We start from the raw sequence: 57,671 nt of genomic DNA, 5'->3' as shown, positions 1-57,671 counted from the left end.
TCGGGCATCACGACGTCGTCTGTCGCGAACAGTTCCTCACTCTGCCGGGGCGTGGGCTTCGCCGGTCGCCGCGCGGGTGGTGTGCCGCTTTCCGGCCGGGGCTCCGGCACGTCGACGGGCGCCGTGGTGGTGGCCTTCCACCAGGAGGGCGCGGCCTGTTCGCGGGGCAGCGGTTCCCAGTCGCGCGGGGCGAGTTCCTTCGAGGGGAGTAGGACGAGGACCGGGACGGTGATCTCGGCGAGGGAGGCCCCGCCGTGGTAGCCGGCCCGGCGTGCGGCGTACCGGATGTCCTCGTGCCAGGCGGCGGTGATGGTGCCGCCTCCTTCGAGGACACGCGGTCCGCTCAGCACGACTTCGCCGTCGCCAGCGTCGGTGTCCGGCCGCCAGCGCGCCGACCCGCCTCCGTCCTCGGCGGGGATCACCCGGCCCCGGCCACGGTCGATGACGTGTCCGTGGTCGGCGACGAGGACGACGGGACGTGCGTAGCTGCGGGCGGCGGCCAGGAGTTCCCGCAGGTAGGTGATGTCGCCGAGGGACCATGTGGTGCGCTGCCCCTGCTGGCCGGAGTCGAGCGCGTCGTCGATGGTGTTGAGGACGACGCCGACGACCCCGTCGGAGGCGAGGGCTGAGGTGAGTTCCTGGGCGAGGAAGCGGCCCGCGTCTCCCCCTATCGACGCCTTGTGGAAGAGGACCGCGTCCTTGCGCCGCTTCTTCCAGAAGGCCGCGAACCCGGAGGCCTCGGTGGACTGTCCTCCTTGGGTAGCCGTGCCGCTGAGCAGGGACGCCCGGCTGGTGCGGGTGATCGAGGGCAGCATGGAGACGGCTGCGAGGCGGGTGCGCCGTCCGCCTTCGTCGGGCCGGGGCACGATCTCCTGCCAGCCCTCCCGTTCGGCTTCTTCCCCCAGTTGCGCGGCGACGGCGCTGCTCATCCCGTCGAGCACGATCACCAGAGGAGGTCCGCCTGCCGTCAGGGGGCGGACAACGGTGTCGAGGACGTTCTCGAGGACCAGGCAGCCGCCCGGTTGTTGGGCGGTGGCGTTCGCGGCCCAGCCGGCCAGGTGCCGGGCGAACTGCTCGTCGAGCCGTTCACGCTGTACCCGTCCGTGCTCGTAGAGGTCGCGCAGGCTCTGTGCGACGGCCGGGTCGCCGCCGGGGTCGCCGGCCCAGAGAACGGCCAGCGCCCGGTCGGCCCACCCCCACTCGGCGGCATGGTCGCGCACGCCCGCTGCCACGGATGTCGCCGCGGGCGGTCCCTGGCGCAGCCAGCGCGCGAGACGCACGGCCATCTCGGCGACGCGCACCCGGTCGGCGAGGAGCCCGGCCAGGGCGTGTCCGGTCAGCTCGGCGAGTGCGGCCTCGCCGTGTGCGGGGGACCTGTCAGCGCCCTCGACGACGGCGGCGAGCTGGGCGGCGAAGCTGGACAGGAGGAAACGGCTGCCGTGGAGGCCGGCGGTGAGACCGGCGTCCCGGGCCAGTTCGTCGGCGCGCTGCAGCACGGCGAACACTCGGTGGCGCACGTCGAGGGAACCCGCGGCCTCTCCGATCCAGCGCAGGAGGGTGCCCTCCACCGCGTCGGTGAAGGCGCCGATCTCGCCCCGGCGCGGACCGGCCTTGCCGAACAGGCCGCCGACGGCGAGGGCCACGTCGGGGTCGGCGGCGGGGTCGCGCAGCGCGGCGCCGAGCAGGCCGAGGGCCATCGCGTCGTGTCCCCGCCCGATCTCGGCGAGGGCGAGCAGGACCGGCACGGCGGGCCCTGCGACCTCGCCGAGCCACTTCTTCAGCTCCGCGCGTTCGGCGTCGCCGAGTTCGGCGAAACGGCGCGGACCGGCGGGGGTGCGCGACCAGGCGAGCAGTACGTCCGCGTCCACGGCGGCCTCCGCCGTGGCGTGGGGTGAGATGTCCGGGTGGTCGAGGCCGAGGCGTTCGACGACCAGGGTGCGCAGAGCGGCGTCCCGGGTGAGGACGCCCGCGGTGCGCGGCCATCCCCGTCCGGCGGGTTCGGCGTCGACGAGTGCCTGCAGGAGCCAGTCCTCGCGGTACATGCGCACGTCGAGTCCGGTGGCCCCGAACCGCTGCGTCACGATCTCGGCCTTCTCGACGGTGAGGGTGCGCCGGTGCACCGCGTGCCCGCGCAGGTCCCAGCCGAGCTGGTCGTCCTCGACACCGGTGGTGACCACCAGCAGGTCACCGGGCGCGGCCTCGTCGCGGTGGCTGTGCCAGGCGGCCAGGATGCCGAGGACGGAGGACTCGTCGCGCACCGTGACGCGTCGGGTCCGTTCACCTACCTCGGAGGTGAAGGTGGTGGCCGAGCCGGCCGCGTACTGTCCGTGGATCAGCACGAGGCTGTGTTCGGCCAGTTTCTTGGCGTGCCGGTCCAGGAGCGCCTCGACGGTGCGCCGTCCCACCTGCGGCAGGAGCGCCATCAGCGTTCGGTCCCCTTCTCGTCCTGGTCGGCCGCTCCGGCCTCGCGTTGGGCGTCCTCGATCACCTGCCAGGTGACCTGGACGCGGCTACCGGGGTGTTCGGTGAGGAAGCGGCGAATGTCGTCGCTGAGTCCGTCGACGGTGGCCGCGAGCGTGGTTTCCAGCCGGGTGGGTTCGACGACGTAGGTGGCGGGACGACGGGCGGACTCGGCCGCGTAGCCCACGCGCGGGTCCCGCGGGGCCGGTCCGGAACGCGGGGCGTCCCGGACCGGCGTGGCGGGGACGGCGGGAGCCATGGGCACCGGGGGTGTGCCGTGCTCGGTCAGGCGTACGTCCTCCGCGGTCGGCTCGGCCGGCGGAACGGGGTCGACCGGCCGGGCCGCCTGGGCGAGCCGGGTGGCCTCCCGCATGAGGGCTACGGCCGACTCCTGCAGCGAGTCCAGCACCGGGACGAGGGACTCGTCCTCCTCGTGGGCGCCCGCCGCCCGGCGGACGGTGTCCAGCAGCCGCTGCGCCCGGTCGCCGACGCCGTCGTCCCGGCCCGCGAGTTCGCGGACCATGTCCAGGTCGGACCAGCGGCTGTCGCGCTGTGCCCGCAGCACTCGCAGCACTTCGGGGGCCTGTTTGAGGGCGGCACCGATCTCACGGTCCGACACCTCGTAGGAAGCGCCCGCCAGTTCCTCCGTGAGAGGGGTGGCGGCGGTGGTGCGCAGCAGCCGGGCGATCAGGTCGGCGGCGGCCTTCGTGGACTTCAGCCGTGGCGCGTCCACGCCGCCGGGTCCTTCGAGACCGAGCCGTACGGCGTTGTCCTGGAGCAGTGTCCGCGTTTCCCCCACGGCGGTGCGGTGCTCTTCGGCGACGGCGCGTACCTGCGCGGCGAGACGCGAGACGTTCCTGGCGAACAGCACGGGCGACACGCTCTGCCCGAAGACGGCCCCGGCGCGTCGCAGTGCGGTGGTGAAGGTGTCCTCGTCGGGGAGGGCGACAGCCCGCAGACCGTGGCCGGGGATGATGCGGTCCAGTTCGGGGGCCTGCGGCACGACCTGGGTCTGGTAGATCCAGGTGCGGTCGTCGAGCAGCGCGTAGGTCGCGATGATCAGGTTGCCGACGGTGCGGTCGAGGCCTTCGTAGCCGAGCTCGGTGATCCAGTCGCGGATCGTCTCGACGGCGATGTCGTCGCCGGTGTCGGGGTTCTCCGCGGCCTTCTTGTTGATGCGCAGCCGCCAGTCGTTGCTGACGTTGAGCGGTCCGTCGTGGACCTCGCCGAGGCCGAGCGCGTGCACGATCTTCCTGACGACGGGCAGGTGGTGGCTGTCCACGACGACCCGCCGGGAGCCGTCCTCCATCGCGCGGGCGATCCACTCCATGGTGGTCTTCAGCTCGCGCGGGGTGATGGCCTTGCGGGTCAGCCGCGGGTCGAAGTCGGGGTGCTTGGGGTAGCGGGCGGCGAACATGCCGTCGGCGAGCAGCAGCAGGTTCTGCTCGAAGCCGACCGACGGCTCGGGCCGGGTGCGGGTGAAGCCCGGCAGCAGGGACACCAGGTGCTGCCCGTCGGGCACGGTCGCGCCGACGGTCTCTGGCTCGGCGCGGTTGATCCCGTACAGCTGGAGCAGCGCTTCGGTGAGGTGGCCGCTGATGTTGTCGCGGGACGCCTTGAGCTGGTTGCGGATCTGTGCCCGCTCCTCGGCGGGGCGGGTGGCGGTGTGCTCGTCGAGCCGGTCGCGCTCCAGCAGGTAGTTGATCTTCAGCAGCCGGCCGAGCTGCCTGGAGGTCTGTTCGGAGAAGAAGTCGGGCAGCCAGACCAGCGTGGGCTCGGTGCGGCCCGCGCGCCGGAGCCGGTCGACGCGCTGGAGGTCGTCGACGGGGCCGTGATCGCCGTCGTCGAAGGGGTAGTCGAAGACGATGCGGAGGTTCCCGGCCTGCTGGGGTGCGAACTCGTCGTCGGGCAGGTGGGTGTCGCGCACGTTGCCGAAGATGAACTCGACGGTGCGTTTGGTGCCGCGCCAGACGACGTCCCGTTCGCAGACGAAGGGCTGGGTGTCCTGGATGCCCAGCTCGTGCCAGAGCTGGTCCTTGATCCACTGCCGTCGGTAGCCGAGCTGGTCGGCGACGCCCTGCACCTCTTCGAGGAGCGGTTCGACGTCGATGTCGGAGAGGTGCAGGTGGAAGACGGGGTCGGTCCTGTCTCCGTCGCTGCGCAGCTCGCTGTCGAAGGAGACCTGCAGTTCCCTCAGCCGCTTGGCGGCGACGGAGCCGGCGTCTCCCACACGGGTGCGGATCGAGCCGTGGTTGAGCGCGGCGAGCCGGGTGCCGGTGAGCCGGGTCAGGGCGGGCACGTTGGGTGCGAGCGCGGCCAGCAGCAGCGTCTTGACGATCCGCTCGTCGGCCTGGAACCGTTTGTCGCCGGGGGTCTTGTACTTGCGCAGCAGTTCCTCGCGCACCCGCCCGTGGAAGTCGTCGGCGGTCTCCGCGTCCTTGCGCAGCCGGGGGGTGAACGCGGCTCCGGAGCGGTGGGCGATGACGTCCCACAGGTCGCCTAGCGGGATGAGTTCCCCGAGCTTCAGGTCTTCGCGGCGACGGCGCAGCAGCTCCTGGACGAGTTTGAGGCCGGTGCGCTCACGCTGGAGGGCACCCGACAGGTCGACGAGGACGTTGAGGAGCGCCGGGGAGAGCGGGTACAGCTCCCGGAAGTCGTCCCAGGAGGCCTCGGTGCGGCCCTGCGCGTCCAGGAGGATCTGCCGGACCTCGTCGCCCGACGACTCGACGAGTTTGAACGCGTCGTCGCGCACCGACTCCATCCCGGGCTTCGGGGCGAGCACCCGGTGCTTGATGATCTCGACGAGGTTGCTGTCCTCGAGGTCGACGACGTTGAACCGCTCGGCCAGGTACTCGATCTGGGCTTCGAGGTTGGTCACGTCGGCGCCGACGACGTCCGAGCCGATCAGCTGGGACAGGTCGCGCTGGCGGGAGACGAACGACACGATCGGCACCGGCCGGCCGCTGTCCCCCGACTCGATGAGCTTGACCAGCCGCTGCACCTGGTCGCGCACGAAGTCCTGGTTGCCCATCTTGGCCTGGAGCCACAGGACCAGTTCGTCGAGGAAGAGGACGACTCCGGTGTAGCCGAGGGACTGGGCGTGCCGGGAGATGACCTTGAGGCCGTTCTCCAGCGGCAGGAACGCGCTGGCTTCGCCACGCATGCCCTGCGCGTAGGCAGCCATGGGGCCGCTGAGCAGGGCGGAGACCAGCCGCTCGCGGTACGGGTCGTCGGGCCCGCCCGCGAACGCCCGGTCGAAGTCGGCACTCGTCCACGTCCCGGCGGGCAGCGCCGCGGCCTCGCCGTCGATCATCGGCATGTCGTCCGGGTCGGCCTCCACGGGCGCGGCCGCGCTCGGCGTGAGGGCCGCGGCCCCCTTGCCGAGCCACTGCAGGAACTTCGCGTCGTCGCCGAGGAACTCCCGCTGGGTGCGGGCGTCGGCGAGCAGCGCGTCGGCCCGGTAGACGGGGGGCAGCGGCTGGTCGGGGTGAAGCTCCCGCACCGTGTGCACATAGCCGCCGAGCAGCGCGGAGTCGAGGTCGGCGGAGCCGACGAGGTGGTACGGCACCATCAGGAACCGGCTCCGCCGCAGCCACTCGTCGTGCGGCGCCACGACCTCCATCAGCCGGGACTTGGTGCGGACGGCCGGGTGGTTGTTGAGCACGGCGTGCAGCACGGTCAGGAAGTGGCTCTTGCCGGAGCCGAAGGAGCCGTGCAGGTAGGCGGCTTCCGAGTTGCCCGACCTGACACAGGCCGCCACGATGTCCAGCGCCTCCCGGAACGCCTTCTGCAGCTGATCGGTGACCACATACTCGGCCACCCGTGCGTCGGTCTCGCTGAAACCCTGAGAGAGCTCGATCTTGAAATCGCCGGCATGGACGTCTTCCTTGATCTCGATGACGTCCTTCAGCAGGAGCTCACTCGTGGGCATCAGGCGGTCAGTCCCTCTCTCGGCTCGCGGTTCAGCTACGCGGCTCGCGCACTGATCGATGCTTCCCCATCCTGCCAGGTGGCACTGACACGGAGGCCCGTCGATACAGATTCTCCGTACCGCACAGTGCCCACGGGATCACAGGCAGCTCCCTCTGGGTAGGGTCGGCGCGGGATCTGTCGGTGGTACGAGGAGCGGGGGCGACGGCGGATGGGGTGGCGCGAGGAGATCGCCGCGGCCTTGGACGAACTGGTGGCGATCACGGGCGGCACCGGCAAGCAGCCACGCTGGCAGCGGGTGGGGCGCGCGGTCCGCACCCAGGAGGCGGGCTGGTACGCGGTGGACCTGCGCGGCTCCGACATCGGACCGGACCAACTGGACGCCCTCCGGCTCGCGGGCCCCGAGGCGGACGGCATCGAGACGAAAGGGTTCGCCGTCGCGGAGACGGTGCAGAACGGCTCCCTGCTCACGCTGAAGGTCGCCGAGTTCGCCGACCTGACGGACACGTATCTCTGGCTGCTCAAACAGCCGCCGACCTTCCTCGTCGAGGCGCTGCGCGACGGCATCGCCGGGCTGGGCGACGCACCGCTTGCGGGCGCCCTGGCGGGAGGTTCGATCGGCGGCGCGTCCTCACCCGCACCGGACCCCCCAGGATTTCACCCGGCACAAAGGGACGCCTACCGCGCATGCCTGGGCCAGGGCGTGCATCTGGTGTGGGGTCCGCCGGGCACCGGCAAGACGACGGTGCTGAAGCGCGCCATCGGTGACCTGATCGCCCAAGGCGACCGGGTGCTGCTGGTGTCCGCCACCAACATCGCCGTGGACAACGCCCTGTTGGGTGTGGTGAAGGAGAACAGGCACGGTCCGGGTGACATCGTCCGCGTGGGCCCGCCGCAGTTGCGGGAGGTCGCCGACAACCCCGAGGTGTCGCTGCCGCTCATGGTGCGTGAGCGCCTGGCCGAGACGGCCGAGCGGCGGCGCGGGATCGAGGCCGCGCTGGTGGACGTCCGGACCCGCGCGGCGGAACTGGCCGCACTGGACGCCTCCCTCGTCCGCTTCGATCCGGCCGCGTACTTCGACGCACTGAAGCTGCTGCGCATGCCCGGCCGGGATCCGGAGTCCGCACGGGAGCGGGCGGAGACGGCGGCGGCCCTGCTGGAGGAGGCCGTGGCGACCCGGGACGCGGCGCAGCAGGCCGCGGTGGCGGCCGAGCGGCGCCGGGACGCGGCGGAGGAGTCGCGCGGGAAGTGGGCCGAGGTCGACCGGCTACGCAAGGAGCAGTCCCGCATCCTCAAGGCCGCGGAGCGCAAGCAGGCCGATGCGCTGATGACCGAGGACCACCTTCGCGAGCTGCGTGAGGAGCTGGGACAGCTCGACGCCCAGCGGTCGGTGGCCCGGTGGCGGGCCCGGGAGAAACGGCAGGAGCTGCGTGAGCAACTGTCCCTCACCGAGGAGGACGTCACCCGCACACGCCGGGCGGCACAGGCCGCGCGCACCACGGCCGACGCGCACGTCGTCGCGCTGGAGAAGGAACTGGCGGACCTGGTCGCCGGCATCACCCACACACCCGAACGGATCACGGCTGTGGAGCAGGCGCTCGCCTCGGCGCAGTCCACGTACAGGTCGGCCCTGGACCTCGTGGCCGCCCGCCGTGAGGAGACCACCCTGCTGGAACAGTCCGTCGTCCGCGCCCTGGACGCCGCGGAGCTCACCGCCCGCGCCGAACAGCAGGACTGGCCCGCCCGCCACGCCCGCGCCGAGGGGTTACGGCCCCGGGTGACGGCCGACACCGCCCGCCGCTCCACGCTGGAGGAAGAGTTCCAGCAGGTCCAGGAGGAGTACGAACGCCTCGCCCGCAACGCCCAGGGCGAGATCATCAAGAGCGCGAAACTGGTCGCCACCACGCTCGCCCGGTTCCGCACCAACAAGGCCGTCTTCGAGGGCCCGTACGACGTGGTCCTGGTCGACGAGGCGGGTGCGGCGACACTGCCCGAGGTGATCCTCGCGACGGCGAAGGCGACCCGTACGGCCGTCCTGCTCGGCGATTTCATGCAGCTCGGCCCGGTCATCGAGGAGCGGCTGAAAGATCTCGACCGTCCGGACGTCAAGCGCTGGCTGCTTCCGGACGTCTTCCAGCACTGCGGCATCCAGGACCCTGAGGACGCCCGGCGGCACCCGGCCTGCGTCACCCTGACGGAACAGCACCGTTTCGGTCCGGCGGTGATGAGCCTGGCCAACTCCCTCGCGTACGGAGGAATGCTGCGAGGCGGCAAGCAGACCGCGGCACCACGGCCTCCCGACGACCCGGAGATCGTCGTCGTCGACACCGACGGACTGCACGAACTGGCCAGGCCCCACCTGACCGGACGCCGCAGCGGCTGGTGGCCGGCCGGGTCGCTGATCGCCAGGGCACTGGTGGAGTATCACCGCGCGAAGGGCGAGGACACCGGCATCGTCACCCCCTACGGCGTCCAGGCGGAGGCGACTCTGGAGGCCATGCGGGACGTGGAGAGCGGCGGCGGCACGCTGGCGGAGGTGGGCACGGCGCACCGCTTCCAGGGCCGGGAGTTCCCGGTCGTCGTCTTCGACACGGTCGAGGGCGCCGACGGCCGGGACCTGTGGATGTCACTGGCACACCGGGAGCCGGGCGCGTCGGACTGGGCACGCAACGGCGTGCGCCTGTTCAACGTGGCGGCCACCCGCGTCCAGACCCGCCTCTACGTCATCGGCAGCTGGGAGCGCATACGGTCCGCGAAGAACGGCACGGCCTTCACCCACCTGGCCGCACTGGTCGGCACCCCGGGCGTACGACGCCTGCGGGCCGGCCACCTGATCACTCCCCCGCACGAGGACGCGCCGAACCTCGGCGAGTTCGGCTCCGCCCTCGCAGACGTGCTCGCCCGGCATGTCGAGATCACGGGCATCGACGACGAGACGACGTTCTTCAGCACCTTCGAGGACGAGATCCGCCAGGCCAGCGCCTCGCTCTGGCTGTGGGCGCCATGGGTCGCGAACCGGGTACGCGGCATCCTGCCCCTGTTGCGCGAGGCAGCCGGTCGCGGCGTACGCGTGACCGTGTTCATCCGCGACGACACGGACCAGCTCCAGGCCCGCCCGGACAGCCAGAGTCTGATCGCGGACCTCCGGGCCGTCGTCCACACAGTAATTCCTGTCAACTTCATGCACCAGAAGATCGCGGTGATCGACGAGCGGACGGTGATGATCGGCAGCCTCAACACCCTCTCCCAGTCGTGGACCCGCGAGGTCATGGTGACGATCCGCGGCGGCCACTTCGCCCGCAAGATCCTGGAGCACCAGCACGCCGAGCTGTTCACCCGTCCACCGAAGTGCGCCCGCTGCGGCGGCAGGAGCATCGAACTGCGCCGCCGTAGGAGTGGCGTCTGGTTCTGGCGCTGCTACGACACAGTCTGCAAGACGGGACGGAACGGCCGGAGCAACGCCTGGAACCAGGACATCAGGCTGGGCGGGGGCAGGCACTGAGGCCACGCGTCCACCGTCACCTGCTGTCAGCCCCGAACACCCGTCGCGCACTCGGCCCAGACGGTCTTCCCGGGTCCGGGGCGGTCGAGTACGCCCCAGTCGGCGGCGAGCGCGTCGACGAGGACCAGGCCACGGCCTCCGTCCTCGTCCGGAGGCTGTGGGCGAACGCACCGCCGCGGAATCGCCGAGTGGCTTGGGAGTCCCAGCGACACGCCGCTTTCAGGGCGTTTCTCTGGGACTGAGAAGCCAATTGGTCTCCTCTGGGGATTGGCCAACGGCGTCTCGTCCGCGCCGGGAGCCCTGCGCACCGGCAGGGCGGGGTGAGTGTCGGTCACCTCGATCCGGATGACGCCTCGGCCGGCGTCGCAGGACAGCGACAGGGCGAAGTCCCGTCCGGGTACCCGGCCGTGGAGGACCGAATTCGCCGCGAGTTCGGCGACGACGAGGACGACGGTGTCGTGCGTCTCGGTGCCGTACGGGTGGCCCCACTCGGTGAGCCGGTGCGCGGCGAGCAGCCGGGCGAGGCGCGCACCACGCCGGGTGGCGGAGAAGCGCTGCGCGAACGTGAGGGCGGGGGTGGGGCTTTGGGTGTGAGGGGCTTGCATGCGGCCCACCTTCGCGGGAGGCGAGGGCCCGTCGGCAGGTCCGGCGCTGATACAGATCACGCTGTACTGGTTCACTCGCTGGACTGGGTCGGTCGCTGTACGTGACTATGGCCGTGTCGGACGTGGCGCAGCGCGCCCGGCACACGGTACGCGGGGTGCTCGGGTCCGGCAGGGGATACGACCGGCCCGACAGCACGAGGGCACAGGGAAGGCGGCTGCGATGGTGACCGACAACGGCGTGGGGGCGGGCGGGGGTTCCGGACAAGCCGGGGGCAACGGAAGCTGCGAGCCGGAGCTCTCGGACAGTCTGAAGACGTTCGGCGCGGTCCTCAAGGCTTTACGAGAGGAGGCCCGCCTGACGCAGGAGCAGTTCGCCCCGCTGGTGCGGTACTCGGTCGCGCACATCGCCAAGATCGAACAAGGCAAGCGCTTCCCGCCACGGGATCTGCTGGAGCGGTCGGAGAAGGTGCTGGGGGCGGTCGCGGGGCGGGTTCTGCGGGCGGCGGCACGGAGTCTGACGCGGAAGGCGGGGCTGGCGTCGTGGTTCCGGCAGTGGGCGGGGATCGAGGAGGAGTCGATCTCGCTTTATGCGTATGAGTGCACCGTGATTCCGGGCTTGCTCCAGCCGGAGCCATACATTCGCGCGCTCTTCGACCGGCGACTTCCGCCTCTGTCGGAGGAGCAGTTCGAGCAACAGGTGATGGCCCGACTTGAACGTCAGCGTCTCCTGACGGAGCGGCCGAACAGCACCTTCAGCTTCATCATCGAGCAGGCCCTGCTGGATCGCCGCCTGGGAGGCGAGAGCGTCACACACGCGCTGCTCAGCAGCCTCCTCGATGTGGGCCGTCTCCGGAACGTCGAGATTCAGATCATGCCTCGGGTCCAGGAGGATCACTCCGGTTTCGAGGGCCCCCTCTACCTCGCCGAGACGGCGGAGAATCGATGGGTGGGCTACGTCGAAGCGCACGACTGCAGCATGCTCGTCACCGACACAAAAGCCGCAAGCGCCATGCTTCAGCGCTATGGCAAGATGCGCTCGCAGGCTCTGAGTCACCACGCCACCGCGAGCCTGCTGGAGCAGATGCGAGGAGCGCTATGAGCACCACCGAACTTGCTTGGTTCAAGAGCAGCTACAGCGGCGGTGGGGGCGGCAATTGCGTCGAGGTCGCCGTGCGCACCGAGGCCGTTCTCGTCCGGGACTCGAAGGACACGGACAGGAAGGCGCTGGCCGTTTCCCGCGATGCCTGGTCGGCGTTTGCGGCGCTGGCGGCCGACTCGCGCGTCTGAACTTCCGGTGGGGCAGCGCGCGTTGCTGCCTCACCAACCTCTACGGCTACTCGGCATCCAGCGCGGGTTGCTTCGCAGCCGCCTTCCGGCCACGCGTCTTCCGCACCGGACGCCACGCCTTCAGCTCCTCCACACCGACCTGGTGCTTGCGGAGCTGGTTCTCGTACTCAGCCTCCAGCTCCTCCGCCGGTACGTCACCCCACTCGTCGTCGTACTCGCCGTGCCACTGCTTGACCCACGGCATGACCTCGTGGAGACCGGCGATCAGGGGAACGACCCGTTCGGAACTCCAGCCGTCCCGAGTGGTACGGGCAGCAAGCAGTTCGAAGAGGGCCTGTGCCTGGTCCTTGTGATCCCAGCCCGCCCACCCGAGCATCAGCGTCGAGTCGCTGTCGGGCCCGGCCTCGGGGTACGAGATGAACCGCTCCTTCGGCACGTCGAGCTTGCCGCGGTTCGACCAGTAGGAGGCGCGAGTGAAGTCGGCGGACGTGTACTTGGGCGGTACGGGGATGTCGAGCCGCTGCCCCGTCCTGTCCTCCTCGCGCTGCTGCCGCCAGACCTCTTCCCACTGGGCACGCTTGCGCAGGCCGGGGTCCTTGTAGCGCATCGCGGCGAGGTAGGGCACGTGCTCGTCGGCGATCACGTCGGACAATATCTGCGCGAGGGGCAGATCGGGCTTGCCGAGGTGGTCGGAGGCGTAGAGCGCGGCGACGGCGGTGAAGTCCTCGTCCGTACTGAGCTGGTCGGCAAGGTAGTTGACGGTCATGGGGCGAGGTCGCTTGAGCCCGTTCCGGACGTCGTACCACAGCTCGGACTTCTCGCACCGGTCCAGCAACCAGTTCCGCAGCGCGGCGCGTTCCTTCTTCTCCCACGGCTCGGCGGCCCAGCGCCGCTTGCACTCAGGGCGCTCGATGAGGGCGATGTCCTTGCGGGAGTTGATGATGTCGATACGCGCCTGGACGATCTCGCGGTACCAGTCGGGCCAGTGGGCGGGAATCTCGGTGACGGGGGTGGAACCGTGCCGCCTGAACCACTGCTCGACGGCCTCATCCCGCTCAGCGCTGGGTGCGATGACTAGCTCGAAGGCGCGTTGCCCCAACTCCACATCGGGGCATTCAGCAAGGCGTCCCGAAGGAACGGTAGTCCTCGCCACCTCGGCCGAACTAAGCAGTCCGTAGAGACCATATACCTGCCAGTCCAGCTCTTCCTGCAAAGCGATCATGCCGCAACGAACGCGGTCGAAACTGGAACGTGCGTCGCTAAGAAGGCTCCTCAGCGGAACTTGCTGCGCAGCCACAGCGGCGGGCTCACACAGCGCCATCTTGCGCGCCGCAGCGTCCAACATGCGCCCGAGCGTAAGCGGGAGCTGCTCGGGTAGAGGGAATTCCTGCAGCTTAGTACCGGTGAACTCGTAGAAGCTCTCCCAGGCGTACCGTCCCGTGGACCGCTCACCTCCTCGATTTCCCTTGTCCTGGCTAACCTGCTTCAGCCAGAAACAAGCAGTAGAAGAGTTCAGCACCCCCAACAGCTCCAGATGCTCCCCCTCCCCAACATCACCAGGCAACCTGATGACTGGAGCAGTCCGGATAAACACTTCAGCATCCCGGCGAAGCGCAAAGTGATTATGAGTCGACACAAAGGGAAAGCTGATCAGCCACTTGGCCCAGTATCGCAACGGAGAGAAACTTGAATACTCATACCAAGTCAAGCCCTGCTCTTCTTGAGTCCCAGAAAGAGCCCTGCGCAGCTTTAGAAGGGTCCGATTTGGCCAGAGCTCCCGAAGAGTCGAGAGGTCACCTTCGGCCGAGCGCGAGGAGTCCGAGTACGGAAAGATAGATTCTGTTCCCGGGCCCAGGCCCCAGTCCCGAACATCTCCACCGCCAAGAATCGGACGAACTTTATCGGCCGACACTCCCTTGCGCCGCCCGAAGCCATGACCGACCAGATAGGCGTCATCTTCCCTGGTGACAGCGCAGAAGCCGATGTTCTCCACCCTGTCACCGAGCTTACCTTTCCGCGCATCGTTCAGATGTTGCATCAAGGCCCCTGCTCCGCCCCCGCTCAATGACCACGGGAAGTCCGCCAGCTGCGCACGCCTCAGATCGTCAACGCTCACCCATTCCGAGCCCTCACCCGGTCGGCGAACCAGCTCCACAATGGATTGCCAGACGGCCCCCTGAGCGGCAATTTCCGGTTGCTGCGGCTCACCCCGCAGCCCCAGAACCGCTCGGACAGAGTTCCTCTCACTCGGCACTCGATTACGCCCCACGAGGATCACCGTCGGAGTGCCGTGCCCAGGAATATATGCACCCGAGGTGTCAATCACATGCGACAGCTCGACGCGTTCCCAGAAGACGGTCTCAATCAGCTTCTTCCCGAACTCGCGCTTCATGAAGGAATTCGCGGTGATCTGCCCCACGAAGCCGCCGCCGCCCGCGGTTCCCCCAGCCCCCTTGATCGCCAACTCGAAGAGTCGCTGCGCGAAAGGCACTGAAAGCGCGTACTGACCAACGCTGGCGTCGTAGCCCTTCTTATAGTTCTCTTTCTCCTGCTTATCCTTAACCGTAATATAAGGCGGATTCCCCACCACCACGTGATAAGATCCCCGCCCCAACAGATCAACCCTCTTCGCGTACTCCCACACATCCTCCGTCGAGTACGCGAACGCCCCCTCTTCCCGCCCGATCTGCACCTCGGCGAACAACGTGTCCAGGTCCGTCTGCATACCCGCCGCGTCCCGCCCGTGCAGCAGAGAGTCCCCCACCGCCACGTTGATCGGGAACGGCGGCGCGTCCTTCAGCCTCTCCGCCCCCGCCGCCCGCATCGCCGCCACCAGCAACCGGAACCGCGCGATGCTCACCGCGTACGGGTTCTTGTCGCAGCCGTGCACCGACTCCAGGGAGCGGCGCACCAGCGTCCAGACATCCGTCCCCGGCTCAGCCGCGCGCCACTTGGCGAACAGCCGGTGGAAGATGCCGAGCAAGAAGTGCCCGGACCCACAAGCCGGGTCGATAGTCCTAAGGCCGCGCCGTTCCTCGCCATCAGGGCCCTCCCACACCGGGTTCAGGCCGAACGCGTCCGTGGACACCGCCGGTTCAAGCGTGAGGTCGAGGATGAACTCCTCCACGAACTCCGGGGTCTGAAGCAGCGCGTACGTCTTGCGGGCGTGCTCGCTGAGGTCCTGGTAGAGGTCGCCGAGGAAGCGGGTGTCCCACTCGGAGTCGGTGAAGTCGTAGCGGATCTTGCCCTCGGCGCCCCACCGCCGCCAGAAGGACAGCAGCTCGGTCGCCGCCTCGTAGCTGAGCTCTATGTCCCACAGGGGGTTGTGGGCCTTGTCGAAGAGGCCGGCCGCCGTGTCATTCGCCTCGCGAATGGCGTCGAACGCGGCGAACAGCCAGTCGCGGTTGTTCTTGGTCGGGTTCTCGCGGAAGTACGCCTCGTGCCGGGCCTCCGCCTCCGCCAGCCGCTCCCCCGGGCCGGCGATGAACGGCTCGTCGATGAGGCCGTTGTCCTCGCAGAAGCGGACGAAGACGCAGGCCAGCGCCCAGGCGGCGGCGGACTGGGTGACCCGCTCGTCGCGCCAGGCACCGTACGTCGCCGCGGTGCGCCGGGCCTCGCGGGCGTGCCGGTACTCGGCCTCCAGGCGGTCGCGGATCTCGTCCACGGACTCCGTGCGTGCCCGCAGGTCGTCCTCCAGCGCCGCGACCTGCCGCTTGAGGTCCTTGAGCAGGGCCGCCGGGTCCACACCAGCCTTGACGTCCGTCACGTTCCGCTTCCTTCTCGATGCACTGCGCGTTCCCCACGGCTCCCTCGTCCACCCCGGTCGTCCCGCGCCAAGACCCCAATCCTGCCAGGCCACACCCGGTGGACGCAGGGAACCTCTGGTGCGGAAAGGTTCCCTTTCCCCCCGATCACGTCGATAAAGTGATCGTCGTGACGGCTCCGACGACTTCCGCCGCCCCGCCCCCGGCCTTCCGGGCGGCGAGCGGCCATCACTACCACTCGGCCAGGCTGGCAGCCACGGGCCGGTTACGCATCGCGGCCGACCATTCGGCCGGGCTGGCCGCCGAGTGCGCGATCAAGGCGATCCTCCTCGACTACCTGGGTTCCCGGCTGAACGACAAGCAGCGGCCGTACAACAAGGACCTGGAGCTGAGCTCGCAGCCGAACCCACCCGGGGGCAAGTGGCGCAAGCAGGACCGCAAGGAGTACCTGCACGAGCACCTGCCCGACCTGTGGGGGCAGTTGACGACGATCCTCGACCGTCGACGGGCGCGTGAGACAGGGGTCCTGTTTCTGCGGCTGATCGGACAGAACCCCTTCCACGACTGGGACGTGTCCGGGAGGTACTGCGACGGTACGACGATCAGCGACGCGGATCTGGACCGGCATCTGCGAGCGGCGTACGACCTTCTCGCCGCGCACGAACAGGCGCGCGTCCTGGGAACCGGGGCCCTCGCATGACGACACCCACCGCGGGCTTCGACAGCGCGTGGCTGGCCGCGCGGAAAGTGGCCGAGGACGCGGCGAGGCTCGGCCGTGACGTCGTACTGGCCCGTGACCTGCTCGGCAGGTCCTCGCTCCTGATCGACGACATGCAGCAGCAGCTCGCGCTTGACTCCCCCGAACTCACCGCTCTGCGCGAGAGGTTCGCCGAGGCGACCCGGCCGTTCACCGGGGTGGAGCCGGTACAGACCGCGCGCTCCATGTTCGCGCCGGAGCTGTTCTTCACCGCACCGGAACTGACCGAGGTGAGCCCGCGCGCCGAAGGAGTCGGCAGGATCTGCACACTGGAACGCACGGTCGTCGGGGCCGACTGGCTGCACCACGGCGATCACGATGACGACGAAGGGTCCGGCACGCCGGCCTCCCGGCGGGACCGGCGCGTGGCCCTGTACGGGTTCAAGGGCGGGGTCGGCCGGTCGACCGCGACCGCCGTCCTGGCCCGTTACCTCGCCGACCTGGGCCGATGTGTGCTCGTCGTCGACCTCGATCTGGAGTCGCCCGGTGTGTCCAACCTGCTCTCGGACGACGCGGGGAGACCACGGCACGGCATCGTGGACCACCTCGTGGAGGCCGCCGTCGACAACGCCGACCACCTCGAACTCGTCGGGCGCGCCTCCCTCCTCAACTACCAGGGCAACGGAGAGGTGTTCCTCGCCCCGGCCTGCGGACTGCCGCTGGAGGGACAGCCCTACACCTACCTGTCGAAGCTGAACCGCATCTACACCGACCTGCCGGCCACCGGTGACGACGGCTCCCCGCGCCCGTTCGCCGTGCGGCTGGAGCAGGCCATCGCCGCCTGCGAGGACCAGGTCGAACGGCTCGCGCGGCGGCCCGACCATGTCCTGCTCGACAGCCGCGCAGGAATACACGACATCGCCGCCGTCACGCTCACCCGGCTCAGCGGACTCGCCCTGCTGTTCGCCGTGGACAACCCGTCCACCTGGGAGGGGTACCGGATGCTGCTCTCCGAGTGGCAGCGCCGGCCCGACCGCGCCCGTGAACTCAGGGAGAGAATCAGGATCGTCGGCGCGATGTTCCACTCGGCGGGCGACACCGAGCGGCTGGGCGTGCTCACAAGGAACGCCTACGACCTGTTCGTGGACACGCTGTACAACCTCCCCGACGAGGACGAACCCGAGCCGTTCTACTCGCCCGACGGCCAGGTGGACGACGCCCCCTACGCGGCGATCCCCATCCTCTTCGGCAACGACCTGGTGGGCCTCGACCCGTTACGCAGCCGCCGCTGGCAGGACCTGCCGTTCGTGGAGGCGGCATACAGCAGGTTCACGACTACGGTGAAACGTCTGCTGCCCGAACCGCACGAGGACGCGTGATGAGCGAACCGACGCCCGCCGACTACCGCAAGCTGCTGATCGAAGCGCTCGGCTCCGCTCCTGACGCGAACACCACCGGCCCCGGTCTGCGGACCCTGTTCACTCCGTCCTCGCACCGGCTCGCGCTGGACCCGGACGTCACCGTGGTGCGCGGGGCGCGCGGCACGGGCAAGACCTTCTGGGCCAAGGCACTGGTCGACGGGCGGCTCAGGGAGATCGCCGCCGCCTCGTACATGATGCCCCGGCTCCGCCGCACCCGGGTCACCACCGCGTTCGGGCTGGAGAGCGAGCACGCGGGCGAGCCCCCCTTCCCGTACAAACGGACCCGGGAGAGGCTCGTGACGGACGGGGTGGCTCCGGAGGACCTGTGGGCGGCGATCGTCCTCATGGCCCTGGAGGTTCCGGAGATCCGCCGCGTCGAGGGCTGGGCCGAGCGGGTCCGCTGGACGCGGGACAACCCGGAGGTCTACGACACGGCGATCGCCAGGGCAGACCGTGAGAGCCGTGAGCGCGGCGAGACACGTGTGCTCCTCTTCGACGCCCTCGACCACCTGCACGGTGAGCGCGGGCAGACGGACCGGCTGCTGTCCGGGCTGTTCCAGCTGGCCCTGGAACTGCGCCTGACCACCGGCACCCTGAGGGCAAAGATCTTCGTACGGCCGGACATGTACGAGAACGCCCCGAAGATGTTCGCCGACGCCTCCAAGCTCGGCGCGAACGCCACGGATCTGGAGTGGAGCCGGGAGAACCTCTACGGGCTGCTCTTCCATCAGCTGGGCAACCATCCCACCCCTGAGGCCGAGAAGTTCCGCAGAGCGACCGGCGCCTGGCGGCAGGAGGACGGCCGTTACGTCGCCCCCGTCGATGTCATCGCCGACCAAAAGCGCCAGGAGGAGGTGTTCGTCACGCTCGCGGGACCGTTCATGGGCACGGACCGACGCAAGGGCCACACCTACACCTGGGTGCCGAACCACCTCCAGGACGGCAAGGGCCGGGTCAGTCCTCGTACGTGGCTGAAGGCTCTCTGCAAGGCCGCCGTGCTGACCGGGGAACGACACGCCGGGCACCAGGTCCCCCTCCACTACGACGCCATCCGCGAGAGCCTCAGCTCCGCCGCCGACAGCAGGGTGGCGGAACTGCAGGACGACATCGGCTGGGCGGCCCTCGCGGTCGAGCAGTTGGAGAACACGCAGGTCCCGCTCCAGGCCTCGGCCGTCCAGTACGCCTGGCACCAGGGCTCGCTGGTCAGCAAGGTACGGGAACAGCTCAAGGACGAACGCTCCGGCAGTGGTCCACGGAATCTGGACAATCCTGTGGCGCTGCTGGAGGAGCTCATCGAGCTGGGAGTGATGACCAGGCGCAGCGGAGAGGCGATCGATCTGCCGGACATCTACCGGCTGGCGTTCGACATCAGCCGCAAGGGCGGTGTGCCTCGTATGCCGGTCAACTGACCGCGGAAGGTGGCTGTCGGAGGGGGCACCCCGCCGACAGGCGGACCTCTTCTCGCCACCTACGCCGGCTGTTTGAGGAACCCTCCATCCAGATAGGCCAGTTCCCCGTCGTTGCGCAGCGCCTCAACCGGCTGTCCGTCCAGATGCGGGTCCTGGGTGCGGGACTCCATCGGGCACAGCAGCCACAGGCCGTGCGGGCCCTCGGAGGGACGGCGGGCGGCCCCCTGCAGGGCGACAAGGAACGTACGGCCGCCCTCGTCCCAGTACCGGGCGATCAGACCGGCGTCGTGGAGGAAGAGCACCGTGCGCGGCTCGGCGGAGCCGGCGGCGAGGTCCTCGGCGACGCGCTGCCACACGACACGGACGAACGTGGCGAGGCCCGGCTTCACACGGCCGGGGGCGGAGGCCGCGTCGGCACGCAGGACCGTCCGCCAGTCCTGGCCCTTCTCCTCGACGAGCCGCCTGAACTCCCGCAGGAACAGTGCCGAGAGGTCGACGGGGGTCACCGGGAAGCGTGCGGCGATCATCTCCGCCGTGCCCTGTAGGCGGGCGGCCTTGACCGTGAGGGCGAGGAAGCCGCCGCGGCGGACGCTCTCGGTGAGCTGTTCGCGCAGCTCACCGTGCGGGTCCTCGGGATCGTGGCGCGGCACGGCCCGTACCGGGGGCAGCATGCTGGTGACCGAGCCGGTGGAGGACCAGGGGCCCGTCGACCTCGGTATCGGGGGGAGGAACCGGCCCGCCTCGTCGTCGTGCCGCAGGTCGAAGCGGGCCGCCTGGAGCGCGTCCTCCAGCACCACGGGAGTCGGCTCGCGGCCGCCCGACAGGACGTCCAGGTCCGGGAAACGGGCTCGTACCCGGGCGACCAGTTCGGTCGCCGTGATGCCCCGGTCCGCGCGCACACCGGCTCCGGCCTGGGAGATGCGCAGCGCGCGTTCCAGGCTCAGGTCATGCCGGTACAGCTCAAGGCGGGGGGTGTGGCGCACCACGGACGACGCCACCGCGGCGGCCAGTGACACCAGACGGGTGTCGGCGAGCGGCGCGAAGCCCTCCGGGACGGGCACCGCACGCAGCTCCCGCACCACTTCGACGCGTCCGGGAAGAGGTTCCCGGACGGCGAGCTTCTCCGCCCGCACGCCCAACTCGGCGGCGTAGTCGGCAAGTTCGTGCGGATTCGGGTCGTCTGTGCCGGGCAGGGACTCGGACGCCAGCAGCAGCGTGTCGCCACGCCGGTGCACGGCAAGGCGTGGCTCGTGTCCTTCCTCCTCACGGGTCTCCGCCTCGACGGCGGCACGGACGACCGCCAGCGACCGGGCCAGCACGCGCTCGGAGGTGTCGTCCTGGGCGCCGTGCAGGGCACGCAGTTCCTGAGCGGCCTGCGCGGCGGTCATGACGCGGCCGAAGTTGGCGACGATCTCGACCAGTTCGGTGCCCACCGCCTGCAGCCACTCGGCCTCGGCCCACCGCTTGATCTCGGCCCGGTGGTGGCGGGAGACCGACGTCTGCTTGATGCCCAGGTGCTCGGCTATCCGCGCCTGCACGGGCCAGGGGCCGAGCGGGGACAGGCCGCCGTCCTCGGGCGGCAGACCGAGGGTGAGGCGTACCACGTCGGCGCGGTGCGAGCCCTTGCGGCCGGGCGGCGGGGTCAGCAGGTCGACCATGTCGTCGACCGACAGAATGCCGGTCACCCCGGCCTGTGGATCACCGACCTTCGGCGGAGAGGCGGCCTTGCGCGCAGCCGGAGCGGCGGCCTTCCCCCGCAGGGCGGCCGTCCATTGGTTGCGGCGGCGGTTCAGCTCCTTGCGCACCAACGGGCCGGCACCACGGGCCTTGGAGATCACGGACGGCTGGATGTCCAGCAGTTGGCCCACCGTGGTGGCGCCGAGACCGGCGGCGACCGTGACCGCGCGCGGCGACAGACCGGCCAGCTCCAGCTCCGTGCCGGTGTCGGCGGCCAGTGCCGCCCGGTCCCGTGCCTGCTCCGTGTCCTCCCCCTCGGTGCCCACCGTGGAGGGGGTGGTCGGCGGCCGGTCCGTGTCGGCGTCCCGGAACACCTTCTGCCAGGCGTCCTTCATCTGCCGCAGTGTGTCGAAGCGGTGCTCGATGTCACGGTGCAGAGCGCGCCGGAAAAAGGCGGTCAGACCGGGCTGTAGAGGCCGGTAGAAGACTTCGCCGGCGATGTACAGCTCGGCCGACTCGTTGGTGAGCGGATCGATGCGGCCGTCGCCCCAGAGCGGCCGCTCGCCGCTCGCCATCTCGTGAAGGGTGACAGCCGCGGCATACCGCTCGGCGTGGTCGTCGAAGTGCGGGCGGCGCACGGACCCGAGGAACGGGTCGAGGTAGCCGCGGGTGCCGGCCTTCACGTCACGGTCGGAGGCGTCCGTCAGTGAGAAGTCGAACAGCTTGAGCTGCCAGGTGAAGTCCTTGCGTCGCTGGATGCCGAGGTTGTCCGGCTTGATGTCGCGGTGCCGGACGCCGTTCGCGGCGAGCTGGTCGAGGGCCAGGAACAGGTCCTCGCCGAAGTGCTCCAGTTCGTCGTAGCTGAGCTGTCCCTTGCCGCGCAGCCGGGCACCGAGAGACTGCTCACCGGCGTACTCCAGCTGCAGGACCGTACGAGGACCGATCTCGCGCAGGCCGTCCCCGCGCAGCTGGACGACGGCGCCTCCGCCGACGAGCTTCAGAGCGCGTTCCTCCGCGCGCAGCCGGCCGGCCTTCTGCTCGTCGAGGGCTACCTTGAAGACCCGTTCCTCGACGCGGATCGTGCCGTCGTCGTCCTCCACGGCACGCTCCACGAGCAGTGCGCGGGCCGTGGCTCCCGTGCCGAGAACTCGCCGTACCGACCATTCCTCGTCCAGGGCCTGGCCGGGCAGTGCCTCCAGCGGGTCGACGGTCAAAGCCGGCGCGGAGTCCGGCGCGGCATCGGCCCGTTCCGCCTCGTCGAGGAGGTCCAGGAACTCCTCCGCTGAACTGAGCCGGTCATTGACATCGGCACGCGTCGCCCGGAACACCAGGGCGTCGAGTGCGTCGGAGATGCCGTCGGCGACCGCGAACAGGTGCAGCCCCGACTCGGTGCGGAGCCGCTCCTTGAGAACGCTGCGCTGCGGCGCCGGCGGCTTGCCGGTCAGGATCAGGTACGAGACGGCGCCCAGACCGAAGATGTCCAGGTCACCTGGGTCAGGGAAGGGCTGGTCGGTCTCGGGCGCGAGGTAGACGTGGGCCGCGTCCTCGATCAGCGCGGCATCCAGTGCGGAGCCACCGATGGACCGGAAGAAGGTGGCGTTGCTGTCGAAGTCACGGGCCGCGGTCTGCCAGTCGGTGATGCGCAGCTCGGGATGCGCGCCCTCGCCCCGGAACGACACGTAGACGGAACGGGCCGCCAGCGCGCGGTGGTACAGCGAGCGGCTGTGGGCGTACCGGACGGCCTCGGCGAGCTGGCGTACGAGGTCCAGGCGGATCTCGGGGGTGAGCCTGCCGCCGTAGGTGTCCAGGTACTGGTCGAGGCGCAGGTCGGTGTGGCGATGGCGGAAGAGGATCGCCGGCCCGCCCTCGTGGTCACGCAGCTCCATGGCGTCGGCGATGCCGCGGTGCGTGATGCCCTGGAGGACCTGGTACTCGCGGCGGGCCGCACGCTCCGTCTTCTTGCGGTCCGTTTCCGTCGCGCCCTGGCTGACCAGGTAGACGCGCACCCGGCCCTCCTCCTGGGCGAGACCGTCGTCCCGCTTGGCGAGGCGGTCCTCCCACGACGCACCCGCGTCGAGGGGGTGCGGCTCCATCTTCCAGGCCTCACCGAAACGCAGATGGCCGGTCGACTGCCGGATGCCGATGGCCTTGAGCAGCTGAGGCAGCCGATGCCGGGAGAACTCCTCGGTGATGCGCCGCTCGGGCCGGTCGGGCGGCAGATGGAGGAAGTCCTGCCAGATACGGCTCAGACCGCTCGCGCCGTCGTCGCGTCCGAACACGCGGATGCGCTGGACCTCGTCGAGGTGGCTGACGAGGTCCGGGGCCGACAGGAAGACGGCCGGCTCGATACGCGGAACCATCCGGTCGCTCCGGTAGAGCTTGCGGGCGGCCCACTGGAGCTGACTGCGCAGTTCCTTGGACTTGAGGTCGTTGAAGTGCAGCGGGTTGTTGATGGTGCGGGTGCGGTCGTCGCCTCGGAAGTTCCAGGTCGAACCGGTGTTGCGAAGCTCGCCCGGATGGCTTTTGATCTCGACGAGGAAGAGTCCGGCGGGGACGGCCACCAGCAGATCGCACTCATTGACCCTGCCCGACTGGGCGGTGAAGGAGAAGGTGGCCCAGGCACGGTACGGCTCGGCAGCGGGCATGAGACGCCTGACGTGGTCCAGCGCGTCCTGCTCCCAGGAGAAGGGAGAGGGACGCTCCTGGAACCACTGCTGGGCTGGCTTGACCGGCCCCGGCTTGGGCACGGCCGGACCGGGTGTCCGCCGCGGGCCCCCTCCCGTTGCTGCCACTGCGTCGGCCTCCTCACCGCTTCGAATACCTGGTGGAGCCTACCGTCACGGGCTGACAGCGCGGCTTCTGGCGAGGGCCTGCCGGGCAGCCGTGACGTCGCGCTGGGGGCCGTCGAGACGTGGGGGGGGCTCCCGCGATGCGGCCGTTGCCGGGCACACGCGTGGCTCGGTCGGTGAGCGCTGAGGGATGGTACACCCACGGGCGTCCGTAGGTTGACGGTTCGCGTGGATTCGCTCCGATCTGTTCGTGGAGCGGGCAAAACCGTGTAGCGTCCTGGCCCCGATCACAGCTCACGGGGGTGAGCTGAACGGTCGATGACACTCGGGGGCGAGAGTATGAGTGAGCGGCGCGCGCCGGAACGACAGCTGCACGATGCCGTGGTGGTGGCTCCCGGGATCATGGGAAGCGCCCTGCGGGACGTCGAGACCGACACGCCGTTATGGGGGCTGGGACGCGTCTTTCAGTACTCCGCGCGCGCACACGCCCGGCGGCTGCGCGCGCTGGCCGTCAAGGACGCCGAACGGGCGGGTGATACCGGCCGGATCGAGGCGACCGGGGTGCTGAACGTCGCCGACTGGTTCCCGGGACTCGGTCACGTCCAGCCGTACAACAGCCTGATCTCCAGGCTGAGACGGGCTGCCCTGCACAAGGCGGCTGTCCAGCCGTTCCCCTACGACTGGCGGCTGTCCGTGGAGCACAACGGCGCCCTGCTCGCCCGGGAGGTCCGCCGCCACCTGGACGCCTGGCGGGTGCACGGCGCCCACCGCCGTTACCTCGGCGAGCATCCCGAAGCGGGACCGGCGAAGGTGCTGATCGTCGCCCACTCCATGGGCGGCCTGCTCGCCCGCGAGGTCCTGCACCGCGGCGAGATGAACAGCGACGTACGAGCGGTCATGACCGTGGGCACCCCTTTCGCGGGTTCGGTGAAGGCAGCTGTGATGCTCAACTCCGGCAGAGGAGCGCCCGGGCTGCTGCCGCCCGCCGTGCTGCGCGAGATCACCCCGACCATGCCGGGGCTGTACGACCTGCTGCCCGGCTACCGCTGCTGCGAGGTCGGCACCGACATGCGGGCGCCGGACGTCGACGACTTCGTGGCTTTGGGTGGCCGGCACGACCTGGCGCAGGCCTCCGCCGACTGGCGGGCGAGCAGGAGCGGCACCTTGCTGCCCGAGCACGTGATGGTGGTCGGCGCGGGTCAGCGGACCTGGCAGAGCTACCGGATGGACGCCGGGGCCGCCGTGGCCCAGCGGTACATGTTCCGCCGGGACGCGGGCAGGCTCCTCCTGGACGCGAACGGCAGGCCCCGCACCCAGGACAGCAAGGGTGACGGCACCGTCTACCGGTTCGCCGCCCATCTGCGGGGCTCCGACGCCCGGCCCGTCACGGTGAACCAGGAGCACAGTGCCCTCGCCCGCAGCGAGGGCGTCATCGACCTGGCCTGCGGCATGCTGAGCGGCCTGCGCCACCCCGACGAGCTGGGCGACATGCTCGGCGGCGACCACGAGTTCGAACTCCACACCCCCGAATGGGCCGATCCCGACACCGCGTTCACCATCGACGTGGGCGGCGCCCCCCACGGTACGGACCTGGAGTGCGTGGTGCGGGAGGTCAGCGGACTCGACACGGTCCAGTACCCCTCTCTGAAGCCGATGCGCGGCACCGAAAACGGCTGGACGGCGACGTGTCTGCCAGACCGGCCGGGGCTGTACGAGGTGGAGGTACGCGGCGGAGTCGAACCGATACGACGGCTCGTGCCCGTACTGGCCCCGGAGCAGCACGGCTGACGCCATGACCGCGGAGTACCTCGCACCGCCCCCCGCCACCGGGACCGCGCATGCCCGCACCTCAGGCACCCCGGAGCCCGGCCTGCACGCGGACGCCCCCCTCGTCGTCCGCGGCAACAGCACGCCCGCGTACGACAAGACAGAGGTCGCCGACTCCTTCGACGTGCACGCCCTGGCCGTGGGGCCGGTGCTGCGCTACCCGGACGCGGACACCGCGGGCGAAGCCGACCGGGTCGTGGCCGTCCTGGAGCGGCTGGGCGGGGTGGCCGTACCTCCGCCGGCCGGGGAGACGGACCCGGCACAGCCGGACGAGGACGACGAACGACTCCTGATGTCGCTGACGGAGGCGGACGAGGCGCTGGCGCGGTGGGCCGGGGAGTGGGGGGACCATGCCGGGCGGCCCTCGGTCCTGCTCTGGTTCGGCCACGGCGTCCCGGGAAACACCGGCCCCGCGCTGCTCGTGCCCGATGCCGGGCACAAGCGGCGGAACGCCCGGGTCACGCCGGACATGCTCGCCTACTACCTCCACGCCGAGCAGCAGCTCCGGGACACGGAGGAGGGCCACTGGGCGATCGTCGTGATCGAGGCGTGCAACTCGAAGAACTTCGCGAAGGAGGTCCACGGGAAGTTCCTGAGCTCCCGCGCGCCCGAACTGTGCTCGCTGCTGCTGGTCGCCACGGGCAAGGCGGCGGCCCAGGGATACCTGGGGACGTTCCGGAAGGCGTTGGAGAGCTACCTCGCCAGGATGACCTGGCAGGACAAGGTGTATACCCTGCGGGACCTGCAGTGTCACCTCAAGGGCGAGGTCTCCTACGCCGAGCTCGTCGGCGAGGAGACCTCCCGTGAGCTGACGTTGCGGCTGCGGGACGTGGTGCCCCTCGACGGGGCTGTCACCGTCGCCGAACAGCAGCGCCGGCAACGGAAGTCCGAAGAGGCGCCGGCCGATCCCGGGTACGAAGGGGCCGTGCAAGCGGGCGTCTACGCCGGGGACGAGACAGGGTTCCTCGAAGTGGTCCCGGACTTCACCGGCCGTACCACGGACCTGGCCGCCGTCGCCGAATGGTGCGCCGCCCCGGACGCGCCGCCGGTGCTCGTGGTCACCGGTCCGCCCGGCACTGGCAAGTCGGCCCTGCTCGGCGAAATCCTGCGACGCTTACGGCAGGGCGAGAACCCGGTGTGGGCGGGTGTGCGCGTGGGCGCGGTCCTGCGGCTCACCGGGAGCACCGCGGCCGACGTCGTACAACAGCTCACGCGAGTTCTGGGCCCAGGCGTACGGAAGGAGCCGACGGCGGCGGCACCGGGCGGTCCGGACCACGACGACCCCCTCGAACTCCTTCGCCGCCGTCTGGCCGCCTCCCCCGCCCCCGGGGGCCGGGTCGTCCCCACGCTGATCCTCGCCGACGCCCTGGACGAGGCCCGCGCCCCCTTCCACGTCGCCTCGTTGCTGCGGGAGCTGACCGAGGCCACCGGTGTCCGGCTGCTCATCGGCACCCGGACCTCCCCGTACGCCGCGGAGGAGCCCGGCGGCCGGGTCGACCTGCGAGCCGTCCTGGGCAGCGCCACCGGGCGGGCCCGTGTGCTGGAGCTCACCGCCGATCCGGAGGCTGCCGCCGCGTACACGGCCTGCGGGGTGGAGCGCGTCCTCAGGGAGCACGCCGTCGGCGACGCCGCGTGGCGGCAGACGGTCGTCCGCACGGTGAGCGAAGCCGTCGAGCGCCATGTGCGCGAGGGGTCCTGGCAGTTTCTGCAGGCCGCCCTCGCCGTCGGCGAGATCGAGCAGCGGCCGCAGGTGCTGACCCCCGAGAACGCCGCGCGCTCCGCCCTGGAACAACTGCTCGCCAGCAACCGGACAGGGCTGTTCGGGTCCGCCGTCGCCCGGATCACCGACGGACTGCCGACGGCCGACGCGTTGCTGCGGGCCCTGGCCCTGGCCCAGGGACGCGGTCTGCCCCGCGCCGACGGCATCTGGGCGCACGCGGCGTCGGGCGTCGCCGGATCGGAGCGGCCCTCGGCCGAAGAGGAGCTGTCGCTCTTCCTCAGCCGCGCGGCGGCGTACGTCCTCCTGGACGGGGAGGACCGGCGCAGTGTCTACCGGCTGGCGCACCGCACCTACACCGAGCAACTCCTGGCCACCAGCACCCTCGAACAGCGCCTGGGCATGCTGACCTCGCTGCTCGACCTGGCGGCGCAGCAGTGCGCCGGGGGCCAGTCGATCAGCCCGCACCTCGAAGCGCGGCTCGCCCAGTACGCGGCCGACTGCGGAGTCCCCGGCTGGGCGGAGCTGGCCGACCGAATCGCCGTACTCGACCGGCTCCCCGTGGCCGGGCTGAGTGCCCTGGCCCTCACCCCGGGCGGGGACGGCGTGGCCACGCCCGCCGACCTCCCGATCGAGGTGCTGGGCACCGTGGCCTCCGCCCACCTCATCCAGTCGTCCACGCCCGCCGACCGGCTGGGGCTGCGCCAGCTGGGCGGGCTGCGCGCCACGGGACAGCTGCATCCCGCCGGTGCCGGGGCGGCCTGGGAGGTGCGCTGGGGGCGGCTGCGGACCTTGCCCCCGCACCTGAAGCTCGGCGGCAGCGACGGCGCCGTGTCGGCGCTGACCGCCCACGCCTCGGCCCCGTGGCTGGTGACCGGCACGCTCGACGGCACGGTGGTGATGTGGGAGCCGTGGCGTACGCACCGCCCCGCGCTGCTGCTGCGGGGCAGCGGCCGGCCGGTCAGTGCCCTGGCCGCGCGGGGCGACCGGGACGGCAACGAGGGGCCCGGCCTGCTGCTCACCACCCACGACGACCGCACGCTGCACCTGTGGGACACCGGCGGCGAGCACCAGCCCACCCGGTTGGCCGTGACGACGGCGGGCGAGATCGTCCGGGTCGTGGCCGCCCTGCCCGACGGGACACGACGGTTCGCGCTCGGCGGCGACGGCGGGTACCTCGCGCTCCTCGGCGCTGACGGGCAGCGCGCCGAGGCCATGCCGGCGGTCTCCTCCGGTGACGTGGTCGGTCTGACGCCGCTGGCCTCGGCCGACGGACGGCAGTGGCTGGCGGCGGCCCACCGGTCGGGGGAACTGATCCTGTGGGACGTGAGCGGTCCCAGGCCCGCGCGGCTGGACACACTGCACACCCACTGGACGCTGACGGCGCTCGCCGCGGTCACGGACGCCGGGGGCGCGCTACGGCTGGTCACCGCCGCCGCGGAGGGCCCGGTGGAGTTCTGGCGGGTGACCGAGTCGGGCGGCCAGGTCCTCCTGCTGGCCGCGGCCGACCGGGAGGCGTCGGGCGTGGCAGACCTGCACGCTCCCCTGCTGGCCGTGCTGCCCTCCCAGGGCGGGGACACGCTGGTCGTCGGTGACGCCGACGGCACTGTGCGCGTGCTGGGGCCGGCGGGCGGGCCCCCCGAACCGGTGGCCGGCGGCATCCCCCGGGCCAGGACGACGGCCGTTCTGCGCGGGCCCGACGGCGGGGCCGTGCTGGCGACGGCGGCCGGGCGGGACCCCTTCGTCCACCTGTGGGTGCCAGGGCCCGCCATCGGCGCGGATGCGGCCATGCGGTGGCCCCACGTCACACGGGTGCAGCGGCACAGGACGGAGGACGGCACGGAGGTGCTGGTGGTCCGCGAGCCCGACGACCTGTCGCCGCCCCTGTGCGCCCGCTCGGCCGTCCACGTCCTTGGGGCTGCGGACGGTGAGGACCTCACGGACCGGGTGCCGCTGGATTCTCTCCCGGCGGACGAGTCTCCCGGGGACGTCGTATGCCCCTCGTCCGTCGTCAAGTGGCATGCGAGCCGCGTCATGGGCTGGACGGCGCTGGAGGGCGGGCCGCGCGGAGAGCTGTGGGCGAGCCTCGATCGGGAGGGTGCCGTGCTGGTGTGGCGCAACGGTCCGTCCGGTTGGGGGACGCCGGTGCACCGTATCCGCCTGGGTGCCCCGGGACTTCATCTGACGGCCCTGTCCGGTGGGCGGCTCGCCGTCACCACCGACGACGGGATCGTCGTACTCGCCATCGGAGCCGTCGCGTCGAGGGGCGACGACGAGGGGACGGAGGACACGCATGCTTGACGACGTCGGGCCGGAGGAGATCACCGATGTGCTGGAGAAGCTGTTCACCGGCAAGAAGGCGGTGCACGCCCCCGAGGGCGAGGGTCCCTACACGCTCGTCGGAGAATTCGAGGAGGTCATCAAGGGCAAGCTGGTCCGGTTCGTGCTGTCACACCCCGGACTGCTGCGCGACCGGGAGGTGTCGCTCTTCCTCCAGGTCGACGGCGTGGCCGGCGAGCTGTGGGAACACGAGGTCCGCAACCTGCTGCGGTTGCGGATGCTCGGACATCCCGCGCTGCCGGTGATCGAGGACGGCAGGTTCGACCAGTCGTACCAGGTCGCGTTCATCATGACCTGTCAGGTCGGCAGGCCGCTCCCGGAGGAGGGCTGGCTCGATGTGCGGCAGTGGGCCACCACTTTCCCGGTCGTGGCGTTCGAGCAGTTCAGCCTGCTGGTCGACGCCCTCAGCCAGCTGCACAGCACCCGTATCGTGCACCGGAACGTGACCCTGGCCGCCATCCGTATGACGCAGGTACCGGGGAAACCGGCCCAGTCGTCCCTCTCGCTGGCCCGGTTCGAGCTCAGCGCCCTCCTGAACAACCTGCTGCACGTGGTCAGCGGGCCCCAGGGGAGAAAAAGGTACGAGGAGGCCATGCGGGCCCTCTTCCACACTCCGCCGCAGGGCATCAGCCCGGCCCAGCACCTGGCGTACATCGCGCCGGAGACTTACCCGTCGGTCTTCGGCGATATTCGGTCGCGCCGCCTCGACCACGGCAGCACCGACGTGTTCGGGCTGGGCGTGCTGGGCTGGGAGTTGTTCCTGGACTCCCTCACCGACCGGTTGCCCGAGGAGTGCGCGGCCGTCGACCGGGCCGAGCACGACGAGCTGCCCAACGCCCTGATCCGCCTGCACACCGCGATGCGCCGCGAACTCAACGTCGACACCCGGCTCCCCCGCCCGCTGCGCACGGCCCTGATGGAGATGCTCGAGCCGTCCCCCACCGGCCGGAGCTCCGCCTTCCAGGCGTCGGCGGCCCTGCAACGGCACTGGACGGCCATCTCCCTCGCCCTGGAACCCGTGGACGAGGCCGAGGAGAAGCGCGAGCGCCCCCGGCTCGTGGCCTTCATGCCCGAGCAGTCGGTCGGCACCATCCACGAGACCCGAGGCTGGACCGACCATCGCACCGACACCGCCGAGGGCTGCCGGGAACTACAGGAGTTCCTGGAACAGGAGTTGAGACAGGCCGAGTTGGTGCACCGCCCCGGCGGCGCGGAAGGCTACGTCCAGGACGGCGACCGCAAGGCCCTGGCCGAGGCGGAGTGGGTGCTCATCGGCGCCCAGGCGGTGTGGTTCTGCGCGTACCTGTACCAGGAATCGGTGATGCGCCGCCGCATTGCCACCCACAAGGACACGCTCGTCATCAAGTACCTGGTGGACAAGCGGTACGCGGGCGATCTGCTGAAGACCTGGCCACGGCGGCGGATCGGCAGGTTCGACCTGGCCCCGTTCTATCTCGGCAAGTCGCTCGACATCGAACGCCACAACCGTCCTTCCTGGGAGAACCTGACCAGTTCCGTCGCCACCGAGCGGGTCCGGCAGGACACCGGGGTGCAGAAGATGCTGCGGAGCTTCGCGTTCATGCTGGAGTACCGAGGGATCGTGCTGAAGGGCCGCAACTACCCCTACCAACTGGTGAAGGACAACGGCAGGCTCGTCCTGACCCACGACAAGAACCGCGATCGCCGCTGGATGCACGGCGACCCCCTGCTCACCGCTTACGCTGCCCCCGGCCGACGGCGCAGGCCCCCGCTCGGTGACTTCGCGGACCAGCTCCTCGCGGAGCAGGAGTTCGCGCAGCTCGTCATCGCGGAGGACCGCAACCACGACAACGAGTCCGGTTTCGTCGGGCCCTACTACGGCGAGCGCACCGTCAAGGTGCGGATCAGGGAGCGGCTGGACGCCGACTCCTTCGTCGTCGAGACGCCGTTCGGTCGGCGGGACCTGCCCGAAGTGGGCTGGCTACGCCCCGACGAAGACCGGGGCAGCGAGGTCCAGCTGCGCCGCGAGGTCCGGGGCTACGACTCGCTCGTTCACAAGGCCGGCCTCGCGTCGACGCTGTACGAACCGCGGTCCATCGCCCTGCGCGGCGGCCGCACCCCGGCCCGGGCCGACGGCCTCACGGAGGAGGCATTGCGAGGCAGGGCGGACGACATCATCGCCGACATGCTGAAGCTGCATCCGTTCTACGCCCTCCAGGGCCCGCCCGGTACGGGCAAGAGCACCGTGGTGGCCCGGGCGCTGCGGAACTTCCTCGGCAGTGAGTACGGGGCCCGGGTGCTGGTGAGCGCGCAGTCGAACGACGCCCTCGACCAGTTGGCCGCCAAGATCATCAAGGAGCTCAAGCCGAAGATCGACGACCGGTCCATCCTGGTCCTGCGGGAGCTGTCGAAGGCCAAGGACCGCCACGACCTGCCGTCCGCCCTGCGGCGTCACACCGCGGAAGCCCTCGCTCAGGACCTGATCGAGCACATCGAGCGGCGGGTCACGGACGGCCACGAGGGGGCGCGTCCCGGTGAGGAGGACCTGATGGCCCGGTGGGCCAGGCTGGCCCGGGACATCGCGGTAGAGCTGACCGAGCGCATCAAGTCGGGTGCCGACATCGTGCTGGCCACCTGCTCGATCGCGGGCACCCTCACCGACGAGATCCGTGACCCGTCCGACATGTTCGACTGGGTGATCATCGAGGAGGCGGCCAAGGCCTGGCCCACCGAGATCACCATCCCCCTCGCGCTGGGCGTGCGCTGGACCCTCATCGGCGACTATCTGCAACTCGGACCGCACCGGGCCCAGGAGATGGAGGCCTTCCTGGACGGCCTGGCCGCCAACCAGGACGAGCGGGTCCGCCTGCACTACGAACAGCGCGGGAGCTACCTGGAGTTCCTGCAGTTGTTCCGGCGCTTCTTCGACGGGCACACCCCGGGCGTCGCCGCCGACGCACGGCATCCCGTGGACGTCCTGGACATGCAGTTCCGTATGCACCGGGACATCTCGCTGCCGTTCGCCAGGGCCTTCTATCCCGCGGTCACCGAGGACGACCCGGACGGCACCTTCCTGAAGACCGACCCGCAGATGAGTCAGGTCCACCCGCACACCAGGCCGGACTACCTCAAGGGCGCGCCGCTGGTGTGGCTCGACACCTCCCGGCGCGACGACTGCGGCGACCGCGGCTACTGGTGGAATCCCTGCGAGGTGGCGCTCGTCGAGGAACTGGTGCGCACGATGGGCCTGGCGGACCGCAACGATCCGAAGGAGCTGACGGTCCTGACGCCGTACCGAGGCCAGGTCCAGGAGCTGAAGAAGGGCTTCCTGGACGGCCGGGTGCACACCGTCCACTCGTTCCAGGGCGGCGAGGCGAAGACGGTGGTGCTCTCGCTCGTCCGCAGCAGCGAGCGGGGCACGGACTCCCGGCAGAACGTGGGCCACACCGCCCAGCCCGACGTGGTCAACGTGATGCTGTCGCGTGCCCGGAGCCTGCTCGTGGTTGTCGGGAACATGGAGCACTTCGAGCGGCACGGAGGAACGGACTGGCTGAAGGTCATCCAGGTATTCCGGACCTTGGGGCGAGTCGTCGACGCGTCGACCGGGGAGATCGTCAGCGCGGGGAACGCGGGGGCGCTCATCCCGGTACAACAGCCGCAGATCCCCGCACAGCAGGCCGCCGTGCCGGAGATCCCCGCGCAGGCTTCCGAGGCGCCGGACACCGGCACGGTTGACACCGGCGACATGGCTGGCACGGCCGTGGCGAGCATGACGGCAGGAGAGACCCCGTGACCGAGACCACGCTGATCGCCGTGCCGTGCCGGGTGATCACCCTTCGGGTGGAGTTCGGTGCCGACTCAGGGGCCTCGACCCTGGAGGCGCTCGTGCTGGAGGCCGTGGCCGGCGGTCGTCGGACGGTGAAGGAGCTGGGCGAGCTGTTCTCCCTGCCGCACCGGCTGATGCTGGACGTGGTGCACGGCCTGTGGGGCCGTGGTTTCCTCGCCGTGGACTTCACCACACACACTCTGGAGAGCACACAGGCGGCGGAGGCGGCCCTCGGCGGCCAGGAGGGCCACGCGGCACTGCCCACCACCGTGCAGCCGCGCAGGTTCCTGTTCGACCCGATAACCGCGACCGTCCTGCCGTACAAACAGGGCCGCGAACGCCCGCCTCGGGGGGCGCTGGAGATGCCGCTCGCCCAAGGCGTCTCGGAGGAGGACCTGCCGCAGACGGAACTCCTGCGTGCCGTGCGGCAGGCCGTGCACGACGACCGCACGAACGACGACCGCACGAACGACGGCCGCAGCCGCGTGCTGAACGTGTCCTTCGCCAACCCGGTGCTCAGTCCGCCACAAGCGGTGCGGTGGCGCACGGTGGAGACCGTCGTCAAGCGGGACCCGGGCACCGGTCTGCTCACGGCGGTGCCCGTCGCGCCCCCGCCCGGGTGGGGCCGGCGGGCCCAAGAGCTGTTCCAGTCCCGCGTCACCGACCTGGTGCACAACCGGCCGGAAAGCAGGTTTTCCAAGCTGTTGACAAACCGTCAGATCCTGGAGGAGGGTCGCTCCGAGAGCCTGCGCGTCATGATGCAGCGCCTGGACCGCCTGGCCACGGAGCTGACGAACGCCCTCGACGAGCGGGTGCCGAGCCTGCACGACGACCTGAGCCTCACGGCGCTGCAGGTGCTGGAGGAGCTGGACGAGGCCCACCGGGGCCGCTGCTCGGCCAGCAGTGTGGCCGCCGGGGCGGGCGTGGACTGGGTGGTGTCCCACCTGATCGAGGACGCCACCCACCAGGTGCTGCTGGCGCTGCCGGAAATCTCGTACAACGCCCTGCACCCCATGCTGCCCTCGCTCGAACTCGCCGCGAAGCGCGGGGTCACCCTGGTATTCCTGTGGGGCAGCACGCCGTACTCGAAGTTGGAGTCACGGGTGGCCACCGCCCTGTTCGACCTCCAGTCGCGCTTTCCGGGGCACGTCCTGCTGGAACAGCGCAGCAGTCGCTGTGCCGCCTCAGTGGTCGTCTGCGACGACCGGACTGCGTACGTCGGGTCGCGCAGCGTCCTGTCGCAGGACACCGGCTCCGGCGTCCTGATCGAGCCGGTCGATGACGGCGACAGACCGCCCGAGTGCGTGACGGAGCTGCTGAGCTGGGCTCGCCGGGCCTACCCGTACTGGCAGAAGGCCCAGGAGATCGCCCTCGCGCCCGCGGACTTCGGGCGCCGCGAAGGCTCCGGCGACCCGGCCCCGGACGCCGGGCGCAACCGCGTCATCCTTCCGCAGCTGGACGACAAGTGGGACGAGGACGCCGTCGCGTCCCGCACCACCTGGGCGGCCGACTGGGGTCGGCTACTCCGGCAACTCCGCGCGTCCGTCGACGAACTCCACCGGGGTGCGCCGGTGGTGCGGACCGTCTGGGACAGCATGTACGTCGACTTGGCGCAGCGCCTCGTCTCCAGCGCCACCGAACGGCTCGCCGTCCTGGACGACCGGGCCGAGCCCGAAGCGTGCGAGGAGCAGCTCGCGCAGCGGCTTACCGAACTGCGCGACAAGGGTGTGGTGGTGCATCTCCAACACCCGCCGGTCGGCAAGGAGGGCCACCAGGCCGACGGGCGGTACAGCGAGCTGCAGAAGCGGCTGACTCACGAGCGGACCCTGCGCAACACCCGGGCCCGGGCGCGGGCAATCCTCAGCGACCACGAGGTGGTCGTCGGCAGCCACCACCCGCTGGGCAGCCGGGCCGTGAACCCGGTGCGCGGTCCGGCCCCTGGCCAGCTGGGCCTGCACATCGTCGGCACCGCGTTCGCCGCCGAGTTCGCCCGGGAAATGGGTATCCCCGGCTGGTACGGTGACGATGCCGCGGAGCCGCCGCCCTACCTGCCGCAGTTGCCGGCGCTGGGTGCCGCCCCTGTGGACGACGACCCGTGGACCGTGCTGGCCAATCGCCGCGACAGAGACGAGTCTGCGGACGTCCTGCGCCGCGAGGCCGCCGAGCTGCTGCTGGGCGGCACGGACGGCGGTGAGGAGTGCCAAGTGTGGGCGCGCTGGCTGCTCCACGACGCCTGGGCGCGCGGCGCCTTCATGGAGGCGTACCTGCTGGCCCCGTTGCTCGGCGGCCCGGGCGGGATGTCCGTGGATCTGGCCGCCGTCGCCGTACCCGTGGAGCACGGCCCGCTCGGCTACCAGCTCTACGCGAGCACCGTCGAACTCAACACCGCCCCAGCCAAACACCGCACAATCGCCCTGGTCGGTGCGGTTGCCGAGATGCTGCTGCAGGGTGGGGGCACCGGCGTGGACGTCTGCGAAGTCCTGCTGGACGGCGACGGGCCGGGTCGTGACCTGCCCCCGGCCTGGGCGCGCCTCGGCGCCGCGGCCCGCGCCTGCTTCCGCCAGGAGCCGGCTCCGCTGCCGCTGAGGGACGCCAGGGAATGGGCGGCACGCCAGGAGAAGCTGACCGACACCCGCGACCGGTGGGCCCGGCTTGCGGCCGAGCTGGACGACTTCGCCAAGATCAAGCACCACTTCACCTTCCAGGACGGCGAGAAGCTGCACCGTGCGCTGTTCCACTCGAACCGCATGCTGGCGCTACTCCGGGAGGTCGCCCACCACGAGTCCCCGCCCGGTCCCGGCGCCGAGGACATCATGGCGCTGCCGCGCACTCAGCAGGAGGTCAGAGCCCTGATGGACCGACTCGCTGTGCAGCTGGGCGTGCGGAAGATCGAGTGGCGCAACCACATGACGTACGCGCGCAAGGTCACCGAACTCTTGACCGAGGCACGTGAACTCGTCGCCGTCTCCGTCGACGGCGTCGACCAGCAGCCCGGACGGCTGCCCGTGCTCACCGCCTGTCAGCGGGAGTTCGCCCGGCACCTCGACCGCGACTGGCACCAGCTGCTGTCCGAGGCCGAGGCGCTCGGTGAGCCGACCTGCCGTCCGGCCAAGGCTCTGTTGGAGACTCTGTCCGTGTTGCCGAAGGCCGGAAAGGAGGAGGTATGAGCCAGGAAAGCATAGTGGGGGACAGTCCGGTGGCCCGGGTCGACCGGGCCTTGCTGGAGACCTGGCCCGGTCGCTTCCGCTTTCCGGACGTGCTGGTCGGCCTCACGGCAGAGACCGGACAGGACCGCCCGGGAGACGGCGCCAGCTGCGCCCGTGCCGTCCTCTCCCACGCCGGAGGCAAGCCACCGCGTGCCGTGTGCGAGGAGTTGCTGGAGCGGGGCGAGTTCGATGCCGCCGCGTACGTGCGCGCGGACTGCCCGGACCTGAGCGCACACGAGAAGGAGGCTCTGAGGCGGAAACTCGAGGCGGCGCGGGCCGCGGCGGGAGAGGACGTGCGCCAGCGCGTCCGGGAGTTGGAGCGCCGCGCCGCCGCGGCCGACGTCACCTTCGACGCCCTCGATGTCGCCGCTCTCGCCGCGCGCGCCCACTCCTGCAAGGCTGCCGCCGACAGCGGCCTGGGCGCGGCGGCTGCCGCACTGGCGCGGCAGGTGGAACCCATCACTCTGGAGCTGCGCGCCTGGCTCCACCGGCAGGCCGCCGACGCCACCGCGCCCAGCGGCGGGCCCACCGCGAAGCGGGTCGAGGCGCTGATCGATGCCGGTGAACTGGTCGCTGCCCGGACGCTGCTGAAGCGTGAGCCGCTCGGCTCGTCCATCCCTGAGTCCGCCGCCTCGCTGCCCCGGTGGGACCCGCAGTGGGACCCGGACGCGTTCCTCGCGTATCACCTGAATTCTGCGGCGGCCCGGCCCCCGGAGTTCGCCTCGTGGGAGGCAGCCGACAGCAGCGGCACGAATCTGCTGACCGCCTACAACCGGCTGCAGAGGGAGGACTCCGCCAAGGCCGCCGAGGCGTTCGCCGACGCCCTCAACCGCTTTCTCGGCGCGTCGGTCCGAGGCGGGGTGGCCCGCCGGGTCGACACCAGCAGCTTCCACCACACGTACTTTGACGGGCTGTTCGGCACCGAGGCCCTGTCCCGGCTGCACCCGACCGGAGGACGTGTCGACCTGTACGTCGGCGGACCGGGCACCACCGCCGTGCCGGACCGGCTGACGGGACAGCCGCCGCACGTCGCCGTCGCCCCCGGGCTCACGGCCCAGGGCTACACCGACCGTCAGGCCACGGCGGTGCTGTCCTTGCACGATCTGCTCCGGCTCGTCGTCCTGCCCGACGACCGGGCCTCCGCCCTGCTGGGCATCTTCGCACGTCAGTGGCCGGTGACGGCGCTGATCGGGGGCCGCAGCACCGACCTGGCCGCCGTACTCGGCGACGAACCGAACACCGCCTGGCGAACCCTACGCTGGATCACCTACCTCGCGCTCAGCGGAGGCCACACCGTCGCCCAGGCCTTGGAGAACTGCACGGCCATGGATCCGGCGTCGCTGCGGGTCATGCTCCGCTACGCCGAACACCGGACGGCCGCCGCCGGGACCGATCTCTGGTCCGCGGCGGACGGCGGCTGGCAGCGGGACGAGGCTCTCGTACAGGCCCTGCAGGAGGAACTGGTGACCCGCTGCGGCGGGCCGGCCGCCGAGGCCGCCTGGTGGGCGGCGCTGGCCGCCGGCGATCCCGCGACCGGAGAAGTCAGTCCGGAGGATCTTCTCCTGCTGGTCGAGGTGTGCTCGGACTGGCCGCAGGCCAGGGACCAGGTGCTTGCGGGGGTCGACGCCTTGGTGGCGCGCGGCCTGCTCGTCCGCACCGGGGACGCGACGGGCGAGCACCTGATGGTGCCACGGAGCGGCATCGTTCGGATGCTGCGGGCGGGGGCCGAGCAGCGCCTGACCGGCTTGCTGGCACGCCTGATGCTCACTCGGGACGAGCAGGTCGCAGACCAGGTGGCCGCACCGGACGAGCCCCGGGCACCTATGAACTGGACCCCGTGGCAACGCAACCGTTTCGCGACTGTACCGGCCCTCGTCCGCTTCACGGCGGCGGAGAGCCGCGGCGCGGACGGCGACGAGCTGGCCACGCTGGCCGCCGCGGCGGAGGCCGAACTGCACGACCAGGACCCCGCGGTGCTGGCCGGCGCGGCGCAGCCGTCGGCCACCGAACTGGCACCGCTGTTGGACACACTGGCCGCGCAGTGCCGCGACCAGTATCCGGGCACGGTTTTGGACGTGCGCTGCCCGCCCGCACTGTGCGTGGACGTGCCTGAACCCGTGCTGCGGGCCGTGCTCCACGAGGTGCTCGACAACGCGGTCGGCGTGGTGGCGGGTACGGACGCCGGACTGGTCCAGGTCCTGGCGAAGACGGAGAGCCCCGAGGTGCTCGTCGAGGTGCAGGACAGCGGCCCGGGCCTGCCTGCCGGATCCCGCGGCCGCAGGATCTTCGCCCTCAGCGCGGCAGGCCGGGAGCAGGGCCGCAGCGGAGGCCTGTACCGGGCCCGGCACCTCCTGCGGGCCTTCGCCACGCCGTTGGTCGAGGCGGAGCTGGAGGTCTTCGAGTCGGCGCATCCCACCCTTACGGGTGCCGCGCTGCGGCTCGTACTGCCGGAGCGTGCTCCATGAGATCGACCGGCGGGTCTCCGATCGGGGAGGCGGCCCCCGGCTCAAGATGCCGTCTGGATTCGGTGACGCCGAACGGGACGGGGCGGAGCCGCGGGGGGGGGGGGGGAAGACACGATGCCTACCTCGAATTCGAGCGAGTGTTGCCTGGGATCACCGCCACGACCGTGCCGGCGGGAGCGGGTACACCAAGCGCCAGCCCGGCGAACGCGCCACTGACCGCGAAGACCCACGTCAGCCGCATCATGGCCAAACTCGGCGCCCGGGACCGGTCCCAAGTCGTGGTCATGGCCTGCGAGTACCGCATGGTCAGCCCTGGCTGGCGCACGGACTGAATCCCCGGCTGCCGCCAGCATCTGGCGCCGCGCCAGCCGCGCAGACCTCACCTGTCGCAGGTCCGCCGCTCGTCTCGCACGGCCATGCCGGCGGGCCTCATACGGGAGTGAGACTGACCGCCCAGGCCACGGCGTGAGGCGCCGAGCGTCGGCGCAGGAAGCAAGCGGCGAGAACCTACGCCGAAGGGCATGTCTCGCACGAGGAGATGGGCACCGGCAGGCCCGGGATCACGGGGCCTCGCGACGCGATCGTCGACGATCTGCACACCGGGTGGAAGGACACGCTCTACAAGACCCGGCGGTGCCCCCGCCCCGGCGGGCCCGGGATCCGGATCTCCGGGACCATGGGGTTCGGACGGTTGACGATCCGCCACGCGTGGCTTTGAGACCCAGCCGGCATCAGGACCAGCTTCCACGCCCGATCGCTACTGCCGTGATCGAAGAGGTTGGCTGGGTTGTTCAGGCCGCACTCTGGAGGGAGGCGTGCGACACAGCGGACGGCCCTACACCTGCCCGCGCGGCGAAACGCTGCGGGCCTCACGGCCGGAGAACCGTAAGGCCCGCAGCGGATACGTCCACTACTGCCCGGGAGTATCGCGCCTGTGGACGTCCGGGAATCGGGTCGCGGTGCCACGGCAACGGGGCAGCCCAGGGTGGGCGCCCCGCCGCGGTGTCGCCGCCGGTCAGTCGGCCGGGGTCAGTGCGACCTCGGCGCTGCCCGAGAGGGACGGCAGGCCGTCCGGGGGCGTGTCCGTGTAGGTGGCGTTGAAGACCGCCTTGAGGTTGTCCGAACCGGAGTGACCGCCGTCCACGAACGTCTTGAACGATCCGGAGCAGCCGTTGCTCGTCGACAGCGGGTGGCCGTGCGAGTCGTGGCCGAGGATGAACGAGACGCTGACCTTCGAGCAGTCCACCGGCTGGTCATCGGTGACGGTGACCTGCCAGGTGACCGTGTCGCCCCAGTGGAACGCCGTGCCGCCGTGCGGAGCCGGGTCGGTGGTGAGCGAGACGACCGGTGCCTTGTTGCCGACGACGACGGGAACCGACGCGGAGGCCGAGCGCCCGGTGCTGTCGGTGACCTTCAGCGTGGCGTCGTAGACGCCGTTCTCGGTGAACGTGTGCTTCGGGTTCGCCTCCCTGGAGTCCACGGTGCCGTCGGCGTCGAAGTCCCAGGCGTAGCTAAGGGCGTCACCGTCGGCGTCCTTCGTGCCGGCGCTGGAGAGCTGGACCGTCAGTGGGCGGGTGCCGTTGACCACGTCCGCGGCGACCTTGGGCTCCGGGGTGCGGTTGCCCCGGGTGAAGTCGATGCGGGAGAGCTGTGCCTCGGGCAGTTCCGCGAAGTACCCGGTGCCGTACTCGAGCACGTACAGCGCGCCGTCCGGGCCGAATTCGGCGTCGATCGGGCCGTCCGTCTTGATCGAGGGGATCGCGTCCTCGATCTTCTGGACCTCGTTCTTCTTGCCGAGGGTGATGGCCTTCATCTGGTCGCGGGTCCACTCGTAGAAGAGCGGCTTGCCGTCGAAGTACTGGGGCCAGCGGTTCTGGGCCTTGTTCCGTGGGTCGTAGCGGTACGCCGAGCCGCCCATGGGGCCGATGCCGCCCGTGCCGAGTTCGGGGAACGTCGGGGAGGCGTCGTAGCCGTAGACGATCTCCGCGTCCGTGACCGGGGGCAGCACGCTGCGGCCGGTGTTGTGCCGCGAGTCGTTGACCGGCTTGGCGCAGTCGAACGCGCCGCTGGAGGTCTTGGTGGCGAAGTCGTAGTCCTGGTACGGCATGTCCTGAGTCACGCAGAACGGCCAGCCGTAGTTGGCGGGGCGGTCGATGACCATCCAGCGCCCCTGGCCGGCGGGGCCACGGTCGGGGGCGGCGGTCTTGGCGTCGGGTGAGTAGTCGCCGACGTAGACCTCGCCCGTCTTGTCGTCCACCCCGAAGCGGAACGGGTTGCGCAGACCCATGGCGTAGATCTCCGGGCGGGTCTTCGGGGTGCCCGGCGCGAAGAGGTTGCCGTCCGGTATCGCGTAGCCGCCGTCGCGCTTGGTCTTGACGCGCAGGACCTTGCCGCGCAGGTCGTTTGTGTTGCCCGCGGTGCGCCGCGCGTCGTAGGCCGGGTTGCGGTCGGGCCGGTCGTCGAGCGGGGCGTAGCCGTCGGAGGAGAACGGGTTGGAGTCGTCGCCGGTCGACAGGAACAGGTTGCCCTTGAGGTCGAAGTCGATCTTGCCGCCGACGTGGCAGCAGAGGCCGCGGTCGGCCGGCACGTCGAGGATCTTCTGCTCGGTGGCGTAGTCGAGCTTGTTGCCCGCGAGCTTGAACCGCGACAGCCGTGTGACGCCCTTGTACTTGGCGAAGTCCTCGGCCGTGCCGGACTGCGGTGCGTCCCCTTCGTTGACGCCCGGGGTGGCCGGGTCGTCCATGGGGGTGTCGAGGCGGGGCGAGTAGTAGAGGTAGACCCAGTGGTTCTTGGCGAAGCCGGGGTCGACGGCGATGCCCTGCACGCCTTCTTCGTCGTGCTGGTAGAGCCCGGCGGGGCTCTTCTTCATGTCGGCGGCGAGGAAGTTCACGCCGCTCTTGGGGTCGTGGATGCGGACTTCTCCCGTGCGCGCCGTGTGCAGCACCCGCCGGTCGGGCAGGACTGCCAGGGCCATGGGCTCGCCCGGGCGGTCGTTGAGGGTGACCTTCTGGAAGTCCGACGAAGCCGGCGGCACGGGGTCCGATGGGGCGGCTTGGGATACGGAGAGGGGCAGGAGCCCGACGGCTCCGGCCAACGCAGCCGCCCCCACGAGGGTGACGATCCGTCTGTTGCGCACTCAGAACTCCTTTGGTCCGGCCAGCGGGTGAAAGACCAGGCGAAATGCGTGAGTTGGACGCTAGGGTGCCTACTTTCAACTCGTCAAGGACAAAGTTTCAATCTTTTCAAGAAAAGTTCGCTGTTGCATTTCATGCCTTTTCGGGCATACCCGGAGCCCGCCCCGCGCCAAGAGGCCGGGCGGGCATCGCGCATGACGCTGCGTCAGGTACGGGCGCGTAGGGCCGCGAGGTTGTCGTAGCCGATCCGGGCGAACTCCAGGGACTGACCGGGAACGCTCGCGCTCGGTGCGGTGTCCTGCTCGACCATCGGGTTGTGGTAGTTCTTCGCACCCACCCGGGTGAAGAACTTCCGGTAGTCGATGTCGCCCGTCCCGAACGGCACCATGTCGTAGCCCAGGCCGCTCTGGGGATTGACCACGCCGTCCTTCGCGTGGAAGAGCGGGAAGCGGTTGGTGTTGCGGACCACGAGAGCTGCCGGGTCGAAGACCTGCTCACGCCGCGAGCCGTCGTGAGCGGTGTACGTGTGGAACTTGTACTGGGCGACGTGCGCCCAGAAGACGTCCAGCTCCAGATAGACGCTCTTGCGGTCCGTCACCGTCAGGAAGTACTCCAGCTTCCGGATACCGGAGCTGCGGGTCGGCCGGCCCTGGGCGTCGAGCGGGCCGCCGTCGAGCAGGAAGTCGTAGGCGCTGTCGTGGTTGTGGGTGTAGAGCTTGATGCCTTCACGGCGGGCGATGGCGCCCAGGGTGTTCCACTTCTGCGCGGCGACGTCCCAGTCGGCCCGGTAGGGGGTGGTGGTGGGGTCGGCGCCGGTCCCCATGTGCTCCATGCCGAGGATGTTGGCGATCTCCAGGAAGCGCTTGAAGGTGTCCAGGTCGGACGGGGTCAGCGGCCAGGACGGGGGGATGAAGCCGTGGCTGCCCTGCGCCCGCAGGCCGTACGCGTCGAGCCAGGAGCGCAGCAGCTTCGCGCCCTGGACGGTGCCCAGATCGGCGCCTCCCGGCGCGTTGGCGTGCTGGCCGTAGCCGGCGAACTCCACCTGGCGGTAGCCGAAGCGCGACAGCTGCTTGAACACCTCGCGGAAACCGGAGGGCAGATCGGAGGCCAGCGGGTCGCGGCCGATCGCGTCACGCACGGTGTAGAGGATGATGCCGCGCTTGTGCGGCGGGACCAGAGCGGAACGCCCACCGTCATGGCCGGCGGCTTCCGCTCCGTCCTGCGCCAGGGCGGGCGCGGCACCGAAGACCGGGGCGGCCACCGCCGCGGCGGTGGCGGCCGTGCAGGTGCTGAGGAAACGGCGGCGGCTGACGCCGAGTGCGCGGCGCAGGGCGTCGCCGGTGACGGCTTCGTCGTTGAACGCGGTCACAGTGGTTCTCTCTTTCGTTGTCGCGGTGCTGCGAGTGCTCGACGGCTGCCGCCCTCAGGCGAGGCCGGCGAGCCGCAGGAGCAGGGACTTCACTTCGGTGGCCGCTGCACGGCCGGACACTGCGCGGGGGGTGGAGACCAGGACGAGCGGACCTTCTTCGTCGCTCGTGGGGAGGCGGCCGTGGCTGCCGCGTACGGGTGAGGCGTCAAGGGGGACGACGGCGAGCCGGTGAGGCATGCCGAGCTTCTTGCGGGCCCCCGGCCTTGGCTGCCTCGAGCCGCACGCAAGGATCTTCGGGATCCATGAACAGCTCGACGGGGTCGTTGCGGGTTGCGTGCGGGTGGGCGGCAAAGGGCCGCCGGTGAGAAATGCGGGGTACCTGAGAGTTATTGGCCCTGCGCTGTGTCGGGCCGTCCTCCGTAGGCCCGTCAAACGAGCGGCGCGCCGCGCGACCTGAACGCGCCGTCAGTCTCGAACCACTGTGTGGTCCCTGTGCACGAAGGGACCGTAGCCCCGTTCGTCCTTGGCCGGAACCCCTTGCGCACGAAGACGGCGAACTTCTTCCCGAGTCAGGACAAAGCCGTGTCCGAGCAGCCCGGACCAGCCCGGCGGCTCTCCGCCGCCGGGCACTGACGTGGTCGGCTCTCGAAAGGGCGGGGGCAGCTACGGTTCGTCAGCACCCCAACTGGGCGTGGATTGAGCCGATTTACGGCTACTGCGGAGCGTCTAGTTGTCGGCGCCGCCAAAGGCGGCGTCGAAGGACGCCGAAGGCGGGTCGAAGTCGAATCGCTTCAGATGGGCGAGTGCTTGCGGCGCACCGACGAGGCGGTCCATACCGGCGTCCTCCCACTCCACGGAGATCGGTCCGTCATAGCGGATCGAACGCAGCATCCGGAACACGTCCTCCCAGGGGACGTCACCGTGCCCGGCGGAGACGAAGTCCCAACCGCGCCTCGGGTCACCCCAGGGCAGATGGGAGCCGAGCCGCCCGTTGCGCCCGTCCAGACGCTTGCGGGCCTCCTTGCAGTCGACGTGGTAGATCCGGTCCCGGAAGTCGTAGAGGAAGCCGACCGGGTCCAGGTCCTGCCAGACGAAGTGGCTGGGGTCGAAGTTGAGCCCGAAGGCCGGGCGGTTGTCCACCGCCTCCAGGGCGCGCTTGGTGGTCCAGTAGTCGTAGGCGATCTCGCTCGGATGGACCTCGTGGGCGAAGCGGACGCCCTCGGTGTCGAACACGTCCAGGACCGGGTTCCAGCGTTCGGCGAAGTCCTCGTAACCGCGCTCGATCATCCGCTCCGGTACCGGCGGGAACATCGCCACCAGATGCCAGATCGACGATCCGGTGAAACCGACGACCGTGTCGACGCCGAAGGCGGCGGCGGCCCGCGCAGTGTTCGCGATCTCGGCCGCGGCCCGTAGGCGTACGCCCTCCGGCTCCCCGTCGCCCCAGATCCGGGCGGGCAGGATGCCCTGGTGCCGTTCGTCGATGGGATGGTCACAGACGGCCTGGCCGACGAGGTGGTTGGAGATCGCCCAGCACTTCAGGCCGTACTTCTCCAGCAGCGCGTGCCGGCCGGCCAGGTAGGACGGATCGGCCAGAGCCTTGTCGACCTCGAAGTGGTCGCCCCAGCAGGCGAGTTCGAGGCCGTCGTAGCCGAAGTCGGCGGCCCGTCGGCAGACCTCCTCCAACGGCAGATCGGCCCACTGACCGGTGAACAGGGTGAACGGGCGTGGCATGGTGCCTCCGAGCGGGGTTCCTTGCCGGATCTCTACCGGACTTCGGCCTCGACGGCCTGGACAGGGGTGTGGACGGAGTTCTTCTGCGCGCTCTCCTCCACCGCGGCGAGCACCCGCTGCACCTGCAGACCGTCGGCGAACGACGGCCTCGGGTCGGTGCCGGACGCGATGGCCTCGACCAGGTCGCGGGCCTGGTGGGCGAAGGTGTGCTCATAGCCGAGCGGGTGACCCGGCGGCCACCAGCCCTCCAGGTACGGGTGCTCGGCCTCGGTGACGTCGATCCTGCGGAACCCCGCCGTGGCGGCGGGCTCCCGATGGTCGTGGAAGGACAACTCGTTGAGCCGCTCCAGGTCGAACGCGAGCGAACCGAACTCGCCGTTCACCTCCAGCCTCAGGGCGTTCTTGCGCCCCGACGCCATCCGCGTCGCCTCGAACGTGGCGAGCGCCCCCGAGGCGAGCCGGCCGGTGAAGACGGCCGCGTCATCGACCGTCACCGGACCTCGCCGGGTGCCTCCGGAAGCGGCCAGACCGGAGGAGGCACCGTCGAGGCGGGGGCGTTCCTTGACGAAGGTCTCCATCTGGGCGGAGACCCCGACCAGCACCTCCCCCGCCAGGTACTGGGCGAGGTCGACGATGTGCGCGCCGAGGTCGCCGAGCGCCCCCGACCCCGCGTGCTCCCGCTGCAGCCGCCACGTCAGCGGGAAGTCGGGGTCGACCAGCCAGTCCTGGAGGTAGCTGACGCGTACGTGGCGCAACGTGCCGAGCCTGCCGTCGGCGATGAGCCGGCGGGCGAAGGTGAGGGCGGGCACACGCCGGTAGTTGAAGCCCACCATGGCCAACTGGCCGCGCGAGCGGGCCGCTTCGGCGGCCGTGACCATGGCCTCCGCCTCGGCGACCGAATTGGCCAGCGGCTTCTCGCACAGGACGTGCTTGCCCGCCTCCAGCGCCGCGATGGCGATCTCCGCATGGCTGTCGCCCGGTGTGCAGATGTCGACGAGTTGCACGTCGTCGCGGGCTATGAGGGCGCGCCAGTCGGTCTCCGCCGCGGCCCAGCCGTGCTTGTCGGCGGCCGCCCGCACGGCGTGCGCGTCGCGGCCGGCGATCGCGGCCAGGACCGGCCGCAGCGGCAGGTCGAACACGTGCCCTACGGTGCGCCACCCCTGTGAGTGCGCGGCGCCCATGAACGAGTAACCGACCATGCCCACGCCGAGTGCCGGCGGTGCGGTCCGACTGTCCCTCTGTTCCATACGGATTGCTCCTCGTCGGAGTGTCACTGACTCATCGCTGTGTTCGTGGGGCACGCGGCGACGGGTCACCGCACTGCCCGGCCCGGTCAGATGAAGCCGGTCGGCAGGTACTGGTCGACGTTGTCCTTGGTGACCACGGCCGAGTAGAGGGTCATCGAAGACGGGATCTCGAACTCGGCGAGGCCACCGACGCCCTTGCCCTGGCCGAGCGCCCGCGCGAGGTCGATGGCGGAGGCGGCCATCGTCGGCGGGTACAGGACGGTCGCCTTCAGCACGCTGTTGCCGGCCTTGATGGCGTCCATCGCGGACTTGGCACCCGCGCCGCCGACCATCAGGAAGTCGTCGCGACCGGCCTGGTCGATGGCGCGCAGCGCGCCCACGCCCTGATCGTCGTCGTGGTTCCACAGCGCGTCGAACTTCGACTGGGCCTGCAGCAGTTGAGCCATCTTTGCCTGGCCGGACTCGACCGTGAAGTCGGCCGCCTGGCGGGCCACCTTCTTGATGTTCGGGTAGTTCTTCAGGGCGTCGTTGAAGCCCTTGGTGCGCTGCTGGGTCAGCTCGAGGTTGTCGAGGCCGGCGAGTTCCACGACCTTGGCGTTCTTCTTGTCCTTCAGCTGTTCGCCGATGTAGTGGCCGGCGTTGAGGCCCATGCCGTAGTTGTCGCCGCCGATCCAGCAGCGGTACGCCTGCTGGGAGCCGAAGACACGGTCCAGGTTGACGACGGGAATACCCGCCTTCATGGCCTGCAGGCCGACCTGGGTGAGCGCCTTGCCGTCGGCCGGCAGGATCACCAGGACATCGACCTTCTTGTTGATCAGCGTCTGGATCTGGCCGATCTGCTGGGCGGTGTCGTTGGACCCCTCGGTGATCTCCAGCGTGACGTCCGAGTACTTCTTCGCCCGCGACTTGGCGTTGTCGTTGATGGCGTTGAGCCAGCCGTGGTCGGCCTGCGGCCCGGCGAAGCCGATGGTGACAGGCTTGCCCGGCTTGTCGTCCGCGACCGGGGCGGCGTTGTCCGCGGCCCCCTCCTGCTTCGTGGGCTCATTGCTGGTGCAGGCCGTCAGCAGCGCGCCGGCGGAAACGGCTGCGGTGCCGAACAGGAGTGATCTGCGGCTGGTGGCGGGGGTTCGTGCCATGGCGGATGGACCCTTCGACTGGGCGGTGTGCGTCAGATGGAGGATGTGGGGGGTGCCGGACGGCGGTGTCAGGGGCCGCCGTCCGGCGGCGCTGCACGGCGTCAGGCGTCGCCGCCGCGCATCGAGCGGCGCTGGACCAGGACGGCGGCGACGATGATGGCGCCCTTCGCGATCTGCTGGACAGCGGTCTCGAGGTTGTTCAGGGCGAAGATGTTGGTGATCGTGGTGAAGACCAGGACGCCGAGGACGGAGCCGATGATGGTGCCGCGACCGCCGCTGAGCAGGGTGCCGCCGATGATCGCCGCGGCGATGGCGTCCAGCTCGTAGAGGTTGCCGTTGGTGTTCTGACCCGAGCCGGCGAGCACGATCAGCATGAACGCGGCGATACCGCAGCACAGTCCGGACAGCAGGTACAGGTACAGGCGCTGGCGGCGGACGTCGATGCCGGCGAGGCGTGCCGCTTCCGCGTTGCCGCCGACGGCGACGGTGCGCCGGCCGAAGGTGGTGCGGTTGAGCAGCAGCCAGCCGATGACGGTGACAGCGGCGAAGATCAGAACGAGGGGCGGGATGCCGAGGATGTAGGCGTCCCTGGCACCGAGATCGAGCACCGATCCGACGGTCACGACCTGGGTGCTGCCGTCCGTGATCTGCAACGCCAGGCCCCGGGCGGAGGCGAGCATGGCCAGCGTCGCGATGAACGGCACCATCCTGCCGTAGGCGATCAGCAGACCGTTGACGAGACCACAGCCCACACCGACGATCACCGCGGTGAAGAGGATGCCCGCGAAGCCGAACTCCTGCGTGGCCACGGTCGTCGCCCACACCGAGGCGAGCGCCACCATCGCGCCGACCGACAGGTCGATCCCGCCGCTGGTGATGACGAACGTCATGCCGACGGTGACGACGCCGATCACGGACGCCTGGGTGAGGACGAGCTGCAGATTGCTCGTCGCCAGGAACTGGTCCGGTGCGGTGATCCCACCGACCGCGACGAGGACGGCGAGGACTCCGAGCAATGACAGACTGCGCACGTCCCACCGCAGTCGGGGTCGCCGCGAACTCTCCCCGTCCTCCGCGGACTTGGCGGCGGACGTCGGCGCTTCCTTCTGCGCCGCGGTGGCCGGCTGCGTCATGGCGTGAGGCTCCCTTCCATTACAAGATCAAGTACACGGTGCTCGTCGAGCTCCCGGGCGTCCGCCGTGTGCACGACGCTGCCTTCACGGAGCACCAGCACCCGGTCGGCGAGACCCAGGACTTCGGGCACCTCACTGGACACGAGAAGTACGGCCAGGCCCTCGTCGGCCAGCCGGCGAATCACCGCGTAGAGCTCCGCCCGGGCGCCGATGTCGACACCCCTGGTCGGCTCGTCCAGCAGCAGCACCTTGCAGCCTCGCAACAGCCAGCGTGCGAGCACCGCCTTCTGCTGGTTGCCGCCGGACAGGGTCCTGATCGCGGCATCGGGATTGTCCGGCCGGAGGGACAGTTCCCGAACCGCCTGGTGCGCCGCAGCTCGCTCGGCACGCCGGTCGAGCCAGCCCGCGCGGGCGAACCGGGACAGGGTGGAGACCGAGACGTTGCTGCTGACGGACTCCAGCATCAGCAGGCCCTGCGCCTTGCGTTCCTCGGGCGCGAGGCCGATGCCGGCACGGACGGCGGCGCGGACACTTCCGGGGCGCAAGGGTGTGCCGTCGACGAGGACACGGCCGTCGTCGGGCTTGCGAGCCCCGTAGATCGTCTCCAGGATCTCGCTGCGCCCGGACCCGACGAGCCCGGCCAGACCGACGATCTCACCGGGCCGCAGTTCCAGGTCGACGGGCGCGAACTCCCCTCGCCGGGTCAGTCCTTCGACCTTCAGCACCGGTTCTCTGCCCGCGGTGAACCCGGCCTCAGGCCGCTCGGGGAAGACGTACTCGACATTCCGCCCGGTCATCAGGGCCACGACCTCATCGGTCGGCGTCGCCTTGGCAGGCAGACCGCCCGCGACCGACCGGCCCTCCTTCAGGACCGTGACCCGGTCCCCGATGCGCCGGATCTCCTCAAGCCGGTGGGAGATGTAGATGACGGCGACACCCTCCGCCGTCAGATCGCCCACGATCCTGAAAAGGTTGTCCACCTCTTCGGGGTCGAGCGCCGCCGACGGCTCGTCCATCACGATCAACCGAACCTCGTGGGACAGCGCGCGGGCCATCGAGACGATCTGCTGCTGCGCCGCGGACAGGTCGCCGACGAGCGTCGTCGGATCGATCTCCGAGTGCCCCAGACGTTTCAGCAGCTCCGCGGTCGCCGTACGGGCGGCAGAGCCGCGCACGACGAACCCGGCGGAGGTGGGTTCGTGCCCGAGGAAGACGTTCTCCGCGACGGACAGCCCCTCGATCAGATCGAGTTCCTGGTAGATGGTGGCGATGCCGAGACGCATGGCGGCGACCGGCGACCCCAGGGTCACGGGCTCATCCCGCCAGGTGATCTCGCCGCTGTCCGGCTGGTGAGCTCCGGCGAGCACTTTGATCAAAGTGGACTTGCCGGCCCCGTTCTGACCGAGCAGGCAGTGGACCTCGCCGGCCTGGACCTCGAGATCCACGCCGTCCAGGGCGCGAACGCCCGGGAACGACTTGGTGATACCGGACATGGTGAGCAGGGGTGGTTGTGGTGCCATGAGGATTCCCCTCGGCGGATGCGGGCCGTGAGCGGGCAGGGCTGGGCAGGGTGGTTCAGGGAGACGGCTCTGGAGAGCCCCTGGCGAGGTGTGCGCTGGGGCGTAGGTAGGGGCTGAGAAGAGCAGGGCAGGCCTGATGGCCCGGCAACCATGCGGTGGTGGCAGCCGCCGACGCTTCATGCGGTGGCTACGGCGGTGCTGTGGCTTGTCGAGATGGCTCTACGGGTGTTGCGAGGGCGCCATGGGGTTGCCGAGGCGTAATGGGTGCAGGATCGCCAACGCGGTTGCAGTGACGCCCGGTTGTAGTGGCGCTTGGTTGTATGGCGCCACAGGGTTGCAGTGGCCCGAGTGGTGGTCCGTTGCCGACGAGGGCGGCAGCGGTTGGTGGTCCGTTGCCGACGAGGGCTGCAGCGGTCAGGCCGGTGAGAAGACGTGGTCGCTGATGAGCCGGGCCGCGCCGATGGCTCCGGCGGCCGGTCCCAACTCACCCAGCACAATCGGCAGGTTGCCCGTGGCCAGCGGCAACGACTGCCGGTACACCTGGGTCCGGACGCTGGCCAGCAGCGTGTGCCCGAGCCCGGTCACACCGCCGCTGATCACCACCAGCCCCGGATTGAAGAAACTGACAAGGCCGGCGATGACCTGCCCCAGACGCTTCCCGCCCTCCCGGATCAGCTCCAGAGCCACCGCGTCCCCTGCCGCCGCGGCAGCCGACACGTCCTCGGCCGTCAGACGCCCGGCCGTCTCGAGCCGGGCAGCGAGCTGTACCGACCGGCCCTCACGTGCGGCCTGCTCCGCGTCACCGGCCAGCGCGGCACCGCTGAAGTGGGCTTCCAGGCAGCCCCGGTTGCCGCACGCACACGCGCGACCTCCCGGTTCCACCTGAATGTGACCGATGTCGCCGGCACTGCCGGTCGCCCCCCGGTGGACCTCTCCGCCGACGACGATGCCGCAGCCGATGCCGGTGCCGATCTTGATGCACAGGAAGTCGCCCACGGAGCGTGCGACGCCCGCGTGCTGCTCCCCCATCGCCATCAGGTTCACGTCGTTGTCGACCATGACCGGGCAACCGAGTTCCTGGCTGAGCGCCTCCCGTACGGGAAAGCCGTCCCAGCCGGGCATGATCGGCGGCGCGACCGGTACGCCCTCGGGGAAGCGGACCGGTCCCGGGACGCCGATACCGGCGCCGTCGAACCCCTCCGCGACACCGGAGGCCTTCAGCTTGGCGGCCATGGACAGCACCTGCTCGAAGACCGCCACCGGCCCCTCCCGGACATCCATCGGTTGATTCAGATGCCCCAGGACCTCCAACTCCGCGTTCGTCACGGCGACATCGACCGACGTGGCACCGATATCGACACCGAGGAAACGCAGTGTCGGCGCGAGCCGGATGTTGTGCGACCGCCGGCCGCCCCGGGACGGAGCCAGCCCGTCCGCGACAACCAGCCCCGTCTCCAGCAGCCTGTCCACTTCGACTGCCAGCTTCGAACGGGACAGGTCCACCAGATCACCCAGCTGGGCACGAGAGTTGGACCCGTTGTCACGCAGCAGACGAAGCAGCCGCGCCTGATGCGCGTTCTCAGGTCGAGCGGTCATCCGCCTCACGATCCCTCCTCTCCCCTCACCCACGGCTGGGGCCCGGACGCCTGTCTCCGCCGACTGCGCCGTCAGGCCGTCGGAAAGGAACGTAACAACGATTTTCCGGAGTGGGAAGTACTTACGCCTGAATCGGCGCTTCTTTTTCCACGCACAGGACAAAGTCTCGACGGGTGGTCTCCGAGAGCGCTACTCCAGAACGGCCGCAGGGCCGAGCACGGCCGTCATCACCAGAGGGGCCGCACCGGCTGTCGGATCACTCGTCGCCGTCGCGACCACCGCTCGTAACGCCCACGGCGCACATACTGCACACTCGACGAAGCAGCAGGTCAGCGGCCCTTTTCGGCAGGCTCCAGGATCGCGACGCACTCCACATGATGTGTCATCGGAAACAGGTCGAACACCCGCAGCGTCCGCACCCGGTACCCGCCCTCGCGGAAGTACCCCAGGTCCCGGGCCAGGGCGGCCGGATCGCAGGCCACGTAGGCGATCCTCCGTGCGCCCAGCGACGACAGGTGCTCGACCGTCTTCCGGCCCGCACCGGCCCGCGGCGGGTCCAGGACGACGAGGTCGACCTCGGTGATGCCCGTACGCGGCAGCACGGCCTCGACCTTGCCCTGCTCGATGCGGACGCGGTCGAACTCGGCGAGGTTGTGCCGGGCGTCCTCCACCGCGCGCTTGCCCGACTCGATGCCGAGGACCGCGCCCTTGTCGCCGAGCCGGTCGGCGAGGGCACCCGCGAAGAGGCCGGCCCCGCAGTACAGGTCCAGCGCCATCTCGCCCTTGCGCGGCAGGAGCCCCTGCATCACGGCGGTGACGAGGGTGTCGGCCGCCTTCGGGTGCACCTGCCAGAAGCCGCCGCTGCCGACCCGGTGGGTACGGCCGTCGGCGCGTTCGCGGACGAAGGGGCGGCCGTGGACGCGGTGGACACCGCCGTCCTTCTCCTCGACCCGCATCACCGACACCGGCTTGTCCAGCTCCACGATGGGCAGCCGCGCTCCCGGCCTCGGTGTCAGGATCACCTGGCGGTCCTGCGAACCCGTCGCCGCGATCGCCTCGACCGATTCCATGCCGGTCCAGTCGCGCTTCTCGATGCCGAGCTCGTCGACGCCCGGCGCCGCGATCAAGCAGTGGTCGATCCGCTCCACCTCGTGCGAGCGGTGCCGGCGCAGACCGGCGTGGCCCTCGGAGTCGACGGCGTACTGCACGCGCGTGCGCCACGCCGGCACCTCACCCGCCGGAAGCTTGTCGCCCTCGGCCGGCATCACCGTGCCGTCCCAGCCCGCCTCCTCGGGCGTGAGGCCCGCGAGCCGCTGCAACTGCTCGGCGACCACCTCGCCCTTGAGCCGCCGCTGTGCGCCCGGCTTGGCGTGCTGCCAGTCGCAGCCTCCGCAGCGGCCCGGACCGGCGTACGGGCAGGGGGCCTCGACGCGGTCCTTGGACGCCGACAGCACCTCCACGGCGTCGGCGCGCAGGAAACGCGCCCCTTCCTCGCCCTCCGTCACCCGCGCGACGACCCGCTCACCGGGCAGCGCGTGCCGGACGAAGAGGACCTGGCCCGTGGACGCCCGGGCGATGCAGTGGCCGCCGTGGGCGACGGGGCCGATCTCGACCTCGTACTCCTCCCCTACCAGCGATTTCTTCTCTTCTGCCTGCATGGTGGGGTGACTCCAAGACGTAAGGACGCGTAACGGGTGGCGGCGTGAAAGGCGAGCGGCCGGACAACAGCCCACCAGTCTACGGGGGCGTCGTCCGGCCGCTCACCACGAGCCCGTCAGGCCGGCTCCGGCGGTCAGCTCTTGGCGCTGGGCGCCTTGCTCTCCTTGGGCCGTTCCGCGGGGCCGCGGCGCACCGCGCCCGGCGCGTTCCACTCCTGCCGCTTGCGGGCCCGCTTGCGCGCCACCTCGGAGGACTCCAGCTGGTACGGCACCGAGGTGACCATCACGCCCGGCGTGAACAGCAGCCGGCCCTTGAGCCGGAGCGCGCTCTGGTTGTGCAGCAGCTGCTCGTACCAGTGGCCGACCACGTACTCGGGGATGATCACGGACACCGCGTCGCGCGGGGACTCCTTGCGCAGCCCCTTCACGTACTCGATGATCGGCCGCGTGATCTCGCGGTACGGCGAGTCCAGGACCTTCAGCGGTACGTCGATGCCGCGCCGGTTCCACTCCTCCTGGAGCGCCTTGGTCTCGGCCGGGTCGACGTTGACGCTGAGGGCCTCCAGGGTGTGCGAGCGCAGCAGCTTGGCGTAGGCGAGGGCCCGCAGCGTGGGGCGGTGGATCTTCGAGATCAGGACCACCGAGTGGACGCGGGACGGGCGTACGACGTCGTCGCTCGGGCCCTCGGGTGCCGAGATCTCCTCGGCGACCCGGTCGTAGTGCTTACGGATCGCCGTCATCGTCGCGTAGAAGATCACCATGCCCACCAGGGCCACCCACGCGCCGTGCGTGAACTTGGTGACCAGGACGACGACCAGCACCAGGCCCGTGAAGAAGGCGCCGAAGGCATTGATGGCCCGGGAGCGGACCATGTGCCGCCGCTTGGCCTGGTCCTTCTCCGTCCTCAGATGACGGTTCCAGTGCCGGACCATGCCGGTCTGGCTGAGCGTGAAGGAGACGAACACGCCCACGATGTAGAGCTGGATGAGACGCGTGGAGTCGGCGCCGTAGATCCACACGAGCAGTCCGGCCGCGCCCGCGAGCAGCACGATGCCGTTGGAGAACGCGAGCCGGTCGCCGCGGGTGTGCAACTGGCGCGGCAGGTAGCGGTCCTGGGCGAGGATCGAGCCGAGCAGCGGGAAACCGTTGTAGGCGGTGTTGGCGGCCAGGAACAGCACGAGGGCCGTGGCGGCGGCGAGCAAGACGAAGAAGAACGTTCCGTCGCCGAAGACGGCGGCCGCGACCTGCGAGATCACCGGGTTCTGGACGTATCCGTCACCGATGGGGACGCCGTTCTTCAGCAGGTCCTGGGCCGGGTTCTCCGCCATGCGGACCTTGGTCGCCATGGCCAGGCCGATGATGCCGCAGAACATGGTGACGGCGAGCAGGCCCATCGCCGCCAGCGTGGTGGCGGCGTTCCTCGACTTGGGCTTGCGGAAGGCGGGCACGCCGTTGGAGATCGCCTCGACGCCGGTGAGCGCGGCACAGCCGGAGGAGAAGGCGCGCAGCATCAGGAAGACCAGCGCGAAGCCGGCGAGTCCCTGGTGCTCGGCCTTGATCTCGAAGCCGGAGGTGGGCGCCCTCATGGTCTCGTCGAGGACCAGACCGCGGAACGCGCCCCAGGCGATCATGATGAAGACGCCGACGACGAACACGTACGTCGGGATCGCGAAGAGCTTGCCGGACTCCTTCACCCCGCGCAGGTTCATCAGCGTCAGCAGCACGATGATGCCGACGGCGCACAGCACCTTGTTCTCGACGAAGAAGGGTATGGCGGAGCCGAGGTTCTCCACGCCGGAGGAGATGGAGACGGCGACGGTGAGGACGTAGTCGACGAGCAGCGCACTGGCGACGGTGAGGCCGGCCTTGGGACCGAGGTTGGTGTTCGCCACCTCGTAGTCACCGCCGCCGCTGGGGTACGCGTGCACGTTCTGCCGGTACGACGCCACCACAGTGAACATCAGCACGACGACCGCGACCGCGATCCAGGGGCTGAAGTGGTACGCCGACACGCCCGCGATGGAGAGGACCAGCAGCACCTCGCCCGGCGCGTACGCCACGGAGGAGAGCGGGTCGGATGCGAAGACGGGCAGCGCGATGCGCTTGGGCAGGAGTGTTTCCCCCAGCCGGTCACTGCGCAGTGCGCGCCCGATCAGGATCCGTTTGGGCACGTCGGTCAGTTTGGACACGCCAAGGATCGTAAGCCGTCGGGGCACGAGGCGCCCAGCCTCCCCCACCCCCGACCGGTCACGGGGCGCGGACCTGCCACGCCGTATGCCCTCCGGGTGAATTGGCGGACGAGGCGGGCTGCGGATTCCGTCACGGACGCCGTCCCCGTGTCTATATGACAAAACCGCCTTCCACCACGCCCTGCGAACCGCCCCGCACCCCGCCCTGGAGACCTCATGACGCATGCCGCCGAACTCATCGGCGCCGCCGCCGCACTCGTCGGGCTCGGCGTCCTGACGCTCTTCAGCGTCCGCAGCATCAGCCGCCGCTGAGGGGCACCGGGCGAGCTCCCCGCGAGCCCCGGCCGTCGCGACCGGTCGGTGAACGCCGGGCCCGTCATCGGCCGCCGCGGTCGGGACCGATACGTTGGTAACGGGCATACGGGAGCGGCACCCCGGACCCGAACGGGGCAACGGCCGGAAATCACCGGCATGATGTTGCCTGGCGGCCCGCACACCGGCCGCACGCGTTGCCCGGCGAGCCGAGAGAAGGACATGAGCAAGACAAGGACACAGGCCAGATGGTCTGTGGGAAGCGTGGTGTAGGCCCGTGCACATTGTCATCATGGGCTGCGGACGAGTGGGCTCCGCTCTCGCCCAGAACCTGGAGCAACAGGGGCACACGGTCGCGGTGATCGACCAGGACCCCACCGCCTTCCGGCGGCTGGGCTCCGGGTTCGGCGGCCGCCGTGTCACCGGAGTCGGCTTCGACCAGGACACCCTGCGCGAGGCGGGCATCGAGGAGGCCGGCGCGTTCGCCGCCGTCTCCAGCGGTGACAACTCCAACATCATCGCCGCGCGGGTCGCCCGCGAGATGTTCGGCATCGAGAACGTGGCGGCGCGCATCTACGACCCGCGCCGCGCCGAGGTCTACCAGCGTCTGGGCATTCCGACGGTCGCCACGGTCCGCTGGACCGCCGACCAGATGCTGCGCCGGCTGCTGCCCTCCGGTGCCGAGCCGCTGTGGCGCGACCCCACGGGCGGGGTGCAACTCGCCGAGGTGCACGCCTCGACGGCCTGGGTCGGCCACAAGATCAGCAAGCTCCAGGAGGAGACGGGGGTCCGGGTGGCGTTCCTCACCCGGCTGGGCGAGGCGATCCTGCCCACCTCGCAGACGGTGCTCCAGGAGGGCGACCTGGTCCACGTCATGATGCGCACGGACGATGTCGAGAAGGTCGAGGCGTCCTTCACCGAGGGGCCCGATGAGGAGGGCGGTCACTGATGAGGGTCGCCATTGCCGGAGCGGGCGCGGTCGGCCGCTCGATCGCGGGCGAACTGCTGGAGAACGGCCACGAGGTCCTTCTCGTCGACAAGGCGCCGACCGCCATCTCGGTCGAGCGCGTCCCCCAGGCGGAGTGGCTGCTGGCCGACGCCTGTGAGATCACGTCGCTGGACGAGGCGGCGCTCCAGCGCTGCAACGTCGTGATCGCGGCGACGGGCGACGACAAGGTGAACCTGGTCGTCTCACTGCTCGCCAAGACCGAGTACGGCGTTCCGCGCGTCGTCGCACGCGTCAACAATCCCAAGAACGAGTGGCTGTTCAACGAGTCCTGGGGCGTGGACGTGGCCGTATCGACCCCCCGGCTGATGTCGGCCCTCGTGGAGGAGGCGGTCAGCGTCGGCGACCTGGTCCGCCTGCTGCGCTTCAGCCACGGCGACGCCAACCTCGTCGAACTCACCCTCCCCCCGGAGTCGGCCCTGGCCGGCACCCAGGTCGGCGAGGTCGAGTGGCCCGAGGACACCTCCCTGGTCACCATCATCCGCGGCACCCGCGTCCTCACCCCCACGCAGGAGGACTCCCTGGAGGCCGGCGACGAATTGCTGTTCGTGGCCGCCCAGGCGCGGGAGGAGCAGTTGGAGGACCTGCTGTCGGTGCGGCGCGAGGACGCGACGAGCTGATCGGCGGGGATACGAGAAGAGGGGGGGGGCGGGGGTGTGAGCGGGGCCCCCCCAATTTTTACACGGCCGGGGGTGTTGTGGAGGGCGGTGGGTTCCCCAACGGGGGGGGATAAGAG

The 57,671-nt window shown here is 70.3% G+C and carries 28 protein-coding genes and 3 pseudogenes (1 of these 31 running past the window's edge); 15 read left to right on the top strand and 16 right to left on the bottom strand.

The features are described 5' to 3' along the window. Together pglZ and AB0959_RS28570 are read right to left on the bottom strand one after the other, a co-directional pair. Positions 1-2,423 carry the 5' portion of a BREX-2 system phosphatase PglZ gene (pglZ, locus tag AB0959_RS28575; RefSeq protein WP_366829476.1) on the bottom strand. It extends 379 nt beyond the left edge of the window, so only the first 2,423 of its 2,802 coding nucleotides appear in the window; the start codon lies at positions 2,421-2,423; its stop codon lies off the left edge, out of view. Next, the gene (locus AB0959_RS28570; protein WP_366829475.1) at positions 2,423-6,391 is read right to left on the bottom strand and encodes a PglY protein; all 3,969 of its coding nucleotides are present in this window, start codon (positions 6,389-6,391) and stop codon (positions 2,423-2,425) included. Before AB0959_RS28570 ends, pglZ begins: the two co-directional genes overlap by 1 nt. 210 nt (positions 6,392-6,601) lie before the next feature. Between AB0959_RS28570 and AB0959_RS28565 the strand changes: the two genes are divergently transcribed. Then, positions 6,602-9,892, top strand: a complete 3,291-nt coding sequence (locus AB0959_RS28565) for an AAA domain-containing protein (RefSeq protein WP_366829474.1) — start codon at positions 6,602-6,604, stop codon at positions 9,890-9,892. A 26-nt stretch (positions 9,893-9,918) separates the two neighbouring features. On the opposite strand, the gene AB0959_RS28560 is transcribed toward AB0959_RS28565, so the two are convergent. Continuing rightward, positions 9,919-10,497: an ATP-binding protein gene (locus AB0959_RS28560; RefSeq protein WP_366829473.1), complete on the bottom strand. Its 579-nt coding sequence runs from the start codon at positions 10,495-10,497 to the stop codon at positions 9,919-9,921. Positions 10,498-10,717: 220 nt separating this feature from the next. Between AB0959_RS28560 and AB0959_RS28555 the strand changes: the two genes are divergently transcribed. Both AB0959_RS28555 and AB0959_RS28550 read left to right on the top strand, forming a co-directional pair. Further along, entirely contained in the window at positions 10,718-11,596 is an 879-nt protein-coding gene (locus AB0959_RS28555; RefSeq protein WP_366829471.1) for a helix-turn-helix transcriptional regulator, read from the top strand. Then, the gene (locus AB0959_RS28550; RefSeq protein WP_366829470.1) at positions 11,593-11,784 is read left to right on the top strand and encodes a DUF397 domain-containing protein; all 192 of its coding nucleotides are present in this window, start codon (positions 11,593-11,595) and stop codon (positions 11,782-11,784) included. The genes AB0959_RS28555 and AB0959_RS28550 overlap by 4 nt, the downstream gene beginning before the upstream one ends. A 46-nt stretch (positions 11,785-11,830) precedes the next feature. Here the strand turns inward: AB0959_RS28550 and pglX are convergent, their stop codons facing one another. Beyond that, the gene (gene pglX / locus AB0959_RS28545) at positions 11,831-15,550 is read right to left on the bottom strand and encodes a BREX-2 system adenine-specific DNA-methyltransferase PglX (protein WP_366829469.1); all 3,720 of its coding nucleotides are present in this window, start codon (positions 15,548-15,550) and stop codon (positions 11,831-11,833) included. 167 nt (positions 15,551-15,717) lie between these two features. Between pglX and AB0959_RS28540 the strand changes: the two genes are divergently transcribed. From AB0959_RS28540 to AB0959_RS28530, 3 genes are read left to right on the top strand one after another with little or no spacing between them, the layout of a single operon-like run. Next, entirely contained in the window at positions 15,718-16,248 is a 531-nt protein-coding gene (locus tag AB0959_RS28540; RefSeq protein WP_366829468.1) for a hypothetical protein, read from the top strand. Continuing rightward, positions 16,245-17,624, top strand: coding sequence for a P-loop NTPase (locus AB0959_RS28535; RefSeq protein ID WP_366829467.1), 1,380 nt, complete (start codon positions 16,245-16,247; stop codon positions 17,622-17,624). Before AB0959_RS28540 ends, AB0959_RS28535 begins: the two co-directional genes overlap by 4 nt. Beyond that, positions 17,624-19,075 carry a hypothetical protein gene (locus AB0959_RS28530; RefSeq protein WP_366829466.1) on the top strand — a complete coding sequence of 484 codons (1,452 nt, stop codon included), beginning with the start codon at positions 17,624-17,626 and terminating at the stop codon, positions 19,073-19,075. The genes AB0959_RS28535 and AB0959_RS28530 overlap by 1 nt, the downstream gene beginning before the upstream one ends. A gap of 59 nt (positions 19,076-19,134) precedes the next feature. On the opposite strand, the gene pglW is transcribed toward AB0959_RS28530, so the two are convergent. Continuing rightward, positions 19,135-23,544, bottom strand: a complete 4,410-nt coding sequence (gene pglW, locus AB0959_RS28525) for a BREX system serine/threonine kinase PglW (protein WP_366829465.1) — start codon at positions 23,542-23,544, stop codon at positions 19,135-19,137. A 336-nt stretch (positions 23,545-23,880) separates the two neighbouring features. Here pglW and AB0959_RS28520 point away from each other — a divergent pair, with 336 nt between their 5' ends. From AB0959_RS28520 to AB0959_RS28490, 7 genes and pseudogenes are all read left to right on the top strand, one after another. Next, complete coding sequence (locus AB0959_RS28520; protein ID WP_366829464.1) at positions 23,881-25,329, top strand: hypothetical protein; 1,449 nt, start codon at positions 23,881-23,883, stop codon at positions 25,327-25,329. A gap of 4 nt (positions 25,330-25,333) precedes the next feature. After that, positions 25,334-29,386, top strand: a complete 4,053-nt coding sequence (locus AB0959_RS28515) for an AAA family ATPase (protein WP_366829463.1) — start codon at positions 25,334-25,336, stop codon at positions 29,384-29,386. Further along, the gene (locus tag AB0959_RS28510) at positions 29,379-33,197 is read left to right on the top strand and encodes an AAA domain-containing protein (protein ID WP_366829462.1); all 3,819 of its coding nucleotides are present in this window, start codon (positions 29,379-29,381) and stop codon (positions 33,195-33,197) included. The genes AB0959_RS28515 and AB0959_RS28510 overlap by 8 nt, the downstream gene beginning before the upstream one ends. Further along, positions 33,194-36,397, top strand: coding sequence for a hypothetical protein (locus AB0959_RS28505; RefSeq protein ID WP_366829460.1), 3,204 nt, complete (start codon positions 33,194-33,196; stop codon positions 36,395-36,397). The genes AB0959_RS28510 and AB0959_RS28505 overlap by 4 nt, the downstream gene beginning before the upstream one ends. Continuing rightward, positions 36,394-38,901 (top strand): ATP-binding protein, encoded by a 2,508-nt coding sequence (locus AB0959_RS28500; RefSeq protein ID WP_366829459.1) that lies wholly within the window; start codon positions 36,394-36,396, stop codon positions 38,899-38,901. Before AB0959_RS28505 ends, AB0959_RS28500 begins: the two co-directional genes overlap by 4 nt. A 206-nt stretch (positions 38,902-39,107) precedes the next feature. Beyond that, positions 39,108-39,233, top strand: a pseudogene (locus tag AB0959_RS28495) (LuxR C-terminal-related transcriptional regulator); the annotation flags it as partial. Positions 39,234-39,439: 206 nt separating this feature from the next. Then, positions 39,440-39,619: pseudogene (locus AB0959_RS28490) on the top strand (hypothetical protein); the annotation flags it as partial. A 297-nt stretch (positions 39,620-39,916) separates the two neighbouring features. Here AB0959_RS28490 and AB0959_RS28485 read toward each other — a convergent pair. From AB0959_RS28485 to AB0959_RS28435, 11 genes and pseudogenes are all read right to left on the bottom strand, one after another. Then, entirely contained in the window at positions 39,917-42,037 is a 2,121-nt protein-coding gene (locus AB0959_RS28485) for a PQQ-dependent sugar dehydrogenase (RefSeq protein WP_366829457.1), read from the bottom strand. A gap of 203 nt (positions 42,038-42,240) precedes the next feature. Then, entirely contained in the window at positions 42,241-43,404 is a 1,164-nt protein-coding gene (locus tag AB0959_RS28480) for a TIM barrel protein (RefSeq protein ID WP_366829456.1), read from the bottom strand. Positions 43,405-43,458: 54 nt separating this feature from the next. Beyond that, positions 43,459-43,726 (bottom strand): annotated as a pseudogene (locus AB0959_RS28475) (alkaline phosphatase family protein); the annotation flags it as partial. 404 nt (positions 43,727-44,130) lie between these two features. Further along, positions 44,131-45,138 (bottom strand): sugar phosphate isomerase/epimerase family protein, encoded by a 1,008-nt coding sequence (locus AB0959_RS28470; protein ID WP_366829455.1) that lies wholly within the window; start codon positions 45,136-45,138, stop codon positions 44,131-44,133. A 32-nt stretch (positions 45,139-45,170) separates the two neighbouring features. Further along, positions 45,171-46,385 carry a Gfo/Idh/MocA family oxidoreductase gene (locus AB0959_RS28465; RefSeq protein WP_366829454.1) on the bottom strand — a complete coding sequence of 405 codons (1,215 nt, stop codon included), beginning with the start codon at positions 46,383-46,385 and terminating at the stop codon, positions 45,171-45,173. Positions 46,386-46,471: 86 nt separating this feature from the next. Continuing rightward, positions 46,472-47,521, bottom strand: a complete 1,050-nt coding sequence (locus AB0959_RS28460; RefSeq protein WP_366829453.1) for a substrate-binding domain-containing protein — start codon at positions 47,519-47,521, stop codon at positions 46,472-46,474. A 101-nt stretch (positions 47,522-47,622) separates the two neighbouring features. Next, the gene (locus AB0959_RS28455) at positions 47,623-48,654 is read right to left on the bottom strand and encodes an ABC transporter permease (RefSeq protein WP_366829452.1); all 1,032 of its coding nucleotides are present in this window, start codon (positions 48,652-48,654) and stop codon (positions 47,623-47,625) included. Further along, positions 48,651-50,174, bottom strand: coding sequence for a sugar ABC transporter ATP-binding protein (locus AB0959_RS28450; protein ID WP_366829451.1), 1,524 nt, complete (start codon positions 50,172-50,174; stop codon positions 48,651-48,653). The genes AB0959_RS28455 and AB0959_RS28450 overlap by 4 nt, the downstream gene beginning before the upstream one ends. A gap of 414 nt (positions 50,175-50,588) precedes the next feature. Then, the gene (locus AB0959_RS28445; RefSeq protein ID WP_366829450.1) at positions 50,589-51,770 is read right to left on the bottom strand and encodes an ROK family transcriptional regulator; all 1,182 of its coding nucleotides are present in this window, start codon (positions 51,768-51,770) and stop codon (positions 50,589-50,591) included. A 329-nt stretch (positions 51,771-52,099) separates the two neighbouring features. Continuing rightward, the gene (locus AB0959_RS28440; protein WP_366829449.1) at positions 52,100-53,428 is read right to left on the bottom strand and encodes a TRAM domain-containing protein; all 1,329 of its coding nucleotides are present in this window, start codon (positions 53,426-53,428) and stop codon (positions 52,100-52,102) included. 134 nt (positions 53,429-53,562) lie between these two features. Next, entirely contained in the window at positions 53,563-55,617 is a 2,055-nt protein-coding gene (locus tag AB0959_RS28435) for an APC family permease (RefSeq protein WP_366829448.1), read from the bottom strand. Positions 55,618-56,206: 589 nt separating this feature from the next. On the opposite strand from AB0959_RS28435, the gene AB0959_RS28430 reads away from it, so the two are divergent. Both AB0959_RS28430 and AB0959_RS28425 read left to right on the top strand, forming a co-directional pair. After that, the gene (locus tag AB0959_RS28430; protein ID WP_366829447.1) at positions 56,207-56,878 is read left to right on the top strand and encodes a TrkA family potassium uptake protein; all 672 of its coding nucleotides are present in this window, start codon (positions 56,207-56,209) and stop codon (positions 56,876-56,878) included. Continuing rightward, complete coding sequence (locus AB0959_RS28425) at positions 56,878-57,555, top strand: TrkA family potassium uptake protein (protein ID WP_366829446.1); 678 nt, start codon at positions 56,878-56,880, stop codon at positions 57,553-57,555. The genes AB0959_RS28430 and AB0959_RS28425 overlap by 1 nt, the downstream gene beginning before the upstream one ends. Positions 57,556-57,671 lie beyond the last annotated feature (116 nt).

This window comes from Streptomyces sp. NPDC046862 (assembly GCF_040704615.1).
GTDB lineage: Bacteria > Actinomycetota > Actinomycetes > Streptomycetales > Streptomycetaceae > Streptomyces.
Note: the sequence above shows the minus strand (reverse complement) of the source record. Positions and strands in the feature narration are given on the sequence as shown.

Bases quoted from the DNA above. Each gene is read 5' to 3' on its own strand.
- AB0959_RS28530 (WP_366829466.1), top strand. From the start codon at position 17,624: ATGAGCGAACCGACGCCCGCCGACTACCGCAAGCTGCTGATCGAAGCG.
- AB0959_RS28425 (WP_366829446.1), top strand. From the start codon at position 56,878: ATGAGGGTCGCCATTGCCGGAGCGGGCGCGGTCGGCCGCTCGATCGCG.
- AB0959_RS28470 (WP_366829455.1), bottom strand. From the start codon at position 45,138: ATGCCACGCCCGTTCACCCTGTTCACCGGTCAGTGGGCCGATCTGCCG.
- AB0959_RS28460 (WP_366829453.1), bottom strand. From the start codon at position 47,521: ATGGCACGAACCCCCGCCACCAGCCGCAGATCACTCCTGTTCGGCACC.
- AB0959_RS28520 (WP_366829464.1), top strand. From the start codon at position 23,881: ATGAGTGAGCGGCGCGCGCCGGAACGACAGCTGCACGATGCCGTGGTG.
- AB0959_RS28440 (WP_366829449.1), bottom strand. From the start codon at position 53,428: ATGCAGGCAGAAGAGAAGAAATCGCTGGTAGGGGAGGAGTACGAGGTC.
- AB0959_RS28450 (WP_366829451.1), bottom strand. From the start codon at position 50,174: ATGGCACCACAACCACCCCTGCTCACCATGTCCGGTATCACCAAGTCG.
- AB0959_RS28555 (WP_366829471.1), top strand. From the start codon at position 10,718: ATGGTGACCGACAACGGCGTGGGGGCGGGCGGGGGTTCCGGACAAGCC.
- AB0959_RS28535 (WP_366829467.1), top strand. From the start codon at position 16,245: ATGACGACACCCACCGCGGGCTTCGACAGCGCGTGGCTGGCCGCGCGG.
- AB0959_RS28445 (WP_366829450.1), bottom strand. From the start codon at position 51,770: ATGACCGCTCGACCTGAGAACGCGCATCAGGCGCGGCTGCTTCGTCTG.
- AB0959_RS28570 (WP_366829475.1), bottom strand. From the start codon at position 6,391: ATGCCCACGAGTGAGCTCCTGCTGAAGGACGTCATCGAGATCAAGGAA.
- AB0959_RS28515 (WP_366829463.1), top strand. From the start codon at position 25,334: ATGACCGCGGAGTACCTCGCACCGCCCCCCGCCACCGGGACCGCGCAT.
- AB0959_RS28455 (WP_366829452.1), bottom strand. From the start codon at position 48,654: ATGACGCAGCCGGCCACCGCGGCGCAGAAGGAAGCGCCGACGTCCGCC.
- AB0959_RS28560 (WP_366829473.1), bottom strand. From the start codon at position 10,497: ATGCAAGCCCCTCACACCCAAAGCCCCACCCCCGCCCTCACGTTCGCG.
- AB0959_RS28465 (WP_366829454.1), bottom strand. From the start codon at position 46,385: ATGGAACAGAGGGACAGTCGGACCGCACCGCCGGCACTCGGCGTGGGC.
- AB0959_RS28500 (WP_366829459.1), top strand. From the start codon at position 36,394: ATGAGCCAGGAAAGCATAGTGGGGGACAGTCCGGTGGCCCGGGTCGAC.
- AB0959_RS28550 (WP_366829470.1), top strand. From the start codon at position 11,593: ATGAGCACCACCGAACTTGCTTGGTTCAAGAGCAGCTACAGCGGCGGT.
- AB0959_RS28510 (WP_366829462.1), top strand. From the start codon at position 29,379: ATGCTTGACGACGTCGGGCCGGAGGAGATCACCGATGTGCTGGAGAAG.
- AB0959_RS28565 (WP_366829474.1), top strand. From the start codon at position 6,602: ATGGGGTGGCGCGAGGAGATCGCCGCGGCCTTGGACGAACTGGTGGCG.